The sequence below is a fragment of the Bradyrhizobium sp. Y36 genome (assembly GCF_002531575.1).
Classification (GTDB): domain Bacteria; phylum Pseudomonadota; class Alphaproteobacteria; order Rhizobiales; family Xanthobacteraceae; genus Bradyrhizobium.
In genome coordinates this window covers 1-56,599 of sequence record NZ_NWTI01000018.1, presented here as the reverse complement: position 1 = coordinate 56,599, position 56,599 = coordinate 1, and the positions used below count along the sequence as shown (strand labels likewise).

The 56,599-nt window shown below is 64.8% G+C and carries 51 protein-coding genes; 17 read left to right on the top strand and 34 right to left on the bottom strand.

All coding sequences use genetic code 11. From position 1 onward, the window contains the following. Positions 1–815 precede the first annotated feature (815 nt). From CO669_RS36160 to CO669_RS25875, 3 genes are all read left to right on the top strand, one after another. Positions 816–989: a hypothetical protein gene (locus CO669_RS36160; RefSeq protein ID WP_198964268.1), complete on the top strand. Its 174-nt coding sequence runs from the start codon at positions 816–818 to the stop codon at positions 987–989. A gap of 791 nt (positions 990–1,780) precedes the next feature. Continuing rightward, positions 1,781–3,313 (top strand): EAL domain-containing protein, encoded by a 1,533-nt coding sequence (locus CO669_RS25880; RefSeq protein WP_245444490.1) that lies wholly within the window; start codon positions 1,781–1,783, stop codon positions 3,311–3,313. 162 nt (positions 3,314–3,475) lie between these two features. Next, positions 3,476–3,841, top strand: a complete 366-nt coding sequence (locus tag CO669_RS25875) for a VanZ family protein (protein ID WP_097662768.1) — start codon at positions 3,476–3,478, stop codon at positions 3,839–3,841. A gap of 39 nt (positions 3,842–3,880) precedes the next feature. Here CO669_RS25875 and CO669_RS25870 read toward each other — a convergent pair whose 3' ends face one another. The 13 genes from CO669_RS25870 to CO669_RS25810 form a co-directional block, all read right to left on the bottom strand. Next, on the bottom strand, positions 3,881–4,327 hold the full coding sequence (locus CO669_RS25870; protein ID WP_097662767.1) for a CHRD domain-containing protein: 447 nt from the start codon (positions 4,325–4,327) through the stop codon (positions 3,881–3,883). A 137-nt stretch (positions 4,328–4,464) separates the two neighbouring features. Beyond that, positions 4,465–4,746 carry a hypothetical protein gene (locus CO669_RS25865; protein WP_097662859.1) on the bottom strand — a complete coding sequence of 94 codons (282 nt, stop codon included), beginning with the start codon at positions 4,744–4,746 and terminating at the stop codon, positions 4,465–4,467. A gap of 110 nt (positions 4,747–4,856) precedes the next feature. After that, complete coding sequence (locus tag CO669_RS25860) at positions 4,857–5,303, bottom strand: hypothetical protein (RefSeq protein WP_097662766.1); 447 nt, start codon at positions 5,301–5,303, stop codon at positions 4,857–4,859. 138 nt (positions 5,304–5,441) lie between these two features. Further along, complete coding sequence (locus tag CO669_RS25855; RefSeq protein WP_097662765.1) at positions 5,442–7,169, bottom strand: chemotaxis protein; 1,728 nt, start codon at positions 7,167–7,169, stop codon at positions 5,442–5,444. Between the two features lie 5 nt (positions 7,170–7,174). After that, positions 7,175–8,266 (bottom strand): protein-glutamate methylesterase/protein-glutamine glutaminase, encoded by a 1,092-nt coding sequence (locus CO669_RS25850; protein ID WP_097662764.1) that lies wholly within the window; start codon positions 8,264–8,266, stop codon positions 7,175–7,177. Positions 8,267–8,282: 16 nt separating this feature from the next. Then, positions 8,283–9,137, bottom strand: coding sequence for a CheR family methyltransferase (locus CO669_RS25845; RefSeq protein WP_097662763.1), 855 nt, complete (start codon positions 9,135–9,137; stop codon positions 8,283–8,285). 137 nt (positions 9,138–9,274) lie between these two features. Further along, positions 9,275–11,080 carry a methyl-accepting chemotaxis protein gene (locus CO669_RS25840; RefSeq protein WP_097662762.1) on the bottom strand — a complete coding sequence of 602 codons (1,806 nt, stop codon included), beginning with the start codon at positions 11,078–11,080 and terminating at the stop codon, positions 9,275–9,277. A 68-nt stretch (positions 11,081–11,148) separates the two neighbouring features. Then, positions 11,149–11,631 (bottom strand): chemotaxis protein CheW, encoded by a 483-nt coding sequence (locus tag CO669_RS25835; RefSeq protein ID WP_097662761.1) that lies wholly within the window; start codon positions 11,629–11,631, stop codon positions 11,149–11,151. A 64-nt stretch (positions 11,632–11,695) separates the two neighbouring features. Beyond that, a complete protein-coding gene (locus CO669_RS25830) occupies positions 11,696–13,390 on the bottom strand; it encodes a methyl-accepting chemotaxis protein (protein ID WP_097662760.1) in 1,695 nt (564 codons plus the stop codon). A 38-nt stretch (positions 13,391–13,428) separates the two neighbouring features. Next, positions 13,429–13,890, bottom strand: coding sequence for a chemotaxis protein CheW (locus CO669_RS25825; RefSeq protein ID WP_198964267.1), 462 nt, complete (start codon positions 13,888–13,890; stop codon positions 13,429–13,431). Further along, positions 13,890–15,965, bottom strand: coding sequence for a chemotaxis protein CheA (locus CO669_RS25820; RefSeq protein ID WP_097662758.1), 2,076 nt, complete (start codon positions 15,963–15,965; stop codon positions 13,890–13,892). Before CO669_RS25820 ends, CO669_RS25825 begins: the two co-directional genes overlap by 1 nt. Next, on the bottom strand, positions 15,962–16,327 hold the full coding sequence (locus CO669_RS25815; RefSeq protein WP_008142319.1) for a response regulator: 366 nt from the start codon (positions 16,325–16,327) through the stop codon (positions 15,962–15,964). Before CO669_RS25815 ends, CO669_RS25820 begins: the two co-directional genes overlap by 4 nt. Next, entirely contained in the window at positions 16,327–16,650 is a 324-nt protein-coding gene (locus CO669_RS25810) for an STAS domain-containing protein (RefSeq protein ID WP_198964266.1), read from the bottom strand. Before CO669_RS25810 ends, CO669_RS25815 begins: the two co-directional genes overlap by 1 nt. A 237-nt stretch (positions 16,651–16,887) precedes the next feature. Here CO669_RS25810 and CO669_RS25805 point away from each other — a divergent pair, with 237 nt between their 5' ends. From CO669_RS25805 to CO669_RS25795, 3 genes are all read left to right on the top strand, one after another. Then, positions 16,888–18,018, top strand: coding sequence for an HD domain-containing phosphohydrolase (locus tag CO669_RS25805; protein ID WP_097662756.1), 1,131 nt, complete (start codon positions 16,888–16,890; stop codon positions 18,016–18,018). A gap of 187 nt (positions 18,019–18,205) precedes the next feature. Next, positions 18,206–18,874: a hypothetical protein gene (locus CO669_RS25800; protein WP_198964265.1), complete on the top strand. Its 669-nt coding sequence runs from the start codon at positions 18,206–18,208 to the stop codon at positions 18,872–18,874. A gap of 20 nt (positions 18,875–18,894) precedes the next feature. After that, a complete protein-coding gene (locus tag CO669_RS25795) occupies positions 18,895–21,045 on the top strand; it encodes an adenylate/guanylate cyclase domain-containing protein (protein ID WP_097662754.1) in 2,151 nt (716 codons plus the stop codon). Between the two features lie 41 nt (positions 21,046–21,086). On the opposite strand, the gene pobA is transcribed toward CO669_RS25795, so the two are convergent. Further along, positions 21,087–22,259: a 4-hydroxybenzoate 3-monooxygenase gene (pobA, locus tag CO669_RS25790; protein ID WP_097662753.1), complete on the bottom strand. Its 1,173-nt coding sequence runs from the start codon at positions 22,257–22,259 to the stop codon at positions 21,087–21,089. A gap of 50 nt (positions 22,260–22,309) precedes the next feature. Between pobA and CO669_RS25785 the strand changes: the two genes are divergently transcribed. Next, positions 22,310–23,209 (top strand): helix-turn-helix domain-containing protein, encoded by a 900-nt coding sequence (locus CO669_RS25785; RefSeq protein ID WP_097662752.1) that lies wholly within the window; start codon positions 22,310–22,312, stop codon positions 23,207–23,209. Positions 23,210–23,314: 105 nt separating this feature from the next. Here the strand turns inward: CO669_RS25785 and pcaG are convergent, their stop codons facing one another. Together pcaG and pcaH are read right to left on the bottom strand one after the other, a co-directional pair. Further along, complete coding sequence (gene pcaG / locus CO669_RS25780; RefSeq protein WP_097662751.1) at positions 23,315–23,941, bottom strand: protocatechuate 3,4-dioxygenase subunit alpha; 627 nt, start codon at positions 23,939–23,941, stop codon at positions 23,315–23,317. A 4-nt stretch (positions 23,942–23,945) separates the two neighbouring features. Then, positions 23,946–24,734, bottom strand: a complete 789-nt coding sequence (gene pcaH / locus CO669_RS25775; RefSeq protein ID WP_097662750.1) for a protocatechuate 3,4-dioxygenase subunit beta — start codon at positions 24,732–24,734, stop codon at positions 23,946–23,948. 97 nt (positions 24,735–24,831) lie between these two features. Here pcaH and CO669_RS25770 point away from each other — a divergent pair, with 97 nt between their 5' ends. The 3 genes from CO669_RS25770 (at position 24,832) to CO669_RS25760 (ending at position 28,674) form a co-directional block, all read left to right on the top strand. Then, on the top strand, positions 24,832–25,752 hold the full coding sequence (locus CO669_RS25770) for a LysR family transcriptional regulator (protein ID WP_198964264.1): 921 nt from the start codon (positions 24,832–24,834) through the stop codon (positions 25,750–25,752). 78 nt (positions 25,753–25,830) lie between these two features. After that, entirely contained in the window at positions 25,831–27,135 is a 1,305-nt protein-coding gene (gene pncB / locus CO669_RS25765) for a nicotinate phosphoribosyltransferase (protein WP_097662748.1), read from the top strand. A 231-nt stretch (positions 27,136–27,366) separates the two neighbouring features. Beyond that, the gene (locus CO669_RS25760; RefSeq protein WP_097662747.1) at positions 27,367–28,674 is read left to right on the top strand and encodes a GGDEF domain-containing protein; all 1,308 of its coding nucleotides are present in this window, start codon (positions 27,367–27,369) and stop codon (positions 28,672–28,674) included. Positions 28,675–28,689: 15 nt separating this feature from the next. Here the strand turns inward: CO669_RS25760 and CO669_RS25755 are convergent, their stop codons facing one another. Then, positions 28,690–29,310 carry a TetR/AcrR family transcriptional regulator gene (locus CO669_RS25755; RefSeq protein ID WP_198964271.1) on the bottom strand — a complete coding sequence of 207 codons (621 nt, stop codon included), beginning with the start codon at positions 29,308–29,310 and terminating at the stop codon, positions 28,690–28,692. Between the two features lie 673 nt (positions 29,311–29,983). Here CO669_RS25755 and CO669_RS25750 point away from each other — a divergent pair. Then, on the top strand, positions 29,984–33,388 hold the full coding sequence (locus tag CO669_RS25750) for an acyl-[ACP]--phospholipid O-acyltransferase (protein WP_097662746.1): 3,405 nt from the start codon (positions 29,984–29,986) through the stop codon (positions 33,386–33,388). A gap of 6 nt (positions 33,389–33,394) precedes the next feature. Beyond that, positions 33,395–34,063: an esterase/lipase family protein gene (locus CO669_RS25745; protein WP_097662745.1), complete on the top strand. Its 669-nt coding sequence runs from the start codon at positions 33,395–33,397 to the stop codon at positions 34,061–34,063. 4 nt (positions 34,064–34,067) lie between these two features. On the opposite strand, the gene tcuB is transcribed toward CO669_RS25745, so the two are convergent. Genes tcuB through tcuA form a run of 3 tightly spaced genes read right to left on the bottom strand, consistent with a single transcriptional unit; the run spans position 34,068 to position 37,619 of the window. Then, complete coding sequence (gene tcuB, locus CO669_RS25740; RefSeq protein ID WP_097662744.1) at positions 34,068–35,174, bottom strand: tricarballylate utilization 4Fe-4S protein TcuB; 1,107 nt, start codon at positions 35,172–35,174, stop codon at positions 34,068–34,070. Positions 35,175–35,178: 4 nt separating this feature from the next. Beyond that, a complete protein-coding gene (locus CO669_RS25735) occupies positions 35,179–36,204 on the bottom strand; it encodes an alpha/beta hydrolase (RefSeq protein WP_097662743.1) in 1,026 nt (341 codons plus the stop codon). Positions 36,205–36,227: 23 nt separating this feature from the next. After that, the gene (gene tcuA, locus CO669_RS25730; RefSeq protein ID WP_097662742.1) at positions 36,228–37,619 is read right to left on the bottom strand and encodes an FAD-dependent tricarballylate dehydrogenase TcuA; all 1,392 of its coding nucleotides are present in this window, start codon (positions 37,617–37,619) and stop codon (positions 36,228–36,230) included. A gap of 149 nt (positions 37,620–37,768) precedes the next feature. On the opposite strand from tcuA, the gene CO669_RS25725 reads away from it, so the two are divergent. Further along, entirely contained in the window at positions 37,769–38,464 is a 696-nt protein-coding gene (locus CO669_RS25725) for a GntR family transcriptional regulator (protein ID WP_097662741.1), read from the top strand. 4 nt (positions 38,465–38,468) lie between these two features. Here CO669_RS25725 and CO669_RS25720 read toward each other — a convergent pair whose 3' ends face one another. The 14 genes from CO669_RS25720 to mobB form a co-directional block, all read right to left on the bottom strand. Further along, positions 38,469–39,224 (bottom strand): IclR family transcriptional regulator, encoded by a 756-nt coding sequence (locus CO669_RS25720; protein ID WP_097662740.1) that lies wholly within the window; start codon positions 39,222–39,224, stop codon positions 38,469–38,471. 8 nt (positions 39,225–39,232) lie between these two features. Further along, positions 39,233–40,114, bottom strand: a complete 882-nt coding sequence (locus CO669_RS25715) for an NAD(P)-dependent oxidoreductase (protein WP_097662739.1) — start codon at positions 40,112–40,114, stop codon at positions 39,233–39,235. Between the two features lie 59 nt (positions 40,115–40,173). Further along, positions 40,174–41,370 carry an ABC transporter substrate-binding protein gene (locus tag CO669_RS25710; RefSeq protein ID WP_097662738.1) on the bottom strand — a complete coding sequence of 399 codons (1,197 nt, stop codon included), beginning with the start codon at positions 41,368–41,370 and terminating at the stop codon, positions 40,174–40,176. A gap of 16 nt (positions 41,371–41,386) precedes the next feature. Then, entirely contained in the window at positions 41,387–42,244 is an 858-nt protein-coding gene (locus tag CO669_RS25705; protein ID WP_097662737.1) for an alpha/beta fold hydrolase, read from the bottom strand. Next, positions 42,241–42,684 (bottom strand): hypothetical protein, encoded by a 444-nt coding sequence (locus tag CO669_RS25700; RefSeq protein ID WP_097662736.1) that lies wholly within the window; start codon positions 42,682–42,684, stop codon positions 42,241–42,243. The genes CO669_RS25705 and CO669_RS25700 overlap by 4 nt, the downstream gene beginning before the upstream one ends. 183 nt (positions 42,685–42,867) lie before the next feature. After that, a complete protein-coding gene (locus tag CO669_RS25695) occupies positions 42,868–43,950 on the bottom strand; it encodes a HupE/UreJ family protein (protein WP_097662735.1) in 1,083 nt (360 codons plus the stop codon). An 18-nt stretch (positions 43,951–43,968) separates the two neighbouring features. Beyond that, positions 43,969–44,442 carry a Cys-tRNA(Pro) deacylase gene (ybaK, locus tag CO669_RS25690; RefSeq protein ID WP_097662734.1) on the bottom strand — a complete coding sequence of 158 codons (474 nt, stop codon included), beginning with the start codon at positions 44,440–44,442 and terminating at the stop codon, positions 43,969–43,971. 252 nt (positions 44,443–44,694) lie between these two features. Continuing rightward, entirely contained in the window at positions 44,695–47,463 is a 2,769-nt protein-coding gene (gene fdhF / locus CO669_RS25685; RefSeq protein WP_097662733.1) for a formate dehydrogenase subunit alpha, read from the bottom strand. Continuing rightward, positions 47,460–49,169 (bottom strand): NADH-ubiquinone oxidoreductase-F iron-sulfur binding region domain-containing protein, encoded by a 1,710-nt coding sequence (locus tag CO669_RS25680; RefSeq protein ID WP_097662732.1) that lies wholly within the window; start codon positions 49,167–49,169, stop codon positions 47,460–47,462. The genes fdhF and CO669_RS25680 overlap by 4 nt, the downstream gene beginning before the upstream one ends. 244 nt (positions 49,170–49,413) lie before the next feature. Further along, entirely contained in the window at positions 49,414–49,668 is a 255-nt protein-coding gene (locus tag CO669_RS25675; protein WP_097662731.1) for a hypothetical protein, read from the bottom strand. A gap of 91 nt (positions 49,669–49,759) precedes the next feature. Next, complete coding sequence (locus CO669_RS25670) at positions 49,760–51,415, bottom strand: OFA family MFS transporter (protein WP_097662730.1); 1,656 nt, start codon at positions 51,413–51,415, stop codon at positions 49,760–49,762. A 321-nt stretch (positions 51,416–51,736) separates the two neighbouring features. Then, entirely contained in the window at positions 51,737–52,000 is a 264-nt protein-coding gene (locus tag CO669_RS25665) for a sulfurtransferase TusA family protein (RefSeq protein WP_097662729.1), read from the bottom strand. A 48-nt stretch (positions 52,001–52,048) separates the two neighbouring features. Further along, the gene (locus tag CO669_RS25660; protein WP_097662728.1) at positions 52,049–53,305 is read right to left on the bottom strand and encodes a molybdopterin molybdotransferase MoeA; all 1,257 of its coding nucleotides are present in this window, start codon (positions 53,303–53,305) and stop codon (positions 52,049–52,051) included. 9 nt (positions 53,306–53,314) lie between these two features. Beyond that, a complete protein-coding gene (mobB, locus tag CO669_RS25655) occupies positions 53,315–53,842 on the bottom strand; it encodes a molybdopterin-guanine dinucleotide biosynthesis protein B (protein WP_097662727.1) in 528 nt (175 codons plus the stop codon). Positions 53,843–54,122: 280 nt separating this feature from the next. Between mobB and CO669_RS25650 the strand changes: the two genes are divergently transcribed. The 4 genes from CO669_RS25650 (at position 54,123) to CO669_RS25635 (ending at position 56,481) form a co-directional block, all read left to right on the top strand. Beyond that, positions 54,123–55,013: a formate dehydrogenase accessory sulfurtransferase FdhD gene (locus CO669_RS25650; protein ID WP_097662726.1), complete on the top strand. Its 891-nt coding sequence runs from the start codon at positions 54,123–54,125 to the stop codon at positions 55,011–55,013. Then, positions 54,994–55,650 (top strand): molybdenum cofactor guanylyltransferase MobA, encoded by a 657-nt coding sequence (gene mobA / locus CO669_RS25645; protein WP_097662725.1) that lies wholly within the window; start codon positions 54,994–54,996, stop codon positions 55,648–55,650. The genes CO669_RS25650 and mobA overlap by 20 nt, the downstream gene beginning before the upstream one ends. 172 nt (positions 55,651–55,822) lie before the next feature. Continuing rightward, positions 55,823–56,002, top strand: a complete 180-nt coding sequence (locus tag CO669_RS25640) for a hypothetical protein (protein WP_097662724.1) — start codon at positions 55,823–55,825, stop codon at positions 56,000–56,002. A 95-nt stretch (positions 56,003–56,097) separates the two neighbouring features. Then, positions 56,098–56,481: a hypothetical protein gene (locus CO669_RS25635; RefSeq protein ID WP_143278734.1), complete on the top strand. Its 384-nt coding sequence runs from the start codon at positions 56,098–56,100 to the stop codon at positions 56,479–56,481. Positions 56,482–56,599: the final 118 nt, after the last annotated feature.

Sequence of the window (56,599 nt, the reverse complement as noted above, 5' to 3'; positions counted from 1 at the left end):
AGCGCCACGCCCGTACAGCATAGCCGCAGCCAAAGCCCGCTGCGAAAATCGAAATCAAAACCAGGACAGCCAGCATTTGGAATGTTCCCACGTTTGCCGGAACGTTCCTCCCGCGCTCATTTCATCTTTTCGTTGCGACGACTTCAAGATCGGTAGCGCCGAAACTTTTGTCAGACGAAGATGAAGTTTGTGCAACATGGTGCTCGAAGATTGGCCGGCACGCCGGGGCACGAAGTGCAGGGAAGAGGCTCCAGTTCTTTTTACCAGAACTCGACACGCCGGCACCATGAACCCTCGTTCATCTGGCGCTTCAAACGTTGGCGTCTGCGCTGCGCGCTGATCGACGCGGGAGCTGAGCAAGCGCCTCGTCCTTCGAGACGACCGCTTCGCGGTCTCCTCAGGATGAGGCTAAGCGTCATTGAGCCCGTTGACGCTGCTTCCGCGCGCACAGGTCCTCATCCTGAGGGCCCGCCAACGGCGGGCGTCTCGAAGGATGGCCACAGGCGAAAGCGATCTTCGAATGCGATGCCAGATTCCGGAAGCGGACAGCGGGTGGCGCTCAATGCCTGCTGCAACGAGGCTCATCGTCGCGCTCGCGCGAAATACCGTGGTTATACGGTGCCTCGCGGGCCGATTTCATCGCGGTAAGGTTGAGAGGTTAGCTTAATCCGCGTTGTTTGTTGCGAAGTCTCGCGAAACGCATATCCATCTTCGCACCAGGCTCCCCCAAGCCTGGCCCCACCCAAGCAAAGCCGTCGAGCGAACATGGGTCGCTTGGCGGCTTTGTCATTGTGTCGAAGAGGATCATTTCGGTTATGGCGCGCAAGCCCTGGTCGTTCAAGGAAGACCGCCGGCTCATGGAGTTGGCGAAGTCTTCGGCTTCGCTGGAAGAGGCGGCGAAAGTTCTCGGACGCTCACCCGATGCAATCAAGCGCATGGCTCTGCGGCTTGGTCTTTCGTTGAAGTCGAAGCCGGGCAAGAAAGGCTAGGCCGGGAACCGCTCGTCGCGGACAACAGCTTTCCTTGTCCGCCATTTCGGCAACACTCCAAGCAGAGCCCGTGCAGTTTTGCGCCCTTGCAGCACGGAACCAGAGCAACCGTGAGATGTTAATACCAGACGTCGCAGTGAGGTCTGGCAGTGCTCCATTTTGCCATTTCCGCAATGTTGATTTGGCTCGCGATCAACATCGCCTTCGTCGTGCTCCGGCTGCGGGCCGCCCGCGGTCCCGCCGCGTCCCACACCGTTGAGTCCAGCAGACCTTATCCAGAAGCCATCGCGGCCCGCCCACGGTGAACCGAGTTCAGCGTGCTGCCTCCGGTCTCCCGTCCCGGTGAGCCTAATTGCGCGTCTTCTTCTGTGAACCCATTCCAGGGCTGGTTCCGTAGTTGGGGGTGCCCGTCCCCTTGAAAGCTCCACCCATACTGTCCGAGCCGGAATTCGTCGCTGTGCCGCTGCGGGTGGACGATGTGGGCTGATTGCCCGATGGCTGGTCCTTGGTTCCCTGCGCCCAGGCCGCGGAGCTTCCGACGACTAACGACAGGAGGAGGCTTAACGTCCTGATCATACTGCTCAACTTTCCTTGCTTAGGCCGCGCGACCATTGGCCATGCAAACCACTCGGAGCCCTTCGGGACCGGTCTGGCCGTTAAACCCTATCTTAGCCCCCTCTGGCTAGGATCATTCGCAAGATCAGTCCCCAGCCTCTCCTGAATTCCGCCCGGACCGGATGAGACTCCTGCGACCGAACCTTCCATTTGTGGCGCTCGTGCTTGCGAGCACGATGGCTTTTGGGCTGGCGGGCCATTTCGCGGCGGAGACCGTCATCCGCCACCAGCAGGTGCACCAGCTCAACGAGCTGACCGAGGTCGTCCTGCGTCGCTCCGAACTGGCTGTCGATTTTGCGGCGGCCAGCCTCGACGAACTCGCCAAGCGTGATCTCGCCAGCTGCGCGCCGGCAGCGCTGCAAGCCGTCCGGCTCCACGTCTATCAACGCTCGGCGATCAAGGACGTCCGTCTCGTCAATCCGGACGGATCGGTGATCTGCTCGGCCTATTCGGAGACGCTCGAGTTCGACAAGGGATGGGCGGACCGCCGTGACATGCTGCCCTCGCACGACAGGAAGCTGTCGCTGTTCCGCGTCGAGCAGTTCGGCGGCGACGCATTGGGCGTGCTCAGGGACGTCAATCGGAGCTCGGCGCTGGTCGCCATTGTCGGCATCGGCGCCGGCCTGTTCGATCTCATGCCTGCCGAGCTGCGCGCGCACAGCGAAGTGGTCCTCGCCTTGAGCAATGGCGAGAAGCTCGGCGCATTCCGGCTCGATGCCGACAGGCCGCTGCCAGGGCCGATCAGCTTCGACAGGCATTCCACACGCTTGCCGCTTCACGCCACCATCCGGCTCGAGCGTGCAGTTCTTTCGAGCTGGAACAGCGAGTCGTATTGGCCGGCGCTCGCACTCGCCCTTGGACTTGGTGCACTCTTCGGCATCCTGCTGGCACGCAGCCGCCGGATGGAAGGGCCGGTCGCCGATCTCGATCGTGCCCTCGCAGCCGGCGAATTCAAGCCTTACTTCCAGCCCATCTTCGAACTCAGGACGGGCCGGATCACGGGCTGCGAGGTTCTGGCGCGCTGGGTTCGTCGGGACGGCGCGGTGGTGCCGCCCATGAACTTCATTCCGCTGGCCGAATCCAGCGGGCGCATCCAGGTGATGACCTGGCAGATCCTGAGATCGGCGCTGTCCGACCTGCAGGCCGTCTTGAGGGCGGACAAGAGCTTCAAGATGTCCGTGAATGTCGTGCCCAAGCATCTGCTGAGTGCCGGCTTCGTGGAAACGCTGCGCCGCACGGTCCTGGCGGCCAGAATCTCCGCGCGCCAGATCGTGGTCGAAGTGACCGAACGCGACGAGCTCGACGATCTCACGCACGCAGCAGCCGTGGTGGCCGAGCTCCGCGACCACGGCTTCCGCGTCGCCATCGACGACGTCGGCGTTGGCCATAGCGGGCTGTCGCGGCTGAAGGGGCTCGGCGCCACTGCGATCAAGATCGACAAGTTCTTCGTCGACACCATCACCGTGGACGCATCGACGACCACGATCGTCGAGATGCTGGTCGCGCTCGCCAAGGACTTGCGGATGTCGGTCGTTGCCGAAGGCGTCGAGACGGAGGAGCAGCGCCGCGCGCTGATCGCCTCCGGCGTCGAGGAAGGTCAGGGCTATCTCGTCGCCGCGCCGCTTCCGTTTGCCAAATTCAGCGAGCTCGTCGAGTCACGCCGCAACGCCGCGGTCGCCGCGCCTTCCGGCGATGTCCTGGTGGCCTGACCGGCTGCGCCGGAGGACATCCCCTCGTACGCCACGCAAGCTTCCACGGCTCCGATGCCCCGGCGGCGGCTGGCTTTTGGCCGTTCGCGCCCGAACGGCGGATGCTTTAACGATATTCTCGTCTTTCAAAGCGGGGGGGCAGCCAAGCGGCTATGGTGGGCCATGCGTCGAAACCACCTCATTGCGGCCGCGGCCATCTGCCTCGCTCTCATCGTCTATGCCACCTTGGCAAGGCTGGCGGGACGGCCGGCGCTGATGGGGCATAGCGAGGCCTACTGGATCGTCGTCATCGAGCGCTTCAGCGCCTACGGCCTGCTGGGTTTCCTTCTGGCCTTCCTGCTGCCCGGCCGCTTGGTCCTGGCCTGCTCGCTCGTCTTGGCGGTCGCAACGGGGCTCGAAGTCCTGCAGGCGCTGACCCCCGATCGCGATCCGGGCTTTTTGGACGTGCTGCAAAAGGCGGCGGGCGGAACCGTCGGCGTCATCCTCGCCCAGACGATCCTGGCCTTCCTGCCCCGGCCGCCTGCCTGACGCGCACGCGCTGACAATGTGTTCAGCGCCGCAGTCCTCCTACTTCATCATCTGCCCGCGCAGCTCGCCGCCTGGATTTGCGGCCGTGTGGATGTTCGCATACCACTTTCCGGCCAACAGATCCGCCGCCTGAGTGTCCGTCAACGTGGCATTACCCTGGATCGGGCTTTGCACCGTCTTGAACGGCAGCGCGATGCCGGCGTTCTTGCCCGCTTCGCTCGGACCATGGAAATGAGCCCCCATCGCCGGCCCCGTCAGATCGGCATAGGTGACCGTATAGGTCAGGACTTTCGTCTCGGTGTCGAACGCGGCCTCGGCCTTGCCTGAACCGGCGGAGCTGTTCGGCGGCACTTCATTGCTGCCCTTGAGGTCGGCCCGCAGCTTGACGACCTCCGCACGCGATGGCGCGGCCGTGACGGTCAACAGCCCGCCGAGCACCGCCGCTCCAAACAAAGTCACCCCGACCCGATAGTTAGCGTTCCTCATGGCATTCTCCTGCAGGCTCTATGACCCGTCTCGGTTGAAACTCCGGTTCCGGCCGGATCTTCCGGAAGACGAGACTATGCCTGATTCGCGAAAGCCTATCGGATGTCCGGGCGCGCCGGAGCGTGGGAAGCGCGTGCCTAGGCGGCCCCGCGCTCGCGGAACCCGGTTGGCTCCAGCAGTTCGGCCATGTGCCTGTGCGTGCTCTGGAGCGCGGCGATGGCGCCGTCGAGATCGAAATCCGCTTCGCGGATCGATGCGAAGAACTTGGCGGTCAGCGCGAGATCAAGCTTGACCCGCGTCGCACCGTCGCGGCTCTTGCGGCGGTCGAGCGACAAATGCATGGCCCGCAGCCTGGCTTCCGCCGGCGTGCAGCCGCTGAGCGTCGCAAGTTCGTCGTATGTCATCCAGATCTGAGGCATGTCGTCGTCCGTCACTTACAGCGGCCTCATCCTTAGCCGTCAACGCCTAAACGCACCGTTGCCGCACGGCGGTCGCAGCCCGTTTCCACCGCGACAGCGTCAACGCAAGACTAAGATGCAGGAGGCCGCGGAGGTGCCGGAAAATGGCGCGGCCGCGAACGGCTGTCGATGCCCTTCGGCAATTTGTCATTGAGCTTCACGACGGCGCAGCGCGCCTCCGCAGCCGGCGCATCGTCCTGGCTGTAGATCAGCGTCACCTCGAACATCACGTCGGGCGCTTGCTTCGCCGTTCCCGAGCACGTCGCCATCGCACCGCTGCACACGCCCGCGAGTTCGACCTCGACCTCGTCCAGACCGAACACGGTCGGCGGCCCGTCGGCATGGCGCCGCGTGGTCAGCACGGCCGTGAAGCGCTGCTCGTCATCGAACTGATAGGAGCCGCCATAGGTGAAGAAGCTGTCGCTGCCGGAAATCCGTCCTTCCGCCAGATGCACGATGCCCGTGCCCTGGGCGCGCGGAGTCCTGAACCAGGCCGCGTATTTGCCTTCTCTCAGCATGGAAACACCCGTCGTAAAATTCACTGGTATTTGCAACCAACTCTGGGGCGCGACAATGACCGAGGTGGCAAGCATTCCGCCACGGTTAACGCCCTGCAAAGCCGACCCGTCAAATTGCCGCCGCCCGAGGCGGCGCCGTCAGAACAATTCTATGCCGTCGTCCGCGGTCTCGACCGTTTCCACCCGCCGCGCGGCGGCGGTCGACTGAAGTCCGAGCGCTTGCATGACGTCGCGATGAACGTCCCGCTCACGCTCCATCGTGTAGCGTGCGTAGAGATCGTCGAGGATCGCCTGATCCTGCATCTCCGGCTGGAGCCGCTGCGCGCCACCGCTCGCGGTCTCGAGCCGCGTGGCGACTTCGGGCAGAGCAGCGGAGCTTTCGCCGAGCGTGGCCATCAAGCCCTGGGCCGAATTCATCAGCCTCTCGAACTCCGCGCCTTCGTTCACGAGCCGGCTCATCAGCTTGCCGAGCCGTTCGTTGCCGGTCTCGACCTCGCGCAGCGCCAGAAGGATCTGCGGCTCGAGCTTGGCAAGCTGCGTGGGATCACCCTGCACGCGAAGCTCCTTCAGCTGATGGGCCGAGCGCTCGATACCGTCGAGCACCGGTCTCAGGCGCCCGGCCCCCGCCGAGACCTGGTCGGCGGTCGCCTTGAGCTCGTTGGCGATGACGACGAAGGCGCTGCCGCGGCTGCCGAGATGGCTCGCTTTGAGGCCGGCATTCATTCCGATCAGCGTGATGTCGACGGTAGCCTCGGCAAGCCCGGCGATTGCCTCGCGAAATTTTGCCAGCGAGTCCTCGACGATCGCGAGCGCTTCGTCGACCGAGCGGCCCGCACCCTCGCAGGTGGCGATCAGGGTCGAGGCGTGCGCCAGCGCCTGCTTGATGCGTGCCAGGAACGACGAGGAGCCGCCCTCCTCGCCGCCGAACAGCGTCCGGCCGTCGCCGGCGACGCTGCCCGCATCGTGCAGGATGGCGGTCAGCGCGCGGACGATCTGGCCGACATCGCCGCCGAACTCGCGCTGGGCATCCCTGAGCTGGGCCGCCTGCAACTGGCAAATCGCGCGCACGCCGTCATCACTCGGAACAGGTTCGGGGACCAGGCTCGGCGCGGATTGCGACACGAGGCTGAGGCCGTGGGACACGTGTTCGAGACGCTGCCGCGTGCTGTCGCCCGCCTGCAGCGAGATGATCGCGCTGCCGACGGCCTCGGCGATCTTCCTGGTGCTGGAACCGGCGCGGTCGGCGAGATGACCGCTCTTGTTGCGCTGGTCGCGCAGGCCCGCATAGGCGGCGCCGAGCTCGGCGCTCTCCGACATCAGCTGGGCCCGGTAGCGGCTTTCGAACTCCTTCTGCCGGCCGGAGGCGGTTGCAACCGCCTCGGACAGACGCTGCTGGTCCCGCGCACAGCCTTCGATCGAGTGCTGCACGGCTCTGCCGAGATCGTAGGCCTCCTGGGTGAAGGCGAGAAAGCCCTCACGGTCGCCGTCGAGCGAAGCCGCCTCGATCCGCGCACTGCGCGCGATGATGGTGATCATCCCGATATGCTTGAACAGCGGCTTGAGCAGCGAGGACGCCTCCGCCGTGCTCTTGCCGATCGTCTCCAAGAGCGCGCTCTCCGCCGGCAGCGCCTGCGCCAGCTCGCTCAGACGCGCGGCGATCTCCTGCAGCGCCGTCGCGGCACCCTCGATCTCGGCACCGGAGAGCTCGCCCGAGAGCGTCGCCAAGCCCTGGTTCAGCTCCTTGAAGATGAGATGGCCGCGTCCGAGCTCGTTGCCGACGCGCGCGAAGACGTCCTCGATGCGCGAGGAGACGTCCTCGGTCGCGGCGGTTGCCTCAGCGAGCGTGCTGGCCGGAACGACCGACATGACCATCAACCCGCCACCACAGCGTGCCCGGCCTGATACCAGTGCATGATCTCGCGCGGGATGTGGTGCAGCGAAACGACCTTCTCGACGCCGCCATGGGCGATGGCCTCCTTGGGCATGCCGAACACCACGCAGCTCTCTTCGTCCTGCGCCCGCGTCGCGGCGCCGAGCTTGCGCATCTCCAGCATCCCGCGGGCGCCGTCATCGCCCATTCCGGTCATGATGACGCCGAGCGCATTGGCGCCGGCATGCTGGGCCGCCGAGCGGAACAATACGTCGACGGAGGGACGATGCCGCGACACCGGCGGGCCGTCCTTGATCGCGATCTGGTAGCGCAGGCCGATACGCTGGAGCAGCATGTGGCGGGCGCCGGGCGCGATATAGGCGCAGCCCGGCAGCACCGGCTCACCATCCTCGGCCTCCTTGACCCTGATCTGGCAGACGCCATCGAGCCGCTTGGCGAACGCCGCGGTAAATCCGGCCGGCATGTGCTGGACGATGAGAAGCGGCGGACAATGCGCCGGCAGCATCTCGAGAACGTCGTTGAGCGCTTCAGTTCCGCCCGTCGAGGCACCGATGCAAACGATGCGCTCCGTCGTCGGCCGAACCCTGCCCTGCACTGGCGGCGGGATGATGGCGTCGGCGGTCAGCTTCTGCTCGACCGCCCGGCGTTCCGTACGCGGGCGAACCCGCGCGCGCGCTGCCGACTTCACGGCCTCGCGCAGCCGCGTCGAGCATTCGAGCAGCGCCTGCCGCGTGTCGATCTTCGGCTTCGGCACGATGTCGACCGCCCCCGCCTCGAACGCCTCGAACATCACGTTCGAACCCTCTTCGGTCAGCGACGAGCAGATGATCACCGGAATCGGACGCTGCGCCATGATCTTGCGCAGGAACGTCATGCCGTCCATGCGCGGCATCTCGAGATCGAGAATGATGACGTGGGGCAGCTCCTTCTCGAGGCGACGGGCCGCGACGAAGGGGTCGGAGGCCGTCGCCATCACCTCGATATCGGGGTCTTCGGAAAGGATCGTCTGGAGGATTTGGCGCACCGACGCCGAATCGTCCACGATCAGCACGCGAACTTTCTCCCTCGGCATTCTGGTTGCGCTCCGGCTAGACCTGGAAAATGGTTGGCTGAACTTGCTTTAGACCCGGCACTGCACTGTGGATCATCGATTCCGAATGTCCGACCAGCAGGTAGCCGCCCGGACGCAAATGGCTGCACAATTGCTCGACCACCTTACGCTGGGTCTCGCGCTCGAAATAGATCAGGACGTTGCGGCAGAAGATGATGTCGACGTCTCGATCGACGGGGTAGGATTTGTCCATGAGGTTCATCCTCATGAAATGAGTGGTGCGCCGCAACTCGGGCACGACCCGCACTTCACCGCGCGACTTGTCCCGCGACGACGAAAAATACCGCTTCACGAATTGCTCCGGCACGGGAGCGAGCACGTCGCGGGTGTAGATCGCCGTCTTGGCAAGGCGCAGCACCGCGGTCGAGATGTCGGTCCCGAGGATGCGGTACTGGAAGCGCGAGCCGCTCCGCGTCATGTCGTCCAGCACCATCGCGGTGGTGTAGGCCTCCATGCCGGTGGAGCTCGCCGAGCTCCAGATCTTCAGGCTCGCGTTACTGCGTCCATGCGACCTGAGCAGGCCGGGAACCGCGACCTCACGCATGAAGGCGAAGTGCTGCGGCTCGCGGAAGAAATCGGTCTTGTTGGTCGTCACCACATCGATGAGATGGGTGAGCTCGGTGTCGAAATGGTCCGCCTCGAACAGGTTCTCGACATATTCGTTGAGATCGGAGAAATTGAGCGCGCGCACGCGCTTGTGCAGCCGTCCCTCCAGCATCAGCCGCTTGCCCTGTGGCAGCTTGATGCCGACCTGGCCTTCGATCAATTCGGCGATGGTCCGGAAGTGACGGTCCGACAGATGGACGGCCGTATCCTGCATGGCGGGCATCATGGATGCCAGCCCCGGTCGGGAATGGCCACCTGCACTGAATGTCGGGCCATCCTGGCCATCTTCAATCCTACGCTTCTATTGGACGAGTTGGGGACGGATCGGCGCGCCTCGACGGCGGGCCGATCCGTCGAGAGACATCAGCGCTGAAACTCGGCGTCCCGATCGTCCTCGCCATCGTTCATGTCGAAAGCAAAGCCACCGCCGCCTGCCGCCTTCACGGCGCGCGCCGGCCTGACGTGCACGACCTTCTTGCCCGGACGCTCGGCGACAGCCATGGTGGCCGCCTTCGCGCGCAACTGGGTGACGGCCCGATCGATCGGCGCCGACGCCGGGCTCTTCGTGGCCTGCTCGATGCGGAAATAGGCAATCGTGGACTGGAGTTGCTCGGCCTGCGAGGCGAGCTCCTCCGACGTCGAGGACACCTGCTCGGAGGCGCTGGCGTTCTGCTGACCGACCTTGTCGAGCTGCTGGATTGCCTGGTTGATCTGCGCCGATCCCACATCCTGCTCGCGGCAGGCCGCGGTGATCTCCTCGACCAGCTCCGCGGTTTTCTTGATATCGGGAACGAGCTTGGCGAGCATGGAGCCGGCCTCCTGCGCCACCTTGACCGTGTCGGCCGAAAGCGTGCCGATCTCGGCCGCGGCCGCCTGGCTGCGCTCGGCAAGCTTGCGCACTTCGGAAGCGACGACCGCAAAGCCCCTGCCGTGCTCGCCGGCGCGCGCGGCCTCGACCGCCGCGTTGAGGGCGAGCAGGTCAGTCTGGCGTGCGATCTCCTGCACGATCGTGATCTTCTCGGCGATGGTCTGCATCGCGTTGACGGCGCGACCGACGGCAGCGCCCGAGGCTTCCGCATCCCGTGCCGACTGCGCCGCGATCTTCTCGGTCTGGTTGGCGTTGTCCGCGTTCTGCTTCACGTTCGAGGCCATCTCCTCCATCGAGGACGAGGCTTCCTCCGCGGACGAGGCCTGCTCGGTCGCGCCCTGCGAGAGCTGCTCGGCGCTGGCCGAGAGCTCCTGGCTGCCGGCCGAGACGTTCTGCGCCGCGGTGAGGGCTTCAGACACGATCTGGCGAAGCTTCTCCACCATGCGCTCAAGCGCAAGACCGAGCGTGTCCTTGTCCGACAGCGGCTTGGCTTCGACCGTGAGGTCGCCTTGCGCAATCTCGTTGGCGACGGCCGCGGTGGCGTTCAGATTGGCGGTCATCGCGTTCAGGGATTTGACGAGATCGCCGATCTCGTCGTTGCTGGAAGCATCGATCTTGTGGCTGAGATCACCGACCGCGACGGCATCCGCGAGGCCAACGGCCTTGGCGAGAGACCGGCTGATATTGAGCGAGATCCAGACTGCGCCAATCGCGGCAACGATGAGCGAGACGATCACGAGGACGATCAGAATCAACTGGGCACGACGGCTGTCTTCGTTGGACTGCACGGCCTGCTCGGCCATCTGCCTCTTCGTATTGACGACATAGGCGCCCATCGCCTCCGTCGCATCTGCAACCACCTTGCGCCCGTCACCCATCGACCGCTCGGCGGCCTTGGTCTTGTCCGTCCTTGCCAGCCTGATCGTCTCTTCCTGATAGGCGTTCATTCTGGCGTAGGCACTGGCGAAGTTGTCGAGCAGCTTCCTGCCGCCTTCGCTGGCCAGCGCGTAGACCTCGTCCCTGATCTTCGTGGCCTCATCGCGGAGCTTGGCCGCGTTCGCAGCGAACTCCTCGGCTTCGCTTGGCGTTCCCAGAATTGCGTTCTTTTCCGCCCTGACCTGCTGCCAGATGATCTTTTCGACCTCGGCTGCTTTCTCCATCCGCTTGGCGCGAAGCACCATGGAATCGGCGGTCGCGGCCATGTCGGACAACTTCATGTAGCTCACGGCGCCTGCAACCATGAACAGCAGAATGACGACGCCAAACGCACTGGCGAGCTTGGCTTTGACGGTGAATCTCATTTTCAGTCCCGTTGGTTCGGATTCGAATTTGGAGTGCTTGGGTTCAACCACGATTCACTCGTAAAAACTCAGGCGGCGCGGGGCGCATCCGCATCGCGCCCTTCCGGAACCTCGTCGTTGGCCATCAGCTTGGCGAGATCGAAGATCACGACGAACTTCTCGCCCTTGCGGCCGATGCCGGCGGCATAGTCCGACTGCCATTTCCCGCCGACCTCGGGCACGGGCTCAATCGCCTGCTCGTCGATGTCGGTGACCTCGAACACGCAGTCGGCAACGAAGCCGACGCCGACCAGGCGATCCTTCATCGGCACGTCGAGGATGATGATGCGGGTCGCTTCCGTGGCGGCCACGCTCGGCAGGCCGAGCTTCTTCCTGAGATCGACGATCGGATAGCCGCTGCCGCGCACGTCGATCATGCCGAGCAGGAAGTCCGGGGCGTGCGGAAGCCGGGAGATCGGTCGCATGTCGAGAATTTCGCGGACGTTGCGAATGCTGATTCCGAACGTCTCGCCGGCAAGCCCGAGCGTCAGATATTGCGAAGTTGCGGCCATGATGCGGTCCGGATTCCGAGGATTTGGAAATGAGTGCGGTCCGGCGCGAGGCCGGACCGGTTGATCAGCGCTGGAACTCGGCGTCGCGATCGTCTTCGCCGTCATTCATGTCGAAAGCGAAGCCGCCGCCACCGGCGACCTTCATCGCACGGGCCGGCTTGCGGGCAGGCGCCGGCTTCTTGGTGCCGCGATCGGCGGCCGCCATGTGCGCAGCCTTGGCCCGGAGTTGACCGACGGCGCGGTCGATCGGCTCGACCGCCGCCTTCTCCTTGCGCGCATCCTCGATCCGGAAGAACGAGATGGTGGACTGCAGCTGCTCGGCCTGCGAGGCGAGCTCCTCCGACGTCGAAGACACCTGTTCGGACGCGCTGGCGTTCTGCTGGCCGACCTTGTCGAGCTGCTGGATCGCCTGGTTGATCTGGGCCGAACCGACGTCCTGCTCGCGGCAGGCCGCAGTGATTTCTTGCACCAGCTCCGCCGTCTTCTTGATGTCCGGCACGAGCTTGGACAGCATGTCGCCGGCCTCCTGAGCGACCTTCACCGTCTCCGTCGAAAGCGTGCCGATGTCGGCGGCCGCTGCCTGGCTCCGTTCGGCGAGCTTGCGCACTTCGGAGGCAACTACCGCGAAGCCCTTGCCATGCTCACCGGCACGGGCGGCCTCGACAGCCGCGTTGAGGGCCAGCAGGTCGGTCTGACGGGCGATCTCCTGGACGATGGTGATCTTCTCGGCGATGGTCTGCATTGCCTGGACTGCGCGGCCCACGGCAACGCCACTGGCCTCCGCGTCCTTGGCCGACTGCCCCGCAATCTTCTCGGTCTGGTTGGCGTTGTCGGCATTCTGCTTCACGTTCGAGGCCATCTCCTCCATCGACGAGGAAGCCTCCTCGGCGGACGAAGCCTGCTCGGTCGCGCCCTGCGAGAGCTGCTCGGCGCTGGCCGAGAGCTCCTGGCTGCCGGCCGAAACGTTGCTGGCCGCAGTGAGGGCCTCTTCGACGACCTGGCGAAGCCTCTCCACCATCGCGTTCAGGGATTTGACGAGATCGCCGATCTCGTCATTGCTCGAGATGTTGATCGTCTGGGTCAGGTCACCGCCCGCCACGGCACCGGCAAGATTGACTGCGCGGCCAAGACCGCGCGCGATGCTGATGGAGATCCAAATTGCGGCTGCCAGACCAATCACGAGCGAGGCCACGACGGCCGAGATCAGCAGCAGCTGGGCCCGGTTGCCGTCTTGGTGCGCCTGCGCGGCCTGGTCGTTCATGTTCTTCTTGACGTTGGTGACATAAGCGTTGCCGGCCTCCATCGCCTCGCCGACGGCCTTGCGAACGTCGGTCATGGAGCGCTCGGCCGCCTTCGCCTTGTCCGTCCGCGCGAGCTTGAGGACCTCATCCTGGGCCGCGTTCATGCGCGTGTAGGCGACACCAAAATTCTCGAGCAGCTTCTTGCCTTCGGGTGAGGCCGCAGCGTGAATCTCTTCCTTCAGCTTGAGAAGTGTCTCGCGCTGCTTGGCGATCTCGGCAAGGAAACGTTCCGCCTCGCTCTCGGGAGCGACGATGATGTTCTTCTCGGCGCGGACCTGAAGCAGAATGCCCTTTTCGATCTCGGCGGCTCGATCCATGCGACCAGCGCGTGACACCAGGCTGTCGGCGGTGTCGATCATCTCGGTCAGCTTCACATAGGCGAGGCCGCCCGCCGCCATCGAGAGCAACAGGACCACGCCGAATGCACTGGCAAGCTTTGCCTTGACCGTAAATCTCATTTGCAGCCCCTACCCCAGTCTCAGCCCGAGACCTCGTTTCAATTCAGGATGCGTTCCATGTTCGGAACGATGACGAACTCTTCACGCCACTTCGCAATGAAGCGAATGAACTCCGGCTTCCAGTGCATGCCGACCCGCGGCGTCTGCTGCACGTCGGTCTGCGATATCTCGGTGACCTCGTAGACCTTGTCGGCGGTGACGCCGACCAGCACCGGCTCGCCGTCGAGCTCGAGCTCGATGACGACGATGCGCGTATCCGCGGAATCGTCGAGCTGCGGCATGCCGAAGCGGATGCGCAGGTCGGCGAGCGGAATGACGTTGCCGCGCACGTTGATCACGCTGGGAACGAAGGCCCGCGCACCGGCAACCTTGGTCACGGGAACCGGATCGATGATCTCGCGCACGAGACCCGCATCGAGCGCGAACTTCTCCTCGCCGAGGCCGATCATCACGACCTGCATCGCGCCCGACTGATGCTCGCCGGCCAAACCCTCGTTCATCACGCCGCCTCGCTGATGTGCTGCTTTTCGACCTTCGACTGCGCCAGCGCGACGAGCTGCGCGACGTCGAGGATCAACGCCGCCGTGCCGTCGCCCAGGATCGTCGCGCCGGAGAAGATCGTGACGTCCGAATGCAGCTTGGAGAGCGACTTGATCACGGTCTGGTGGTTGCCGATGATCTGGTCGGCGACGAGACCGACGTGGGTTTCGCCGGTCGAGATGATGATCGTCTTCTGGTGCCGGTCGGGCGTGCCTGATGCGGCCATGATCTCGCGCAACCGGAGGAAGGGCACGAGATTGCCGCGCACGTTGAGGAAATTGCGACCACGGGAACGTTCGTCCTCGGCGGTCAGCTCAATGCACTCCTCGACCGCGGACAGCGGGATGATGTAGCGGCCCTCGCCGACGCGGATCAGGAGGCCCTCGATGATCGCGAGGGTCAGCGGCAGGCGCAGCGTCACGGTGGTACCCTGGCCCGGCCGGGTCGACAGGTCGATCGTGCCGCGCATGTTCTCGATGGTGCGCTTGACGACGTCCATGCCGACGCCGCGGCCTGAGAGCGCCGAGATGGTCTGCGCGGTCGAGAACCCGGGGTGGAACAGGAACTGGTGGATTTCGTGATCGGTCAGCACGGCGCCCGCCGCGATCAGACCCTGCTCTTCCGCCTTCGCGCGGATGCGCGCGGTGTTGAGGCCGCCGCCATTGTCCTTCACGGTGACGAGCACCTGCGCGCCGGAGTGAACGGCGGCGAGCTCGATGCGGCCCTGCTCGATCTTGCCGTTGGCAGTGCGCGTCGCGGTGTCCTCGATGCCGTGGTCGATCGCGTTGCGGATCAGGTGCACCAGCGGATCGGCCAGGCACTCGATCATGGTCTTGTCGAGTTCGGTATCTTCGCCCGAGGTGACGAATTCGACGGGCTTGGACAGATCGCGTGACAGGTCGTGCACGAGACGGCGGAAGCGGCCGAACAGCGAACCGATCGGGACCATGCGCGCGCCCATCGTGGTGTCGCGCAAGGACGAGGCGAGACGTTCGATTTCCTCGGCGATCATCTTGATCGAGAGGTCGGAGCCGGAGGCGGCGAGCTGGGTCAATCGCGCCTGGGCAATGACGAGCTCGCCGACGCGGTCCATCAGTTCGTCGAGACGCTCGGCCTGGACGCGCACGGTGGCGATGCCGCGATCGTCGCGCTTGCCCTCGGACTTCGGTTCAGGCTTCGATTCGGATTTCGGTTCCGCCTTGGCGACGGGCTGATCGGCGACGGGCGCGGGCGCAGCCTCGCGCGCCGGCGCAGGCATTTCGGCCGCGGGGGCCAGCTCCTCGTCGAGCAGCTGGAACAGCGGCGCCTGCGCAGGCGCTTCGGTATGCTCCAGCGGCGAGAGCGTCAGCTTCATCTCGTCCTGCACGAACATGAAGACGTCGTCGATCGCGTCCTTGTCGCAGGCCGCATGCAGCTTGACGTCCCACTTCAGATAGCAGTCTTCCGGTTCCATCTCGTCGAGGAACGGGACGCCGTCGGTGATCGGCACGACGAAGCACGGACCGAGCTTGCAGAGATCTTCCAGCAGGTCGAGCGGGTTCGAGCCGTTGCGCAGGATGTGGGATTCGAATTCCAGATTGAGATGCCAGCCGGCCTGCTTGCTCTCGGCCGGAACCAGCGCGGGCGCTCCGGCGATCTCGACGACCGCGGCGGCAGGCTGGTCGGCCGAGACGAAACGCTTGAGGTCGTCGAGGATGGCCTCGCCGATGATATCGTCGGTCGACTGGGGATCTTCGATCAGCGCCCGGATGTAGTCCTTGGCGGCGAGCGCGACCGAGATCAGCTCCTGGGTCGGCTTGATCTCGCCCTTGCGGACGCGGTCGAAGGCGGTCTCGAATTCGTGGGTGAAGGAGGCGACCTTGTCGAAGCCGAACATGGCGCCCGATCCCTTGATCGTATGCAGGGCGCGGAAGGCGGAATCGACCAGTTCGCGGTCGTCGGGACGCTGGCCGAGATCGAGCAGGGCCCCTTCAAGCACTTCGAAGAGCTCGGCGGCTTCCTGACGAAAGACCTCGGTCGGGTCCATCGCGCTCATGCGCGCACCAGCTTGCCGACGACGGCGAGCAGCTGCTCGGGCTTGAAGGGCTTGGTGATCCAGCCGGTTGCGCCGGCGCTCTTGGCTTCCTGTTTCACCGTGTCGTTGGATTCGGTCGTCAGGAAGACGATGGGCATGCCGACCGCGCTCGGAAGCTTACGCAGCGCGCGAATCAACTCCAGCCCGTTCATCACGGGCATGTTGAGGTCGGTGATCACGAGGTCGAGCTTGCCGGCCTGCGCCTTGGCGAGCCCCTGCGCACCGTCGCCAGCCTCGATCACGTTGTGACCGGCCGGCTCGAGCACGACCTTGATCATCTGCCGGATGCTGGGGGAATCGTCGACCGTGAGAATCGTGGCCATCAGGTGCCATCTTTCTTTTGCGGGAAATGCTGATCGATCATCGCCTCGCTGGCGAAGCCGGCACGGCGAAGGGTGTTGCGAAGGGACTGCGAGAAGGCGGTCATGACCACCGGGCGGCCTTGGGCCGCGCCCGTCTTGGCGGTCGACAGCAGAAGCTGGATCGAAGTCACGTCGGCCTTGTCGACGCTCGAACAATCGATCTCGAGCCGCTCCTGGCGACCGAACGCCTCGCGGATGAGATCATAAACGCTGCGAATGGCAGCGATGCTGCAATCGGCGGGCAACCGCAACGACCACTTCGGCTCCGTCGGATTGAGCGCCATCGCTGCCCCCACCCTTGCTAAATTCCGATACACGTTTGACGTGAATCGAATGAGGAAACTCCTAACGCTGAGGTCCGTACAACTACGGGCTACATTTCGCCGGAATTCGCGCAAGCGCATGCAGACGTGCACAACTCGTCGAAGCGGGTTCCCGTGCGACGCATTTGCTTGGCGTTAAATTCGCTCGGGCTATTGCTTGTAATCGTGTTCTTTCCAGTGAAGAGAGCCCGGCCACTGATGCTGACCCAAGCCCTCCTGGTTGACGACAGCCGCTCCGTCCTCAATTTCCTGAAACGCCACATCGAGGCCGAAGGTCTGGTCGAGGCCACCACCTTCCTCGATCCCGTGGAGGCGCTGGCCTGTGCACGAGAGCGCGTCTTCGACCTCGTGCTGGTCGACTACGAGATGCCGCATATGGACGGCATCAGCTTCATCCGCGCTCTGCGCAACCTCTCCGGCTGCGCCGACATCCCGATCGCCATGATCACCTCGCGGCAGACCGACGACGTCAAGATGGAAGCGCTGCAGGCCGGTGCAACCGACTTCCTGCCCAAGCAGCCGCAAAGCGTCGAGATGACGGTGCGCCTGCGGAATTTGATTCAACTTGGTGCAGCCGTGCGCAAGCTCAACGACCGCGCGGCCCATCTGGCCAGCGAAGTCGAGGCCGCGACGCGAAAGCTCGGCGAGCGGGAGGAGGAGATCATCTTGCGGCTCGCGCTCGCGGTCGAATTCCGCGACAACGATACCGGCGAACACACGCTGCGGGTCGCCCGATACAGCCGCGTCATCGCCGAGCAGCTCGGCCTGCCGGCCCGGCTCTGCCGCGACATCTATCTCGCCGCGCCCCTGCACGACGTCGGCAAGGTCGCCATTCCCGACAACATCCTGCTCAAGCCCGGCAAGCTCACCGACGAGGAGATGGCGGTGATTCGGACGCATGCGAAGATCGGCGAGCGAATCCTGGCCGACTCCAGCTGCGAGCTGATCCGGCTCGGTGCGCAAATTGCCGCAGGCCACCACGAGCGCTGGGACGGCGCGGGCTATCCGAGCGGCCTCAGGTCGGATGAAATCCCGGTCGCGGCGCGCGTGGTTGCGGTCGCCGACGTGTTCGATGCCCTGACGACGCGGCGGCCCTACAAGGAGCCGATGCCGCTCGAGGTGGCGCGCAATTACCTGGCCGAGAACAAAGGCCGGCAGTTCGATCCGGCCTGCGTCGAGGCCTTCCTGTCGCGCTGGGACGAGGTGATCGAGATCGCCACCGATCGGCGGACGACGCCGTTTCAAAAAGCCGAGGCCCCTCTCGCTCCCGCTTTGGAGAGTGCGGCTGAGAATGGTCCGGTCAACGACCAGCCAATCCCGGCCGCCTGACATCATCTATCCGCCAACACTTTGCCGCGACTTGATTTTTCTCCGGTCGCCGATTTGAACCTCTTCCTGATAAAGTGCACCAATATCAAAGAGTGATTCCGGTCACACTTGCCCGGGCGATCCGCTGCTAAGCATCGCTCCGGGACGGGGACCGGCAAAGTATCGGTCGAATGGAATGAGAAGACCCATGAGAAGCCTGATCGGCGCTGTCGTCGGCGCGTTGTGTACTGCGGCTCCCGCCCTGGCGGAGACGCCGGCCGCGATCGTCGAGGATGTGCAAGGCAAGGTCGATGGCGTCGAGTTCATGGACTACGTCGCTGCGGGCAAGATCATCAAGCTCGGACCGAAGGCCAGCATCACGCTCAGCTATCTGAAATCGTGCCTGCGCGAGACGATCAGCGAAGGCGTCGTGCTCGTCGGCGCCGAGCAAAGCACCGTGCAGCTCGGCGACGTGCAGCGTGCCAAGGTGCCCTGCGACACCAAGGCGGCGCAGCTTTCCGAGCGCGAGGCGAACCAGAGTGCGGCGACCACATTCCGGACCATGCGGGCCGATACCAAGGCCGCTCCGTCGAAGCTGCCGACGATCTACGGCGTCGCGCCCATCGTCCAGGCCAAGAGCGGCAGCACGCTGGTGATCGAGCGCACCGACGGCAAGGAGCCCACGATCAGCGTTCCGCTCAAGAACGACGTCATGACCCGCGGCAAGTTCTACGATTTCGCCAAGGCCGGGAAGTCGCTGACCCCGGGCGGCAGCTATCTCGCGAGCATCGGCAGCAAGCGTTACACCTTCCAGGTCGACGCCAGCGCCACCGCCGCGCCGACCCCGATCATCGGCCGCCTGCTGCGGCTCGAATAAGCAGACCTAGCGACGGGGCGATGCGGCGGATCGGGGGACGGGACATCGTTGCAGCGATCCTGATTGCGCTCGTTGCGGGCGCAATCTTCACGTCTCCACCGCTGCAGACGCTGCCAGGCCTCTCACTCGACATCCTCACCGCCCTGCGCGGCAAGCTCATCGGCGATCACCGCGATCCCGCGACATCGCCGGTCGTCGTCGTGGCGATCGACGGGGAGACGTACGAGACCCCACCCTTCCAGGGATCGCCGACGCAAACCTGGACGCGCGAGATCGGCCGGGTGCTCGCCAGCGTCGCCGAAGGCGGCGCCAAGGTCGTCGGCTTCGACGTCATCTTCAAGAATTCGATCGAGCAGTCGGAAATTCCCTTCGGCGACACGTCGTTCGGCGCTCGGCTGAAGGGATTTGACCGGGACTATCTCATCGCGCTCCGGCAAATCTCCGACGGCGGCAAACTGGTGCTCGGCGAAATCCTCAGCAACGACCATCCTGACGTGCCCTATCGCGCACAGCAGGTGGCCGTCCGCAACACTGTCCGGGCGCTCAATGTTCACACCGACCCTGACGACGTCATCCGGCGAATGCCGCTGAGCTTTGCCATCGAAGGACGGCCAGTCCCCGCCATGGCGGTCGAGCTCGCCGCCCGCGCGACGGGCGCAAAGCCGGAGATCGCGCCGTCTGGCGCGACCGGATTGTCCGGCTACGCGATCCCGAGTGCGGTGCCGAATACCGTAACGCTCAACTTCCGGGGGCTGGGCCGCGACATCCCGACCTACTCCTTCGTCGATCTGCGCGCCTGCGTCGAAAAGGGTGACCGCGACTTCTTTCGCCGCGCTTTCGACGGCAAGGTCGTGCTGCTTGGCACGATCCTGAATTTCGAGGACCGCAAGCTCACCTCGATGCGCCTGTCCGGCGGCTATGATGGAACGCCGGCAGAGCGGTGCGCCCTGCCTGCGCCGGCAAGCCCGCCGCAGAAAGCCCGCAGCGACGTCGCGGGTGTCTTCGTCCACGCCACCGTGGTGCGAAACCTGATCGAGCACGACGCGGTGACCGAGCTCGGCTTTCCCCTGCGCACCATTCTCACGATCGCGTTTGCCGCGATCATCGCCTGCGCGGCCTGCGCCTTCGCACCGACCACCGCCGCGATCGTCTGGCTCGCGTCGACCGCCGTCTATGCGGCGATGGCCGTCGCCGCCTTCGTCCACGCCCTGGCACTGCCGCTGACCGAGCCGACGCTCGCGAGCCTTGCGGCTCTCGCGTCGATGATCGGCTACCGCTTCGTGCTGGCCGACCGCGACGAGCGCTTCCTGCGCAAGAGCTTTTCCCTCTATCTCGCCCCTGAGGTCATCAACTCCATGGTGGCGTCGGGCAAGATGCCGGCGCTCGGCGGCGAGATGCGCAACGTCACCATGTTCTTCTCCGACCTCAGCGGCTTCTCGTCCATTGCCGAGACCATGACGCCGGGCGAGCTGGTGACGCTGATGAACGAATATCTGTCCGCCATGACCGACATCATCGAAAGCCACGGCGGCTATGTCGACAAATACATCGGCGATTCCATCGTCGCCATGTTCGGCGCGCCGGCCGACGATCCCGCGCACGCACGCAACGCGGTTCACGCCGCGCTGAAATGCCACGACAAGCTGGCGGAGCTCAACGCCAATCACCCTGCCTTCGCCGGCCATCGCCTGTCGCACCGTATCGGGCTCAACAGCGGCGAGGCCGTGGTCGGCAATATCGGCTCGCGCCGCCGCTTCAATTACACGGTGATGAGCGACACCGTGAACGTCGCCTCGCGGCTCGAGGGCGCCAACAAATATTACGGCACCGCGATCATGGCGTCCGAAACCACGATGGCGCAGACCGGCGACACGTTCGGCTGGCGGGAGCTCGACGCGATCCGGGTGCTCGGCCGCGGCGAGGCGATCAGGGTGTTCGAGCCGCTGGCGGAAACGGGCGCGGAGAGCGCCGCTCAGACCAAGGCCGCCGCCGCCTATGCGGAAGGCCTCGCCCGCTGGCGCGCGCGGGATTTTGCCAAGGCAGCCGACGCGTTCGGGCGGACGGCGGAGGCCGATCCGGCGTCCGCGTTGTTCGCGAAACGCGCGCGCGCCTTCGCCGAGAATCCACCGCCGCCGGATTGGACGCCGGTCAATACGCTGGAAGGGAAGTGACGCCTCTTATCCTCCCCTGAAGGGCGGAGGGAAGAAGGCATCTAGAACGGCAGCCCCACATAATTCTCCGCAAGCAGGCGCTGCGCCGTCTCCGACGAGAGCAGATACTCCAATTCCGTCTGCTGCAACCGATCCTCGTAGTCGAGCCGGTCGGGGAAGCGATGCAAGAGCATCGTCATCCACCAGGAAAAGCGCTGCGCCTTCCAGATCCGCGCCAGCGCCTTGGCAGAATAGCCCTTGAGGCCGGAATCATCGCCGCTCTGATAATGCGCGAGCATGGCGTGGTAGAGATAATAGATGTCGGACGCGGCACTGTTCAGCCCGCGCGCGCCCGTCGGCGGCACGATGTGTGCGGCATCGCCGGCGAGGAACAGGCGGCCGTAGCTCATCGGCTCGGCGACGAAGCTGCGCAGCGGCGCGATGCTCTTCTCGATCGACGGTCCCGTGATCAGGTTGCCCGCAACCTGTTCGGGCAGACGCCGCTTCAGCTCGGCCCAGAACGCATCGTCCGACCAATCCTCGACCTTGTCGGTTAGCGGCACCTGGACGTAGTAGCGGCTCAGCACCTGCGATCGCAGCGAACATAGCGCAAAGCCGCGCTCGTGCTTCGCATAGATCAGCTCCGGCGACACCGGCCTGGTGCGCGACAGCACCCCCAGCCAGCCGAACGGATAGACCTTCTCGTATTCGCGCAGGACGTCCTTCGGAATCGACCTGCGGCTGACGCCGTGGAAGCCATCAGCGCCGACGATGTAGTCGCAATCGACGCGGACGGCCTCGCCGTTCGACCGGTAGGTCACGTAGGGCCGGTCCGACGTCAGATCGTGCGGCGTCACGTCCTCCGCATTGTGCACGACCTTGCCGCCGAGGCGATCCCGCGCCTCGTAGAGGTCGCGCGTCAGCTCGGTCTGGCCATAGACCAGCACCGAATTGCCGCCGGAATGCTTGTGCAGATCGATCTTGGACAGCACGCCGTCATGGGCGATCTCGAACCCGGTGTGAATCTCACCCTCGCGGTCCATCCGCTCGCCGCACTGCGCCTCGCGCATCAACTTGGCGAAACCGTGCTCGAGCACGCCGGCGCGGATGCGGGCGAGCACGTGCTCCCGGCTGTACTTTTCCAGCACGATCGTGTCGATACCCTTGAGGTGCAAGAGCTGGGACAACAACAGCCCGGACGGCCCGCCGCCGATGATACAGACCTGAACCTTCATTTTTGCGTCCTCCCGTCGGCACTTTTTTGCAGATTTGATGCCGCAGACCGATGGAGGCTTTTGCCATTGTCTTGTACTATTCGAACATGAGAAGCGCAGCCCCCGCGATCCGGATCTACAATCTGTTCGGCGAGTCCGGCGATCTGCCCGACGTCGTGCATTGCGAGACCATCGCGTCCCGCTCGGTGCTGCACGACTGGACGCTGGCCGTGCACCGCCACGCCCGGCTGCACCAGGTGCTGCTGATCGAGCGCGGCGGCGGCGAGGCGACGCTGGACGGACGGGTGGTGCCGCTCAAGCCGATGCAGGTCGTCAACGTGCCGGTCGGCCACGTTCACGGCTTCCGCTTCGTGCCCGATACGCAAGGATGGGTGCTGACCATCGCCGCGGAGATCCTGGACGAGGCGCTGCTCGCGGCCGAGGGCCTGCGCGGTGCGCTGTCGCGCTCGGCCGTGGTGCGCGGCACGCCGCAGATCCGCGCCACCATGAAGCAGATCTTCGCCGAACATGCCGCGCGCGATTTCGGCCGCGCCCACGTGCTGCGCGCCCTGTCCTCCGCCATGATCGGGCTGGTGGCACGCGCGCTCACGAGCGAGAGCGGCGGCAACGGCGCGGTCGAGTCCAGCCTGTTCCGCCGTTTCGAGGCGCTGCTGGAGCAGCATCACCTGGAACGCTGGAGCGTCGCCGACTACGCCGAGGCGCTGGCCGTGACCCCGACGCATCTCAACCGGATCACACGGGCCGCGACCGGCGACACCGCCTCGCACCTCATCCTCAACCGGCTGATCCGCGAGGCGCGGCGCAACCTCGTCTACACCAATCTGCCGGTCTCGACGATTGCCTACACGCTCGGCTTCGAGGATCCCGCCTATTTCAGCCGCGTCTACGCCGCAGCCACGGGCACATCACCGCGCGCCTTCCGCGCGCAGCTCCATGGCGAAGAGGCCTGAAGCGCGATGAGATTTGGATGAAACGTCATCGCGCTTTGGGGTGTTGTTGACGCATGATCCTTTCGGAAAACCGCTTCGCACGTTTCCGGATCATGCTTTGGGGCCTCACACGTCGAAGAACACCGTCTCCTCGGGCCCCTGGAGATTGATCGTGAAGGAATACACGACCTTGCCGGCGCGCTCGCCGCGCTTGGCGATCAGCGTCCCGCGCCGGGACGGCTGTTCGATCAAGTTGAGCACGGGGTCGGCGGCGTTGGCGGCTTCCTCGTCCGAGAAATAGAGCCGGGTGTTGAGGCCGATGTTGATGCCGCGCGCGACGATCCAGACATTGACGTGCGGCGCGCATGTCCGGCCCGCCTTGTCGGTGATCGCGCCCGGCTTGATGGTCTCGAAGGTCACGAGACCGCTCTCGAAATCGGAGCCGGCGCGGCCCCAGCCGCGAAACGCCTGCTCGAGCGCGCCGGCCGAACGATCGGCCGGATGATTGTAGCGGCCGCTGGCATTGGCCTGCCAGATCTCCAGCAGCACGTCGCGCAGCGGTGTACCAGTGCCGTCGAGCACCTTGCCCTCCAGCGTGATGCGCTCGCCCTCCGTATTCGGCGTCACCAGCACGTTGGAAAAATTCTTCTCGAAGATGTCGAAACCGGCCATGGCGGGGATCAGTCCGATATGGACGTAAGGCCCGGCCGTCTGCGAAGCGGTTTCCTTGAGATAGTTGAGCGGCTGCGGCATGGACTCAGTTCCCCGCGGTGCGATTTTCAAAATAGGTGGAGCGCTGGCCGCGCAGCACGATGTCGAAGCGATAGGCGAGCGAGTCGAACGGCGTCGAGGCGTTGAGATCAAGCGGTGCCACGAGACGATCGAGCGCATCCTTGTCCGGGATCGTCGTCAGGATCGGACAGATCGGGATCAGGGGATCGCCTTCGAAATACATCTGGGTGATCAGCCGCTGCGCGAAGCCCGAGCCGAACACCGAGAAGTGGATGTGGGCGGGACGCCAGGAGTTGACGTAGTTGCGCCAGGGATAGGGGCCCGGCTTCACGGTGCGGAAATAGTAATAGCCGGTGTCGTCGGTCAGCGCGCGGCCGCAGCCGCCGAAATTCGGATCGATCGGCGCGAGGTACGTGTCCTTCTTGTGCCGGTAGCGGCCGCCGGCATTGGCTTGCCAGAATTCGACCAGCGTATTCGGAACGCCCCTGCCGGTTTCGTCCAGCACCCGGCCGTGGACGATGATGCGCTCGCCGACGGGATCTCCGTCCTTGGCGTAGTTGCGGATCAGGTCGTTGTCGAGCGGGCCGAGATCGTTGTGGCCGAACACCGGCCCGGTGATCTCCGAAATCGAATTCTCCAGCGACAGCAACGCCTGCCGCGGCGAGCGCAGCACCGAGGACTTGTAGCCGGGCGCATGTGCGGGCGGGTGGATGGAGCGATCACGCTGGAAGAAGCCGCCGTCGCCGAGCGGCGGCGTCAGGGGCTCGGGACGGTTGAGGCGGGGATCCCGCAAGGCTGGCGCCTGGGCATTCATCGTGTCTCTCCCTGGGGCGCCCGGTCCGGACGCGGCTTATCGGGAGATCATGACGCGGACTATTCCTCGGATAAATAGATCGATTATAATATATTGCATGAAAGAAATCGATCATTTGGCCCTCGACGGCCACGCGCTCGAACTGTTCCTCGCCGTGCTGGAGGAGGGATCGGTCACCGCGGCGGCAACGCGGCTCGGCCTGACGCAATCCGCCGTCAGCCACGCCCTGAACAAGCTGCGGCGGATCGCGGGCGATCCGCTCTTCGCGAAATCCGGCCGCGGCATCGTCGCCACCGCGCATGCCCAGGCCCTCGCCGCGAAGGCACGGGCGCTGATCGACGAGATGCGCAGCTTTGCCGGCGGTGTCACGTTCGAGCCGGCCCGCGCGCAGCTGTCGCTGACGATCGCCGCCAACGACTTCCAGCGCGATCTGCTGCTGCCGCGTTTCTTCGCTCATGTCGCCGCACAGGTGAAAGGCCTGAACCTGCGCGTGATTCCCTCGCAGTCGCCCTCGCCTGCGATGTTGCGCGAGAATCGTTGCGACGTCCTGATCACGCCACTGCCGCCATCCGGTGTCGACATCGTGCAGAAGCGGTTGCTGAGCGATCACTACGTCTGTTACTTCGATCCCAAGATGCGCACCGCCCCGACCGGCCGCGGTGCCTATCTCGCGGCGCGGCACATCACCGTCGTCTACACCGACAACGAGCGGCTCGATTTCGACCGCCGGCTGGCGGCCAACGGTCTTCACCGCGACATCGCGATCTCGGTGCCGAGCTTCTCCGGCGTGCCATCCTTCCTTCGCGGCTCGCAGATGCTGGCGAGCATGCCGAGCCTGCTGGCGCCCGGGATCATGCGCGGTTTCGCGCAGACGCGGATTCCGCTGGCGTCCCGGACCCAGACGCTCGCCGAGCTGCCGATGTTCATGGTCTGGCACCAGCGCTATCAGAAGGACCCGGCCCATCGTTGGGTCAGGAGCCAGCTCGAGACGGTCGCAGCGACGGCGGCCAAGTCCTGATCGAGGGGCCGTCCTGCGCAAGACTGTCCCTTCCCAAACCCACTGGTTGCGCAAGGGGAGCCGCGCTAAAATCGCTCCATGACAGTGACCGACATTGCGAGCCGGACCTACAATCACAGCTGGCGGCTGGATCCCATCATCCGCAGCCTGCTTGATACCGACTTCTACAAGCTATTGATGTTGCAAATGATTCGGGAGGACTACCCGGATCAGAAGGTGACCTTTTCGGTCATCAACCGCTCGCGTCATGTCCGGCTTGCCGAGATCATCGACGAGGGCGAGCTGCGGGCCCAGCTCGACCACGCCCGCACCATCCGCTTCACGAAGAAAGAGCTGATCTGGCTTGCCGGTAACACCTTCTACGGCAAGACCCACATGTTCTCGGCGGACTTCATCCGCTGGCTGGCCGAATTCCGCCTGCCCGAATACGAGCTGCGCAAGGTCGAGGGCCAGTACGAGCTGCATTTCCACGGGCCGTGGACCCACACCTCGATGTGGGAGATTCCGGCCCTTGCGATCCTCAACGAGCTGCGCTCGCGCGCGGCAATCAAAGGCCGCGGCCGCTTCGAGCTCGACGTGCTCTATGCCCGCGCCAAAGCCAAGCTCTGGACCAAGGTGGAGCGTCTTCGCAGGCTGGAAAATCTCCGCCTGTCCGACTTCGGCACCCGCCGCCGTCACGGCTTCCTCTGGCAGCGCTGGTGCGTGGAGGCGGTGAAGGAGGGTCTCGGCTCGTCCTTCATCGGCACGTCCAACGTGCTGCTCGCGATGGACAACGATCTCGAAGCCATCGGCACCAATGCGCATGAGCTGCCGATGGTCGCGGCCGCGCTCGCCAAGGACGACGAGGAACTGCGCTGGGCGCCCTATCGCATTCTCGACCAGTGGCGCCAGACCTATGGCGGCAACCTTCTGATCGCACTGCCCGATGCCTTCGGCACCAAGGCCTTCCTGCGCGATGCGCCGGAATGGGTCGCCGACTGGACCGGCTTCCGGCCCGACAGCGCGCCGCCGATCCAGGCCGGCGAGGAGATCATCGCCTGGTGGGAGAAGAAGGGTCGCAATCCCAAGGACAAGCTGCTCGTCTTTTCCGACGCGATGGATGTCGGCTCGATCGAGGAGACCTATCATCACTTCGCCGGCCGGGTGCGGCTCTCCTTCGGCTGGGGCACCAACCTCACCAACGACTTCGTCGGCTGTACGCCGGACGGCTCGTTCAATCTCGATCCGATCTCGCTGGTCTGCAAGGTGTCGTCGGTCGACGGCCGTCCCGCCGTCAAGCTCTCCGACAATCCGGAGAAGGCGACCGGCATGCCTTCGGAGATCGAGCGGTACCTGCGCGTGTTCGGCGACGCCGGCCGCGTGCGCAAGCCGGTGCTGGTCTAGCCGCGCACCAGGGTCTCTTCGTCGAGCAATGTGCGCGCGGCGAACGTGACGCGTTGGTTCGCCCGGTTTCCCGGCATTTGAAGCAATCTGCGCGCAATCGTTTCACGACGCCTTCACCCTGCGATGCGCTCCTCCGCGCATTTCAGGTGGAGTTAAGCAACCATCGCATCTACTTCGCGTTGCAGTCGCAGCGCTCCGCTTGGGGGCATGGCGCGATTTGGGGAACGCAGGGTGTTTCGCAGAACAGCGACGTCGATGAAGGGACGCAGCTTCCTTCACGTCATCAAGCTTGTCTCGCCTTTCGTGATGGTCGTCGTGCTCCAGGCGGCGGTCGCGGGATTCAGCCTCGAGGTGATGTCGTCGGTTCGCGCCTATGTCGCGGGCGAAGCGTTGTGGTCGCGCTCGCAGAAGAACGCCGTCTATTTCCTCAATCTCTATCTGCATTCGGGCGACACAAGCCAGTTCACGCAATACCAGGCCTCGCTCGCCGTTCCCATCGGCGACGAGTTCGCGCGCTGGGCTCTCGAGCGCGATCCGGTCGACGTCGAGGCGGCCCGCATCGGCTTCCCGCAAGGCGGCAATCATCCCGACGACGTTCCGGGACTGATCTGGCTGTTTCGCTATTTCAACCGCGTCAGCTTCCTGCAGGAAGCGATCCGCGAGTGGGCCGCTACCGACCCCATGCTTCTGGAGCTGAGCATCTTCGGCGAGGTCATCCGCTCCGAGTGGGAGAACGGTCCTGTTCAGGACCCTCACCGCCTGCAAGTGCTGTCGTCACGGCTCTCCGAGCTCAACGCCCAATTCACGGTGCATGCCAACCGGTTCTCGACCGTTCTCGGCGAAGGCTCCCGCGCCATCAAGCTGACGCTGACCGGCATCAACATCGTCACCGCCATCGCGCTCGTCCTGCTCCTGATCTGGCACACCCGGCGATTGGTGCTGCAACGACAGGCGTTCGAAGACGCCTTGCATGCCGAGAAGGAACGTCTGGCCTTCCAGGCGTCGCACGACTGGCTGACCGGCCTGTCAAATCGCCGCGCCTTCGAGGCGCGACTGCAAGGCGAGCTGGACGCCGCCGCGGCAGGTTCGCTAAGCCTGATCCTGCTCGACCTCGACCAGTTCAAGAACGTCAACGACACCTGCGGGCACCTCGCCGGCGACCGCCTGCTCTGCCAGATCTCGCGCCTCCTGCAACAGGAACGGCGCCCGTACGACCTGGTGGCGCGCCTCGGCGGCGACGAATTCGGCTTGATCCTGCCGCGCTGTTCGCCCGCAGGTGCGGTCGATATCGCCGAACGGCTGCGGTGCTCGCTGGAGATGTTCACCTTCGCCTGGGACGATCGCTGCTTTGCGGTGACCGCCAGCATCGGTGTCGCCTGCATCGCCGACGGCGACACCACCCTCGAAGACGCGATGCGGCGCGCGGATGCCGCCTGCTATCGCGCCAAGGAGAAGGGACGCAACCGCGTTCAGGTCGACAGTGGACGACTGGATCTCGTCGTCGTCGCAGCCCGTCCGCGCGAAGCAGCGCGGGCTTGAGGCCCCTCGCTCTGTTCACGACAAGGGCAGAATCCCGAGACCCGCGAGATGGGTATCGACGAACTGTTCGACCTGCTGACGCAGCATCTGCGGCGGCACGGCGACCATGCGCTCCTCGAGGCCCAGCGAGATGATGCCGTGCACGGCGGAAAACAGGGTGCGTGACAGCAGCGCGATCTTCACGTCGTCCGCATCCGGCAGCAGCCGCACCAGGGGTGGATGCATCAGCGCGAACGCGTCCATCACCATCTGCAGGATGTCGTCGGGATAGGGACGGTCGTCCTCCATCCGATGCTCGAACAGCGAGCGCAGCAGATTGGCGTGCTCGGCGAAGAATTCGAGATAGGTCGCGGCAAGTCCGTAAAGCTGGCGCACCGGATCGTCGGCCGGAACCCCGCGCAGCCGGGCCGTCAGGGCCTGAACGGTTTCGCGATTGACGGTCAGGATCACCCCGTCGAAGTCACCGAACTCGTTATAGACACTGCCAACGGAACAGCCGGCGGCCTCCGCAACGTCCCGAACCTTCAACGATCTCAATCCCTTAGTTGCGATGATACCGCGGGCGATCTCCAGGATCTGGAGCCGCCGCCGATTTTTTTTCTGGTCTCGCGGCGATTCTTCTTGAACATTGTTCATTTTCAAGCTACTCATGTGAACATTGTTCAAATTAACCCGGAGACGACCAAAATGCAAACCCTCGCTGTTGATATCGCCACCACCTTCATCGACGACGCCGCCGCCCTCGTGACCGGATTTGGCCAGGGCCTGCTGCGGGCCGCGATGGCGCCGGTCAATCGGATCGCCAACGCCTGCGACGTCGCCGGCGTGCTCTCGGAACGCCGGGCGACCTTCCGGATGTGGCGGACGAGCCGCGCGCGTGCCCGTCAGGAAGGCCGCCGTTTCAGCCTGCTCCGCCGCCTCTCGCCCTTTCGCCACCTCGCCCATCTCACCTGAGGCGCACGCGACCTGCACACGCGGGTCGGCTCGAATGCAAGATCTGGTTGCAAGGAAGGACTCACCATGTCCCGATGTTCGCGGCCGATCTCGCCAGACTTCAATGACGCGGTTCAGCTTTTCCTCACCGCTCCGCGCCTACCCGATGAGGCGCGGCCCCTCACCCGGGTGCGGTCGCGACCAGATATTTGCGAACCTAACGACACCGCTTGGAGACCAACAGGATCAGAGGGATCGGGGGGACAAGGCAGGCCGGCGATCACCGCCCGCAGTCGTTCGTTCCCTCCCCTCCCGGTCGTGACGCTTCAAGACAACGTAACGAACCTCATTCTGCCTTCCCAAAACAGGACTAGTCATGATCAGGGAATTGATGTCGTCACGCCGTTTCGCGCCGCTGTTCTGGGCGCAGTTCTTCTCGGCGCTCAATGACAACGTGCTCAAGAACGCGCTCGTCATCATCCTGCTTTACAGCGCCGCGACCGGCCACGGCGATGCGCTGGTAACGGTGGCAGGCGCCGTCTTCATCTTCCCCTATTTCATCCTGTCCGGTCTCGGCGGCCAGCTCGCCGACAAATACGTCAAATCCGTCGTCGCAAGGCGACTCAAATTCGCCGAGATCTTCGCTGCGGGCTTTGCCGCAGCCGGCTTCTTCCTGCACTCGGTGCCGCTGTTGTTCGCAGCGCTCGCCCTGTTCGGCGTCATCGCCGCCCTGTTCGGCCCGGTGAAATACGCGATGCTGCCGGACCAGCTCGAGCTCGGCGAGCTCGCGACCGGCAACGCGCTGGTCGAAGGCGCGACTTTCATGGCCATCCTGCTCGGCACCGTCGCCGGCGGCCAGTTCGTGGCCGGCTCCGCGCATATGGGCTGGGTCGCATCCGCGGTGGTCGTGCTGGCCCTGCTGTCGTGGGCGTTCGCCTCGCGCATTCCGCAGACGACGCCTTCCGCGCCTGACCTGCCCGTCGATACCAATCCCTGGACCTCGACGCTCGGCCTTTTGAAGACGTTGCATGCCGATCATCGGCTGTGGGACGGCACCGTGATCGTCTCCTGGTTTTGGCTGGTCGGCGCCATCGTACTCTCGCTGCTGCCGGCGCTGGTCAAGGAAGTCGTCGGCGGCACCGAGGGGGTGGTCACGCTGTGTCTTGCGATCTTCGCGATCGGCATCGCGATCGGCTCGCTGTTCGCAGCCAGCCTGAGCCACGTTCGGCCCAACCTCGCGCTGGTGCCGATCGGCGCCATCATCATGGGCTTCGCCGGCCTCGATCTCGCCTGGGCCATCGCCGCGACCACAAAGGGCCAGGACATCGCCGCGCTCGACTTCGCGACATCGTTCGCGGGCTTGCGCATGCTGGTCGACTTCGTCGCCTTCGCATTCGGTGGCGGCCTGTTCGTCGTACCGTCCTTCGCCGCGGTCCAGGCCTGGTCGGCGCCGAACGAGCGCGCCCGCATCATCGCGGCCGGCAACGTGCTGCAGGCTGCCTTCATGGTGGTCGGCTCGCTGTTCGTCGCGCTGCTGCAGGCGGGCGGAGTTCATGTCGGCTGGATCTTCTTCGGACTCGGCGTCGCCAGCTTCGGCGCGGTGTGGTTCGTGCTGACCAAGTGGGGCAAGGAAGGCGTGCGCGATTTCGGCGGCCTCCTGTTCCGTGCTCTCTTCCGCACCGAGGTGCGCGGCCTCGAAAACCTGCCGCCTCCCGGCACGCGGATGCTGATCGCGCCGAACCATGTCAGCCTGATCGACGGCCCGTTGCTGCACGCCGTGCTGCCGATCGACGCGAGCTTCGCGGTCGATACCGGCATCGCCAAGGCCTGGTGGGCAAAGCCGTTCCTGCGCGTCGTCAAGCACTACACCATGGACCCGACCAAGCCGCTGGCCGCGCGCGACCTGATCAAGCTGGTCGCCGCCGGCGAGCCTGTCGTGATCTTCCCGGAGGGACGCATCACCGTCTCGGGCTCGCTGATGAAGGTCTATGACGGCACCGCGATGATCGCGGACAAGGCCGACGCCGTGGTCGTGCCCGTGCGCATCGAAGGCGCGCAGCGTTCGCATCTCAGCTACCTCAACTCCAGCCAGATCAAGCGCTCGTGGTTTCCGCGGGTGACGGTCACGATCCTGCCGCCCGTCAAGCTGCCGGTCGATCCCGCGCTGAAGGGCAAGGCCCGCCGCAATGCCGCAGGCGCCGCGCTTCAGGACGTGATGATCGACGCTCTCGTCAAGAACGCCATGCTCGATCATTCGCTGTTCGAGGCGCTCGGGCACGCCTATCGCGACCGCGACACCGGCAAGGTCATCATCGAGGACGCGCTCGGCACCAAGCTGACCTATCGCAAGCTGATCCTCGGCGCGCAGGTTCTCAGCCGCAAGCTCGAGACCGGCACTGCCGTCGGCGAGAATGTCGGCGTGCTGCTGCCGAATTCGGCGGGCGTCGCCGTCGTCTTCATGGCGCTGCAGAACATCGGCCGGGTGCCGGCGATGCTCAACTTCTCGGCAGGTCCGGTCAACGTGCTCGCCGCGATGAAGGCCGCAGAGGTCAAGACCGTGCTGACCTCGAAGGCGTTCATCGAGAAAGGCAAGCTCGACAAGCTGATGGCCGCGATCTCCGCCGAAGCGCGCGTGGTCTATCTCGAAGACGTCCGCGCCTCGATCGGCGTGGCCGACAAGATCAAGGGCCTGCTCGCCGGCACGACACCCCGCGTCGTTCGCGAGGCAACCGACCCGGCCGTGGTGCTGTTCACCTCGGGCTCGGAAGGAACCCCGAAGGGCGTGGTGCTGTCCCACCGCAACATCCTCGCCAATGCGGCACAGGCGCTGGCGCGGGTCGATGCGAACGCCAACGACAAGGTGTTCAACGTCCTGCCGGTGTTCCACTCGTTCGGGCTCACGGGCGGCATGATGATGCCGATGCTCGCGGGCATTCCGATCTACATGTACCCGTCGCCGCTGCACTACCGGATCGTGCCCGAGCTGATCTATCAGACCGGCGCCACCATCCTGTTCGGCACCGACACGTTCCTCACCGGCTACGCCCGCTCGGCGCACGCCTACGACTTCCGCACCCTGCGTCTCGTGATCGCCGGTGCCGAGGCTGTGAAGGACCGCACGCGCCAGGTGTTCATGGAGCGCTACGGCATCCGCATCCTTGAAGGCTACGGCGTCACCGAGACGGCGCCGGTGCTGGCGATGAACACGCCGATGGCCAACCGCCCCGGCACCGTCGGCCGTCTCTCGCCACTGATGGAAAGCCGCCTCGATCCGGTCCCCGGCATCGAGGAAGGCGGACGCCTCTCCGTGCGCGGCCCGAACGTGATGCTCGGTTACCTCAGGGCCGAAAACCCCGGTGTGCTCGAAGTGCTCCCCGACGGCTGGCACGACACCGGCGACATCGTGGCGATCGACGCCGCCGGCTTCATCACCATCAAGGGACGCGCCAAGCGCTTTGCCAAGATCGCGGGTGAGATGGTCTCGCTGTCGGCGGTCGAAGCCATCGCGACCACGCTGTGGCCGCAGGCCGCTTCGGTCGCGGTATCGATCCCCGACCAGCGCAAGGGCGAGCGCATCGTGCTGCTGACGACCGAGAAGACCGCCGAGCGCAGCGCGATGCAGGCCCAGGCCAAGGCAATCGGCGCCTCCGAGCTGACTGTTCCCGCGGCAATCATGGTGGTCGACAAGGTGCCGCTGCTCGGCACCGGCAAGACCGACTATGTCACGGCAACGACGATGGCCCGCGAGCAGACGTCCTCGCCGGAGCGCGAGGTGGCGTAAAGAGAGATGCACGAGGTGCCTCAATCAGGCGACGCGCGATGCCCCGGAGTTGTTCTGCTTCACGGCATCGCGCGGACCTCGGCATCCCTGAGGAAACTGGAACGGGCGCTCCGGGCGAGCGGCTTCACGACACTCAACATCGACTATTCCAGCCGCAGGAAGCCGATCGCAGCGCTCGCGGACGACATTCATGAAGCCGTTGCCGGCTTCGCAGAACGTGATGCGCCGCTGCACTTCGTTGCGCATTCGATGGGCGGCCTCGTGGCCCGCGCCTATATCGCCAAATATCGTCCGGACCGGCTTGCCGGCGTCGTGATGCTGGGCACGCCGAACGGCGGCAGCGAAGTCGCCGATCTCCTGAGCGGATCCCGTCTCTACCGCGCCTTCTACGGGCCCGCCGGGCTCGAACTCACGACCGGGCCTCGGCCGAACACCCTGCCCGCAGTGGACTATCCCGTCGGCGTGATTGCGGGAAGCCGCTTCATCGACCCCGTCGCCGGCCTGCTGGTTCTGCCGAGGCCGAACGACGGACGGGTCTCGGTGCAAAGCGCGATGCTTTCAGGCATGGCCGACCATGTCGTCGTGAGGGTGTCCCATACCGGCCTCCCGCGTCATGCCACCGTGATCGACCAGACTATCGCCTTCCTGCGCGACGGCCGTTTCCAGGGCGGCTGATCCTTCAAGCGCCGGCTTCGCTGCGGCGCTCCTGCGCATAGCGAACCAGGGCCGCGAAGCGGTAGATGCCATGCACGAACTTGCCGTAGGGCATGGTGATGAACAACGCGAACACTGCGCCGAGATGCAGCGCCAGCAGCGGCCCCATCGCGGCGGTCTCGCGCAGAAGCAGCAGGAGCATGCCCGTGAGGCCTGTCAGGAACAGCATGGCGATGAATCCGACATCCATGCCGTAGCGGGTCTCGTCAAGCAATTCCGGCGCCCTGCGCAGCTTCGCCAAAAACAACCCCGCCGGCCCCACGATGAGGCCGATACCGCCGAGCGTGCCAAGCACCACGGGCACGTCCCACCACGGGTACGGCGCCTCGCGCGCAAGCAGATAGTGATAGAGCGTCGCCACCGACGTCGCGGCGAAGCACAGGATGAAGCCGTAGAAGGTCAGATGGTGATACAGCTTGCGCCGGTCGGTCGGCTTGTCGTCCTCGTTGTAGCAGCCGACACCACCGCCATGGAGATAGCGCAGCTCGCCGGCATCGCGGATGGCCTGGAGAATCGAGCCGCCGTCGGCGCGACCGCCAACGGCGGGACCGATGTCGCGCCAGAAGGCCCGCACGCTCATGACCAGCGCGAGGATGGCATAGAGGAAGGCAGCGCTGAACAAGGCGGCCATCGCATTGTGCGGCATCAGCTTGTAGAAGGCGCCGGGACCGGTGTGCACGCCGAACAGCACGCTGCGGTCATTGAGGGCGGCAAAGCCCAGAATGAAGGCCGCCATGCTGAGCGCGGCGACGATGCTGATGACGAGGCCGTTGCGCGCGAACGCGCCGGACAGCGCGACGGGCCAGGCATAGGCCGCATAGGATTCGGCGCGCGCGACGGCGAGCGTCTTCGGGACGTTGACGTTGAACTCATGCGGCGGCGAGAACTGGCAATCGACATAGCAGGCGCCGCAGGAATGGCAGAGATTGGCGAGATAGTTGAGATCGCCGTCGGAGAAGGCACGGCGCATCTCCATGGCGGGAAACACAGCGCACAGGCCCTCGCAGTAGCGGCAGGAATTGCAGACCGTCATCAGACGGTCGGCTTCGTCCAGGATTCGTGTTCCGTGCATGGCTCTACTTCGTCAAGCCCTTGCCCTCGAGCCATTTCTGGATCAGGGCTGCGACCTCGAGGTTGTTCTTGTCCATCATCACCATATGCGAATTGCCCTTGATGCCGGCTTGCGGGAGATCGACGATGTCGACACTGCCGCCGGCCGCCCTGATGGCGTCCGCGAAGGCGACCCCGTTGGCGCGGATCTTGGGCCAGCGCGAGTCTTTCTCGATATAGTCGCCATAGACGATGAGGGTCGGAATGTTCTTCAGCACGTCCGCCTTGGCGGGATCGCCGATGCCGGCGGGCTCGATCGCGATCAGCGCCTTGACCTTGTCCGGCCGCGCCTGCGCGACCTTGAAGCCGAAGCTGCCGGCCTGGCTGTGGAACAGGATCACCGACGGGCCGACGCGATCGATCTCGGCGATATAGGCGGCGACGATCGCGTCGTCCGTCGTGGTCCAGCGCGGCACGTTCTGCTTGACGAAGTTCTCGTAGCCCTCGACGGGAAACTGGCTGCCCGGCAACAGCTTTCGCTTGGCAGGATCGGGGTCATAGGAGCCCGGGCCCTCGCCGATGCGGAAACGCTCGAACGGATTGGCCGTGGTGAGGAAGACCGGCTCACCCTTGAAGATATCAGGGTATTGCGCCCAGCCCGCGCGTCCGCGCTCGACCGCGTCGGAATTGTAGACCGCCCAACCCTTGCGCAGGAAATAATTTAGCCAGCCCTCGCGCCCGTCGGGCGTGGTCTCGTAGGTGACGCCGGTCAGTCCACCGCCGTGCCACATCAGCAGCGGATAGGCGCCCTTCTCGTTCGCGGGGAGGAAATACTGCACGTACATCTGCTCGACCTGATACGTGCCGTTGGGATCGACCTTGGCCGGCACCCCGCCGGGCGTGAACACGACCTCCCTGACCGGCTTGCCGGAGATTTCGACGAGCCGCCCGCCGACATGGAACGAGCCCATGTCGCGCAGGGTGATCGGCTCGGCAGCCTGGGCGAGGCCGGCGATCAGCGCCGTGAGCGAAGCGATGGCAATGCGCAACATGGTCTCTCCCTGTCTCTCTTTTTCTAGTTCTTCGCGTGGCGCGCCGCTTCGCGTCCTGCGATCCGCCCGAACACGCTGCCGATGGTCATGCCCATGCCGGCGGCGTAGCCCTTGCCGAGCACGTTGCCGGCCATGATTTCGCCGGCCGCGAACATGTTTCCGGACGGCTTGCCGTCGGCCATCAGCATCCGCGCCTCCTTGTTCACGCGCGTGCCGAGATAGGTGAAGGTGATGCCGGGTCGCACCGGATAGGCGAGATAAGGCGGCGCCTCGATCCTGCGCGCCCAATGCGTCTTGGGTGGCGTGATGCCCTCGGTCACGCAATCGTCCAGAATGGTGTGATCGAAGGTCCCGGGCCGCACCGCGGCGTTGAATTCGGTGATCGTCCTTTCCAATGCGGCCGGATCGAGCTCGAGCTTGCCGGCAAGCTCGGCAATCGACTGCCCGGCGATCGGCGGAAACAGCGTCGGCATGAAGGAGGTGACGACGGAGGAATCGAAGATGATGTAGGCGATCTGGTCGGGCTGCGCCGCGACCAGCCGGCCCCAGATCGCGTAGCGCTTCGGCCAGATTTCCTCGCCCTCGTCGTAGAAGCGCTGGGCATGCTTGTTGACGACGATGCCGAACACGACCGAGTCATGCCTTGTGATGATGCCGCCGTCGAATTTCGGCGCGCGGGCGTCGATCGCAACCGCGTGGCACTGGGTGGGATCGCCGACCTCCTGCACGCCCTTGTCGAGCAGCATCCTCAGGACCGAGCCGCGATTATAGGGCGTGCCGCGGATCAGGAAATTGTCGGCGGCCTCGCCCCAATATTGCTTCAGCCATTCGATGTTGGCCTCGAACCCACCGGCAGCAGCGACCAGCGAGGTGGCGCGGATCTCGGTCTCGCCCCTGATCGGCCGCTTGAGGCGGGCGGCAAGGAACATGCCGTCCTCTATCACGAGGTCGGTGACCTCGGCATCGTATTCCACGTCGACGCCGAGCCGCTCGGCGGTCAGATACAGCGCGTTCAGCATCGCCCGGCCGCCGCCGAGGAAGAAGGAATTGGTGCGGCCGAGACTCAGCGTACCGCCGAGCGAGGGCTGCCAGCGCACGCCCTGCTCCACGATCCAGTTCAGGATGTCCTTGGACTCCCGGATCATGTGCCGCGCGAGCACCTCGTCGGTCTTTCCGCCGGTGACGCGCAGCAGATCCTCCCAGAATTCCTCCTCGGTATAGGGTCCGGTCAGGATTTCGGTCGCGGCGTCATGGGCGCAGCGCATGTTGCGGGTGTGGCGGGTGTTGCCGCCGCGATAGAATTTTGGCGCGCCTTCGAGGACCAGCACCGAGGCGCCGCCGCGACGCGCCGCAATCGCCGCGCACAGCGCCGCGTTGCCTCCCCCGATCACCAGCACGTCGTACTTGCTGCTCATGCCGTTTGCCCGATGCGACAAGGTTGGAAACTTTCTGCCCACCGGCAGTCCCGGTCAACCCTGACAACCATTGCGCACGTTTGTATACAAAGATATACAGAGGGCCTGCAAGCGGCATCTCTGCATGGGCAGGATGCCCCCGAGGGATCATGGCCAGACGCCCGGCAAAGACAGGCCGATCGATAACGCGCGGCGGCGGCGTTGCGCTCGGTGAAGCCGTGTTCCGCTCGCTTTGCGAGGCGCTGCAGGCCGGCAGCTATCGCGCCGGCGACCGCCTGCGCGAGGAAGAGGTCGCCCAACGGCTGAAGGTCAGCCGCACGCCGGTGCGTGAAGCGCTGGGCCGGCTCGCCGCGCGCGGCTTCGTCGAGCCCGCCGCCGGCCGCGGGGTGATCGTGCGCAACCTCGACATCTCCGAGGTGCTCGAACTCTACGCCATGCGCGAGATCATGGAGGGCGCCGCCGCGCGCCTTGCCGCGGAGCACGCCTCAATCACCGAGATCGAGGCGCTCAGGGACATCGAGCAGGCCTTCGTCGAGGCCTCCGCGACCGACGCCGCCGAGATGGCAGGAGACATGGCAAGGCTGAATCGCGCCTTCCACGAAACGATCTGCCGTGCCGCGCGCAACCGCTATCTCGACAACGCCTCGCGCGAATTGCAGGACTGGATCGCCCTGCTCGGCCCGACCACCTTCACCGTCACAGGACGTCCCTCGACCAGCCACGGCGAGCACCAGGCCATCATCGCGGCCATCGCGGCGCGCGACGGCGACAAGGCCGAGCAGCTCGCGCGCGCCCATATCCGCGAGGCGCTGCGTTGCCGGCTCAAGCTGCTGCAGAAGCAGTAGGCTTCTATCGCCGTGCCCGGCGCGCGGGAATCGCCTCCTCGGCTGCATCAGCCAAGGCGCTGTCGAGCCGGTCGGTCGGGCCGCCCAGCGCGCGCGTCAGGCGGAGGGCGGCTTTCAGCAGCAGCGACGTCATCGTCTTGATGTTGTCCCGCGTGAAGCGCGGCTTAGGCCCCGAGAGCGAGAGCGCACCGACGCACGTTCCGCCCGGTCCGAACACCGGACAGGCGAGCCCGGCGCAGTCCGGATCACGCTCGCCGAAGGAAACTGCGATACAACCCTCGCGAATCTCGTCGTAGCTCTCGCCCTTCTCGCCGTCGAAGGCCAGAATGATCCGGCCGGCCGCGCCGCGATCGAGCGGCAACAGCATGCCGGCTTCCACCCGGTCCAGCGTCGAATGCTGGGAATCGACGCGAAAGACGCAGAGCCGGCGCCTGGCGTCATGCCGCACGTGGAACGAGGGGCTCTCGGTCCCGTCGGCCACGAGCTGCCGCAACAGCGGCACCACCCGGTCATGCATGCTGTTGCTGCGCTGGTAGACCGCACCGAGCCGGAACGGCGTCGGGCCGAGATGATAGCGGCCGTCGGCAAGCTGCATGAGATAGCCGAACTCCTGCAGCGATGCCATGAGACGCAGCAGCGTGCTCTTGTACATCTTGGTGCGCCGGGCGAGCTCGGCCAGCGTCATCGGCTCCGGCGCATCCTCGAAGGTCGCCAAAATGCTCAGGGCGCGGTCAACGGCGGCAACACCGGGCGAAGGCATGCGGTCTCCTATTGGGGAAATCCAGAGGGATCGATCAGCTTGGCGATGACAGGAAAGTACGCATCGCCCATGCCCTTGTCGATCGTCTCCTGGAAGATCTCGCGCATCAGCGCGGCGCCGCGCAGGTTCAGGCCGGCCTGGGCTCCCAGCTCCAGCGCGTAGGACAGATCCTTCATGGCATATTCAGTCGAGAAAGCCCGCAGCGGAAACTCCTTGACGACGATCGCCTTCATGCCGTGATTGCGCAGCGCAAAACTGTCCGCCGATCCCTTCGACAGCGTCTCCAGCAGCAGCTTCGGCTCGACCCCGCTGTGCTTGGCGAGCGCGACGGCTTCAGCCAGCGCGTTGACCGTCTCGAACAACACCATGTTGTTCAGGATCTTGGTCACCTGCCCCGCGCCGGTCCCGCCGCAGAGCGTGACATCGGTGGCGAAATGCCGGATCAGCGGCTCGACCGTGGCGAACTGCTCGGGCGTCGCGCCAACCATGACGCTGAGCGTGCCGTCCTGCGCCGCCTGGCGGGTGCGCGCGATCGGCGCGTCGATCCAGAGCGCGCCCTTCTCGGAGAGCTGTTTTGCGAACGCGCGCGTCTGACCGACATCGGAGGTGCCGAGATCGATCACGGTCTGACCGCTTCTGATCGCCGGCAGGATGCTGGCGAAGACCGACGTCACGTGCTTTGCACTGGGCAAGCACAGGAAGATCGTCTCCGCACCGGCGACGACATCCTCGATCGAGTTCGCCGCGATCCCGCCGTCAGCCACGATCCGCGCCAACGGCTCCGCAGCGAGGTCGAACGCAAGCACCCCTCGTCCGCTCTTGCGCAACAGGTTGCGGCAGATCGGCTCGCCCATGACGCCAAGACCGATGAACCCAATCGAACCAGACATTCCGTATTCTCCTCGAAATCCTGCGACCGGACGGCGACCATGCCGCCCGGTCGGCACGGCTATTTCACCAGCGGGCAACCGCCCTCGCTCATCGGCCGGAACACCTCGTCGCCCGGCTTCGAGCTGACGACACGGTAATAATCGTACTTGTACTTGGATTCCTCCGGCTTCTTCACCTGGACCAGATACATCGTGTGCAGCACGCGCCCGTCGGGACGGATCGCGACATCCTTGTTGTACATGTCGTTGACCTTCAGCTCGTGCATCTTGGCGGCAACGGCCGTCGTGTCGGTGGTGCCGGCGGCCTTCACGGCGGCGAGATAGTGATGGACGCCGCTGTAGACACCGGCTTGCACCATGCTGGCAACCTTGCCGTCCATCAGGCCGGCGTAGCGCTTCGACCAGGCCCGGGTCTGCTCGTCGAGATCCCAGTAGAACGAGGTCGTCACCTGCAGGCCTTGCGTGACCTTCAGGCCGAGCGAATTCACGTCGGTGATGAAGACGAGCAGACCGGCAAGCTTCTGGCCACCCTCGACGACGCCGAACTCGCCGGCCTGCTTGATTGCGGTCTGCACATCCGCGCCAGAGGTCGCGAGCCCGACGACGTCGGCCTTGGAGCCCTGCGCCTGCAACAGGAACGAGGCGAAGTCGGCGGTGCCGAGCGGATGGGCGGCCGAGCCGATCACCTTGCCGCCCGCCGCTTCGATGAACTTCGTGGCGTCGCGCTGCAGCGCGTGACCGAAGGCGTAGTCGGCCGTGACGAAATACCAGGTCTTGCCACCGGCGCGCGTAATCGCGTCACTCGTGAGCTTCGACAGCGCATAGGTGTCGTAGTTGAAGTGGAAGCTGACCGGCGAGCAGGACTTCCCCGTGAAATCGGACGAGCCGGGGCCGGAGATGACGAAGATCCTGTTCTTCTGCTTGGCAACTTCGAGGATGGCAAAGCCGGCGGAGGATGCCGCGCCGTCCGCGATCATGTCGACACCCTCATTGTCGAACCACTTTCGCGCCGTGGCCGACGCGATGTCCGGCTTGTTCTGGTGGTCGGCCGAGATGATCTCGATCTTCTTGCCAAGCACCTCGTTGCCGAAATCTTCGGCTGCGAGCTTTGCGGCCGCGACCGAGCCGCGTCCGCCATTGTCCGCGAACACGCCGGACTGGTCGTTGAGCACGCCGATCCTGATGACATTGTCGGCCGCAATTGCGGCACTCGCCTGCACGGCCAGAACGGCCGCCATCACCCAACGCAACTTCATAACATACGCCTCCCGTTTACAACTTCTGCTTATCGAGAATGTCTTGCAGCACCGGCGCGATGTAGCGGCGGAACTGGTCAGGGTTTTCGCTCATCGGAAAATGGCCGAGCCGCTCCATGACGGTCGCCTTCGCGCCGGGGATGCTGGCGGCGGTGCGCAGCGTGTCCTCGGGCGTGCAGGAGAAGTCGTACTCGCCGGTCAGGAGATAGAGCGGACATTGGTTGACGTCGATGGCACAGGTGCGTCCGCGCAGGTCGCCGTCGACACGATAGAAATGGAGATCGCCCTTGAAGATGCCGGGGCCGCCCTGCTTGTAACCCCACAGCGTTTCGTTGCGCGCGGCCTCGGGGCCGTTTGGCGCGATCAATCCCGACACCAGGGCAGCGCAGATCTCGCCGCCATGGACGTCGGGCCGGTTCAGCCACGCCGTGTCGTACCAGGGCTGCTGGAAGTCCGCGGCCTCAAGCCCGATCAAGGCACGGAATTCACGCGCATGCGCGATGGCGAGATTGAGCACGATGCGGCCGCCGATCGAGCAACCCATCACCACGGGCCTGTCCAGCCCGAGCGCTCCGCAGAACGCGCGAATGGTCGCGGTGTAGCTGGCAGTGGTCAGCCGGTACTCGCTGCCATATTGGCCGTCGGGCGGATTGGACTTGCCATGCCAGGGCATGTCGAAGGCGATGACGCGGAAATGTTTGGTGAATTCATCGTCCACCAGCAGATGACGCCACTGCCGCGCGTCGGAGCCGGCGGTATGGAGGCAGACCAACGGAATGCCGCTGCCGCTCTCCTCGAAATAGATCCGGTTGGTCTCACCGTCGATCTCGACATGAACGTAGCGACCGACGATCGGCTCGATGAAGCCGCTCATGACGCAGCTCCGAAATCGTGGCGACGCGGTAGAGCGAGCAGATCCTTGAAGTATTGGAGATGAGTCATGAAGGGATGGATCTCGCCTTCGAGCGTCGCCTGCCCGCGCTTGGTCAGCGCCAGAAGGTCATGCCAGCCGGCCGGCGGCATCGTCTGCCAATAGGCGGCGAACGCGGCGGGCGTCGCGCGATAAGCGAAGCGCCATGAGCGCATCAACACCGGCGCAGGAATCATATCGGCGATCTGCCCGGCGCGGATCGTGACGTGGAACGGCTGCGTGCTCGGCCCGAGCAGGCAATCGACGTCCAGCCATCGGCCTCGCGCGATCAACGCCGCGTCGCGCGCCAGCAGATCGGGGATCGCCTTGAAAGCCGCAAGAACGGCGTCAGGCGTGAATGGCACCGGCGGATCGGCGTCGTGGCGAACGCGTTCGGATTCCATCGTTTCGTCCCTCGAAGGCCTTCGTTCTGCTAGACAGAACGACATTCTATTTCTAATCCAGTTCTATACAGGGCTTGCGAACGAACTCAAGTCCACACCGCAATCGTGGGAAGGAGTGCCCCTGCAGAGGAGAGAGGCCTGACGCGCGACGATGGGATGTGGAGCCGAACGCGTGGCTCGCGATCAAGCCTCGAGGACTCGCATGATCAACCAATAGCTGCCGAGCAGGCTGATTGCCGCGGATACCGCATAGACCAGCTTCGCCGCCCTCACCGGTTCGCCGCGATCAGCCGCGGTCAACCGATCCAGCGTCCCGAGCACCTGCAGCACGATCGCGACGATCGCGATCTGCCCGACCTCGACCCCGATATTGAAAGCACCGAGAGCCGGCACGATCGCATTCGGCGGCAAGCCGACCTCACGCAGCACGCCGGCAAAGCCGAAGCCGTGGATCAGGCCGAACAAGAAGGCGACGCGCCAGCGCCTGTCGATGTCGCGCTCGACGAAGTTCTCGACGGCAACGAAGATGATCGACGCTGCGATCGCCGGCTCCACGATGCGGCCGGCGACGACGACGAGGTTGAGCGCGGCCAGCGACAGGGTGATCGAGTGTGCGACCGTGAAGGCGGTGACGATCTTGATGACGGGAATCAGCCGGCGGGCCCATAGCATCACGGCGATCAGGAAGGCAATGTGATCATAACCGAGGAAGATGTGCTCGATGCCGGCGAGGAGATAGCGCTGGATGGTCGGCCACGACGACGGCGTCGCCGAAAGCGTCACACTCGTGTGGCCCGCGTCGAGCAAAGCTTGCGTCTCGGACTTGTCTCGTGCGATCAGCACGACCTGGCGAGCGGTCGGATCCGTCTCGGTCAGCACGCTGGAGCGGTAGACGACGGCGCCGGCGATGCTGGCGCAAGCAAAACGGCTGCGATAGACGACGCCGTCGCCATCGGGCAGGATCGCGGCATCGCCGCGCGGGCACGGCGTTGCGCCGCTCGTGACGGCCAGATGCTTGTCGAGATAGGCGAAGATTGCGGCTTTGGCCGCTTCGACCGCGGCCGGATCGACCGTGTCCTGCCGTGTATCGTACACCTTGGCGCCGATCAGGCGATCGATATCGCTGCCCTTCAGGCCCAACTCGACGCTCACCGTGCGATCTCCGGCCAGCGCGACGCGGGCCGTCACAAGGTTGACCTGATGCGCCTCAGCCGGCAGGCAGAGCCCCAGCAGAACCGCAAGCCACAGGAGCTGCGGCCGGATCATGGTTGCGCTCCGCCGTCCTCACGCCAGCACATCCGCGGCGACCGCCTTGAGGACAGCCCGCACGTCGGCAGGCCTCAGCCGCACCTGCAGGCCGCGCTGTCCACCGTTGAGATAGACGAGGTCATGGGCGAGCGCGCTCTGCTCGATCACGGTCGGCACCTGCTTGCGCTGGCCGAACGGACTGATGCCGCCGACTTTGTAGCCGGTCACGCGCTCGGCCTCCGGCGGCTTCATCATCTGCGCCGACTTGCCGCCCGCGGCGGCAGCGAGCTTCTTCATCGAGACTTCCTGATCGGACGGCACGACCACGCAGACCGGCTTGCCGTCGACCTGCGCCATCAGCGTCTTCAGCACGCGCGCGGGGTCTTCACCCAGTGCGGCAGCGGCCTGGAGGCCGATGCTCGCGGCGTCGGGATCGTAGTCATAGGCGTGAACGGTGAAGGCGACACCGGCGGCGGTGAGCGCCCGGGTGGCTGGGGTGACTTTGGACATGGGTCACGTTTAGCATCGTGAAGCGCAGGCTGACACCACACAATCACTGTCATCGCCCGGCTTGATGTTTAGACGGTGGGCGATCCAGTATTCCAGAGACCTGCATTGAGGAGCTTGTTCTCACCACATCCGCCGCAGCGTACTGGATGCCCCGGTCAAGCCGGGGCATGACAGCGGTGGAGGTGGCAAGCCGCCTTCGCCGGGACGACAGCGCTGGGTTGGCGGCACCGAGCCGCCAAGCAACGCCGATGCCTACTCCGCCGCGTCCCGCATCTCCGCGCGCTCGGCCCTCGCCGCGCAGAACTTGAACTCCGGGATCTTGCCGAACGGATCGAGCGCCGGGTTGGTCAGCAGGTTCGCCGCCGCCTCCGCGTAGCAGAACGGCATGAACACCATGTTCTCCGGCACGTCGCGATCGGAGCGGACCTTGACCTCGACCGCACCGCGGCGGGTCTCCAGGCGGATGAAATCGCCGGGTGCGAGGTTCTTCTTGCGCATGTCCTTCGGCGACATGAAGGCGACCGCCTCGGGCTCGATCTGGTCGAGCACCTGGGCGCGGCGGGTCATCGAGCCGGTGTGCCAGTGCTCCAGCACGCGCCCGGTCGACAGCACCATCGGATATTCGGCGTCCGGAATCTCGTCCGGCGGGATCACCTTGGCCGGCACGATTTTGCCGCGTCCGCTCGCGGTCGGGAAGCCCGTGGTGAAGATGATCTCGTTGCCGGGCACGTCGGGGCCGTCGACTGGATATGTGACGGCGCCTTCGCGCACGAGGCGCTCCCAGGTGATGTTCTTCAGCGACGGCATCAGCTGCGCCATCTCGGTGAAGACGTCGCCGGGGCCGGCATAATTCCACGGCAGGCCCATGCGCTTGCCGATCTCCTGGATGATCCAGAGATCCTGCCGCGCATCGCCGGGCGGCTTGATCACCTGGCGGGCGAGCTGCACGCGGCGATCGGTGTTGGTGAACGAGCCTTCCTTCTCCGCAAACGCCGAGGCCGGCAGGATGACGTCGGCGTGGAAGGCGGTCTCGGTGACGAAGAGATCCTGCACCACGAGATGATCGAGCATGGCGAGCGCCTGGCGCGCGTGCTGGAGATCGGGATCGGACATCGCGGGATTCTCGCCCTCGATATACATGCCCGTGATCTCGCCGGCGTGGATCGCGTTCATGATCTCGACCACGGTCAGGCCGCGGACGGGATCGAGATCCTGGTGCCACAGCTTCTCGAAGCTGCCGCGCAGATCGTCGCGGCCGACCGGCTGATAGTCCGGCAGGAACATCGGGATCAGGCCGGCGTCGGAGGCGCCCTGCACGTTGTTCTGGCCGCGCAGCGGATGCAGGCCCGTGCCGGGACGGCCGACCTGGCCGGTGATCAGCGCGAGCGCGATCAGGCAGCGCGCATTGTCGGTGCCGTGGACGTGCTGGCTGATGCCCATGCCCCAGAAGATGATCGACGATTTTGCGCGCGCGTAGGTCCGCGCGACCTCGCGCAGCGTCTGCGCCGGGATGCCGCAGATCGCTTCCATCTTCTCCGGCGTGAACTCCTTGATCTTCTCCTTGAGATCCTCGAAGCCTTCGGTGTAGCCGGCAATATACTGGTCGTCGGTCAGGCCTTCGGTGATGATCGTGTTGATCATCGCATTCAGCATGGCGACGTCGGAGCCGGGCTTGAACTGCAGATGCTTGGTCGCATGGCGCGACAGCGTTTGCCGGCGCGGATCCATCACAAACAGTTTTGCGCCGTTCTGCTTGACCGCGTTCTTGATGAAGGTCGCGGCGACCGGATGGTTCACGGTCGGGTTGGCGCCGATCACGATGATGACCTCGGCGTCCATCGCGGCGGCGAACGGTGCCGACACCGCGCCCGAGCTCAGGCCCTCGAACAGCGCCGCCACCGACGAGGCGTGGCACAAACGGGTGCAGTGGTCGACATTGTTGGAGCCGAAACCGGTGCGCACCAGCTTCTGGAACAGATAGGCCTCCTCATTGGAGCCCTTGGCCGAGCCGAAGCCGGCCAGCGCCTTGACGCCCTTCTCGTCGCGGATCTTGACGAGGCCCTTGGCGGCGATGTCGAGCGCCTCTTCCCAGCTCGCCTCACGGAAATGCGTGAAGGGGTTGGCGGGGTCGACCTGGTCGTTGGCGTCCTTCTTCGCGTTCGGCAGCCGCACCAGCGGCTTGGTCAGGCGATGCGGATGATGGATGTAGTCGAAGCCGAAGCGGCCCTTGACGCACAGGCGGTTGTGATTGGCGGGGCCGTCGCGGCCCTCGGCATAGATCACCTTCTCGTCCTTGACCTCGTAGGTCACCTGGCAGCCGACGCCGCAGAACGGGCAGAGCGAATCCACCTTCTTGTCGGCATAGGTGACGCGGGTCTGCTTGTCGTCGAGCATCACCGCCGGCATCAAGGCGCCGGTCGGGCAGGCCTGCACGCATTCTCCGCAGGCGACGCAGGTGGACTCGCCCATGGGGTCGTCGAAGTCGAACACGATTTTGGAACCGTGACTGCGATACGCCATGCCGATGACGTCGTTGACCTGGACCTCGCGGCAGGCGCGCACGCAGAGGCCGCACTGGATGCAGGCATCGAGGTTGACGCGCATCGCCGGATGGCTGGCATCGGTCGCCCAGCGCTCGGCGGCGGGGAAGCGGCTCTCGGTGACGCCCGTGGTCTCGGCCCAGTGCCAGAACTTCGAATCCGGATCGTGGCTGGTCGCGCGCGCCGGCTGGTCGGCGACCAGCAGTTCCATCACCATCTTCTGCGCAGCCGTCGCGCGGGCGCTCTCGCTCTTCACCTTCATGCCGACCGACGGCGTGCGCTTGCACGACGCAGCCAGGACTCGCTCGCCCTCGATCTCGACCATGCAGGCGCGGCAATTGCCGTCGGGCCGATAGTCGGGCGCGGGTGAATAGCACAGATGCGGAATCTCGCGGCCCTGCCGCTTCGCCACCTGCCAGATGGTCTCGCCGGGTTGGGCCTCGACCTGCTTGCCGTCGAGCTCGAACGTAATCTTGGTCATTCAGCCGCTTCCTTGAACTCGTCAGGGAAATATTTGATCACGGTGGCCAGCGGATTCGATGCCGCCTGTCCGAGCCCGCAGATCGAGGCATCGCGCATCGCCTGGCTCAATTCTTCCAGCAGAGCGCGGTTCCAGACCGGCTTCTGCATCAGTTGCGCCGCCTTCTGGGTTCCGACCCGGCACGGCGTGCATTGGCCGCAGCTCTCGTCCTCGAAGAACTTCATCAGATTGAGCGCCGCCGCGCGCACGCTGTCCTTTTGCGACAGGATCACGATCGCGGCCGATCCGATGAAGCAGCCGTATTTCTCCAGCGTGCCGAAATCGAGCGGGATGTCGTCCATCGACGCCGGCAGAATGCCGCCGGACGCGCCGCCCGGCAGATACGCGTAGAACTGATGGCCGTCGGCCATGCCGCCGCAATATTCGTCGATCAGCTCGCGCACCGTGATGCCTGACGGCGCGAGCTTCATGCCGGGATTTTTCACGCGGCCCGAGACCGAGAAGCTGCGCAGGCCGTGCCGCTCATGGCGACCATGGCCCTTCCACCAGTCGGCGCCCTTCTCGACGATGTCACGCACCCACCACAGCGTCTCGATGTTGTTGATCAGCGTCGGCAGGCCGAACAGGCCGACCTGGAACGGATAAGGCGGCTTGTGCCGGGGCAGGCCGCGCTTGCCTTCGATGCTTTCCAGCAGCGAGGATTCCTCGCCGCAGATATAGGCGCCCGCGCCGCGGCGCATGTGCAACGTCGGGCCGCCAGCAGGCAGCTTTGCGATCTCGCGCTCCAGGATCTCGCGCGAGGCCGGATATTCGTCGCGCAGATAGATGTAGACGTCGGAGGCCTGCACGACATGCGCGCCGATCAGCATGCCTTCGAGGAAGCGGTGCGGATCGCTCTCGAGATAGACGCGGTCCTTGAACGTGCCGGGCTCGCCCTCGTCGCCGTTGATTGCCATCAGGCGCGGGCCGGGCTCGCCCAGCACGGCACGCCATTTGCGTCCCGTCGGGAAGCCGGCGCCGCCGAGACCGCGCAGCGAGGCGTCATCGAGACCCTTCAAGAGAACGTCCGTCGGCAGCTCGCCCGACCGCACGCGGCCGAGCAGCTTGTAGCCGCCGCCAGCAACATAGGCGTCGTAGTCGATGTATTTGGGCAGATGAGCGTGGGTATCACCGGCCTTGGCGGCCGCCATCACGTTGGCGACGGTCGCATGGTCGACGAAATTGTGCCCGACCTCCGCCGCCGGCGCGGTGTCGCAGCGGCCGACGCAGGGCGCGCGCACGACGCGGATGCCGGGGCCCGAGGCCTCTTGCAGATCCGCGAGCAGCTTCTCGCCGCCGAGCATCGCGCAGGTCAGCGAGTCACAGACACGGATCGTCAGCGGCGCGATGTCGGGCTCGCCTTCCTTCACCACGTCGAAATGCGCATAGAAGGTCGCGGTCTCGAACACTTCGGCGAAGGCGAGCTTCATCTCGTCGGCGAGCGCGGCGAGATGCGCGGCCGAGATCTGATGATATTTGTCCTGGATCAGGTGCAGATATTCGATCAACAGATCGCGCCGCCGCGGCCTGTCGCCGAGCAGCTGCTCGATCTCGTGCGCGGCGGTGGGATCGACGAGACGGCCCTTGGGCGTGGCCTTGGCGCGCCGGCGCCCCTCGCCCGGATGTTCGAAGTCTCTGACCTTGTGAACGTCGTCGTTGCTGCTCATGGAAACGTCGCGTTCTCCTGAAATGCGCGATGAGTTTAGGCCAGATCGCCCGTGCGAGCCGCCTTCATTTCTGGATCGATCGGGGAAACCGCAGGTTCCTGCGTTGCTCCGATCGGGTCCTGTTCAACGCAACCTTAGTGTCTGGCATGCCAGATGCAAGGAAATTTAGAACGACTCTATAAGGATTTAGGATCAGGCGGTCACCCGCCATGCCCCTTCCACCCAAACGCGACGCGGAACTTCCTCAGCTCTTGTTCATGCACTCTTCGATGTAGAACCAGCGGTCATCGCCGGCGAGACCCTTCGATTTCACCTCGGCGCGGCAGGCCTTCAGCTTCGGCTTGTTGGCGGCCCATTTGGTCTTCATGTCCTTCAGCTTCTGCATGGTGAGCTTGATCTTGCCAGGCTTGGCTTCGGTCGTTGCGGCAGTCTGTGCCGATGCGGTGTGAAGGCCTGCGGCCAGCAGCATGGCGGCGAGGCAGATACGGGTGCGAAGCATCAGATTCCCCCTAAGTCCCATTCCCAATGATGTTGAAAAGGCCAACACCGCGGGATGCCGATGATCGGCATCCCCAACGGTGTCAATGCGATCAGAGAATCTTGACCGCGCTCTCCAGCGTCTTCCAGACACCCCACAGCAGGGGAATGCCGACGAAGGCCCAGAACAGCGCCGCCTTGGCGTCGAGCCCGCCAAATCCGATGCCGTAGGAGCCGTGCGGCCCCGACGCAGCAGCGGTGGCGCTCGCGGCCTGCAGCTTGGCAACGTCCGCGTCCTTCATATGCCACTTTGGATCGACCGGCTTGATCAAGTAGTTGCAGATCAGGCCAGCGACCAGCATGGCGCAAAGGATGTACATGGTGGTGTTGTAGAGCTGGTCACGCGGCACGCCCGCCGCGAGTTGGAACTCGCGCATGTAGTTCACCACGACCGGGCCGAAGATGCCCGCGGTGGACCACGCCGTGAGCAGCCGTCCATGGATTGCGCCCACGAACTGGGTGCCGAACATGTCGGCAAGATAAGCCGGCACGGTCGCGAAGCCGCCGCCATACATCGACAGGATGATGCCGAAGCCAAGCACGAACAGAAGTTTCGAGCCCATCGCCGCAAAGGTCGGAGCCAACGCGTAGAGCACGATGCCGAGGATGAAGAACGTATAGTAGGTGTTCTTGCGTCCGATCTTGTCCGACAGCGAGGCCCAGAAGAACCGGCCACCGATGTTGAACAGCGACAGCAAGCCAGCGAAGCCCGCGGCAATGCCCGCGATCGTCGCCTTCTGCGTGGCATCGAGCTGGTTGAAGCTGACGTCGGGCAGGCCGATCAGTTTGCCGGCGAAGATCTCCTGCAGCATCGGCGAAGCCATGCCAATCACGCCGATACCCGCGGACACGTTGAGACAGAGCACCAACCAGATCAGCCAGAACTGCGGAGTTTTGTGCGCGTCGTCGAGATGGACGTTGCTCTTCGAGATCATCGCGTTGGCCTTGACCGGCGCCGTCCAGCCCTCCGGCTGCCAGCCGGCCGGCGGAATGCGATAACGGAACGCGCCGATCATCATGAATACGAGATAGATGACGCCCATCGCGACGAACGTCTCCCAGACGCCGACCGAGGTCGGGGTCTTGAAGTAGTTCATCAGGATGTTCGCCAGCGGCGCGCCGATCATGGCGCCGCCGCCGAAGCCCATGATGGCCATGCCGGTCGCCATGCCGCGGCGATCCGGAAACCACTTCACCAGCGTCGACACTGGCGAGATATAACCCAGACCAAGTCCGACGCCGCCGATCACGCCTGACCCCAACCACATCAGCCAGAGCTGGTGGGTATAAACGCCGATCGCGCCAAGGAAGAGGCCGCCGCACCAGCACAGTGCCGAGACGAAGCCGGCCTTGCGTGGGCCGACCCGTTCGAGCCAGCCGCCCCAGATGGCAGCAGCAAGGCCGAGCACCACGAAGAAGAGCGTGTACATCCAGCCCAGGCTCGCGACCTTCCAGTCGCAGCTCGTCGTGAACAGTTCCTGCCACAGCGACATGTCGGGGCAGGCCTTCGGCGCGGTCAAACCGATCGCGCGCGACAATGGCAACCAGAACACCGAGAAGCCGTAGGCCATGCCGATGCACAGATGGATACAAAGCGCGGCTGGCGGCACCAGCCAGCGGTTGAAGCCGGCGGTCGCGATGGTCCGCTCGCGATCAAGAAAACCCGCGCCTGCGGCTGAAAGTGTCCCAGCGCCTTCGATTGTAGCCATACATTCCTCCCCTCAGCTGCCCTTCTGAGCAGCCTGCCGCTACTATCCTGTTCCTCAGCTCGTTGCGGTGCAGACGATTGTCCCTGCTGCTCCGCACAATCTTCTGACGCGCGCCAGGATCGTCACGCGCATCCGAAATTGTTAACCCCTCGCGCGGGGCGCTATGCCCGATACGACGTGCAGGCTTCGTGGGTATGGCCCGTTCGATCCGCGTATCGCAGACAAGACTCAACCTCCGCGCCCGCACGGAGATTGTCAATTGGGGCAGAAGCCGTGATCGATGTCGATAGATAAAAGGTCGGTATCAGCGGAGTAACGCGCTCAAGAACGCAGCGCACCATTTGCTCCGTCTATCGAACCATTCGTTTTTTCTATCAAGAACACGATGCGCGCATCGTTGCGCTCGGTGATCTCCACCGTGTCGCCCGTCTCGCGGATCAGGTTCGGAATGTCAATCACCGACAGGGGATCGGTGCAGTGAACCTCGAGCTGGTCGCCCGGCTGCAACGGTTTCAGCGCCTTGCGCGTCTTGAGGGCAGGCAGCGGGCATTTCAGCCCGGTCAGATCGAGCGTCGTTCTGGTCATGGCGGCAACATGGCGGGAGGGAGTGACGACGTCAACGCAACGAAATCTCTAGAGCAGACCGGCATAGGACAGAAAGCCTACGCGCTGCCCAGGCTCGACCTGCGTCACCTCCTCGCCGAGCTCGACGAGGCCGTCGGTTTCGACCAGCGAGGACAACAGCCCCGCGCCCTCGCGCGGAAACTTGATGGCCTCGAGCCCGCCGTCCTGCGCGCGCCGCAACGAGGCGCGCACATATTCACGCCGGCCCGCCTTCTTCTTGTAGGTGAACGCCGCGCGCAACGGGATCGGCGCCAGCGGTTCCGGCAGGCCGCCTGCCAGCGCCAGCACCGTCGGCCGCACCACATGGACGAAGGTCACGAAGCTCGCGACGGGATTGCCGGGCAATCCGATCAGCGGCGTGCCGTCGATGATGCCCATCGCCACGGGCCGGCCGGGCTTGATCGCCATCCGCCACAGCACCAGAGAGCCGATGCTCTCGACCGCGGCCTTGACGTGATCCTCTTCACCAGTCGACACGCCGCCGGTGGTGAGGATCAGATCGTGTTGCCCCGCGACCTGCTTCAGGCCGTTTGCAAGCGAGGTCCGCTCGTCGCGGAGAATGCCGAGGTCGCTGACCTCGCAGCCGAGGCGGCGCAGCATCGCCATCAGCATGAAGCGGTTGGAATCGAACAGCTGCGAGGCGGCGCGCGGCTCGCCGGGAGACGCCAGCTCGTCGCCGGTCGAGAACACCGCAACGCGAATGCGCCTGACGACGTCGAGACGGACAAGCCCGAACGCCGCCGCGAGCGCGACGTGCTGCGGCCGCAAGCGCTGGCCCGCGCGGAGCGCGACATGTCCTCGGGGAATGTCCTCGCCGGCGGGCCGGACATTGGCACCGGGCTTCAGCCCCGGCGGCAGCACGATGCGGCCTGAAGCATCGACGCGAACATCTTCCTGCATGAAGACGGTTTCGGCACCCGGCGGCATCGGCGCGCCCGTGAAGATGCGCGCGGTGTGGCCGGGCTTGATCGTGGCCTGGGCCAGCCCGCCGGCCTGGATGCGGCCGTCCAGCGGGAACGCCTGCTCGCCGCCCACAGGCAGATCGGCACTGCGCACGGCGTAGCCGTCGACGGCCGAGTTGGTGAACGGCGGCAGCGGCAGCGGCGCCGCGACGTCGCGCACCAGCACGCGCCCGTCCGCCTCGACCAGCGTCACCGTCTCCAGATCGGCGATGGCGTTGACGCGTGTCGTGATGAGACCGACGGCCTCGTCGACCGACATCATCGGGCCGCCGAAGGCAAAGCAATCGTCAGAGAGTTGCGCCATGTTGCCTCGTCAGCGTATCGCGGCGCTTTTCGCCACCGCTTCCTCGACCGGCATCGCCGCGCGCAGCAGCAACGCCGCAGCGGCCGCGATGTCGTCGAGATGGACAGTCGGCAGGGCTGTGTCAATGGCGATGTCGGTCGCGATCCCGGCAATCCCGGGATCGTCGGGAAACAGCAGCGGCTTGCCGTTCGCAGCGCGATGCACCTCGATCTTGCGATGCGGCTCGCGCTTGAAACCTTCGACCACGACGAGATCGACAGCGGACAGCTTGCCCAGCAGTTCCGGCAGCCGCGGCTCCGCCGCGCCGCGCAGCTCGTGCATCAGGGCCCAGCGATTCGACGACGCAATCAGCACCTCGGCCGCGCCGGCCTCGCGATGGCGCCAGGAATCCTTGCCGGGCACGTCGACGTCGAACTGGTGATGCGCATGCTTGATGACCGAGACGCGCAGGCCTTGCGCGCTGAAATGCGGAATCAGGCGGGTCAGCAGCGTGGTCTTGCCCGCACCGCTCCAGCCCGCGAGGCCGATGACTTTCATTCCAGCTCCGTCTCAACAAGCCGCATGGTCTGCGGTGGAACCACCGCTCCCTCCCCGTCATTGCAAGGAGCTCGTGCGCAAACTGCGCAGCAATTTTGCACCGAAGCGACGAAGCAATCCAGACTGTCACCGCAGAAATAGTCTGGATTGCTTCGCGGAGCCTGTCATCGGGCCGCGCTTCGCGCGGACCCGTTGGCTCGCAATGACGAACGGAGGGATTTACCTATTCTCGCCCATGCTTATATCGGCTTGACGCGAATGTCATGCTAACCTCGCCGCCATGATGAAGATCGACAAAGCCCCGGTGCCCCTGATCGTCCCCAATCCGGACGATCCGCGCCTGACCCAGAGCGTGACCGGCACCGACCAGACCGGCGCCAAGGTCGAGATCAAGGTGCCGATGGAACGGCCGCTGACGCTCTATTTGAATGCGCAGGAGATCGTCACCATGATGACGATCGGCGACTATCCGGAATATCTGGCGCTCGGCTATCTGCTGAACCAGAACATGCTGAAATATAATGACGCCGTCACCGAGGTCGAATACGACGACGATCTCCAGGTGGTCGTGGTGCGCACCGAACATCACACCAATTTCGAGGCCAAGCTGAAGAAGCGCACGCAGACCTCGGGCTGCGCGCAGGGCACCGCCTTCGGCGACCTGCTCGAAGCCGTCGAGAGCGTCGCACTGCCGAAGGCGGAGCTGCGCACCTCCTGGCTGTACCAGATGACGCAGACCATCAACACCATGCCCTCGCTCTATCTCGAGGCCGGCGCCATCCATGGCTGCGTGCTCTGCAAGGAAGGCGCCCCGCTCTGCTACACCGAGGATGTCGGCCGCCACAACGCGGTCGACAAGATCGCCGGCTGGATGTACCGCCACGGCGTCGACCCCGGCGACAAGATCCTCTACACGACGGGGCGCCTCACCTCGGAGATGGTGATCAAGACGGTACGGATGGGCATTCCGATCCTGGTGTCGCGCTCCGGCTTCACCGCCTGGGGCGTCGATCTCGCAAGGCAGGTCGGCCTGACGCTGGTCGGCCGCACCCGTGGCAAGCGCTTCATCGCGCTCGCGGGCGAGGAACGCATCGTCTACGACCAGGATCTCGCTTACGTCGAGGAGGAATCGGCGAAGCACAAGCGCAAGGGTGAAGCGAGTGACGACTGATTCTCCGGCCACGCGCATTCCACCAACTCTTGGCGTGCTGCTCGCCGGCGGCCTCGCGCGGCGCATGGGCGGCGGCGACAAGCCGATGCGCACCATCGGCGGCCGCACCATCCTGGAGCGCGTGATCGCGCGATTGACGCCCCAGTGCAGCGGACTGATCCTCAATGCCAACGGCGATCCCGCACGCTTCGCGCCCTTCGGCTTGCAAGTCGTCGCGGATGACGTGCCCAACTTCCCCGGCCCCCTCGCCGGCATCCTTGCCGCGCTCGACTGGACCGCTGCGAACCGGCCCGAGATCGAATGGGTGCTCAGCGCCGCCGGCGACTGCCCGTTCCTGCCGCGCGATCTGGTCGCCCGCCTGCACAATGCGCGGAGCCGGGACAACGCGCAGCTTGCGGTCGCCGCCTCGGGCGAGCAGACGCACCCCGTCATCGGCCTGTGGCAAGTCGCCCTGCGCGACGAGCTGCGCCACGCGCTGGTCGTCGAGGACATCCGCAAGATCGACCGCTGGACCGCGCGCTATCCGCTGGCAACGGTGACGTGGCCGACCGCGCCGCTCGATCCCTTCTTCAACGCCAACACGGTCGAGGATATCGCCGAGGCCGAGCGGCTCGCAGCGCTGGATGACGCAGCCTAGAGCTTGCACTCATTAGGGGGCTGGCCGACGGATGTCCGCGTGGGCCCACAGCGCCGGAGAAGCAGCAATCTTCCGATGTCGCTGAAGGGCCAGAAGCGGAAGCGAAACTGGGCTAGAATTAAAGAAGCCGCCAAATGATGCAGCAGCAATCCTGGCTGGCTAGGAAAGACTGATGAGTAAATTAAAGTTCTCCCAGCGAAAGGCGCCAAAAATAGTCTTTCTAACTTTTATCTTCGTGGCATGGACTTGGATAATTGGCCAATACGATTTTCTTTTCGCCGTCATAGGCGGTGTGGGGTTGCTTGCCTTCTATTGGAAGATCGGCGCATTCGACTGGTTTTTGGAACCTTGATCGAATTGCGGTTACTCTTCCCAACTTGTCAGCAACGGGTCACAAGCGGCCTCAGCGGGCATGGCTGTGAAAGTCCGCTACGGGCCAAGAGCGGAGTGAGCGTTCTGAAGAGGCCTTACGCCGCACTTGCGACAACTGCGATCACGGCCCCCATAACGGGCAACGATCAAGGACTTCGATATCTGGGAGGTATTCGCTTGTTTAAGTTTTTTTCGGCGGCGCGTAAGGTGACGAAGCTGATCATGGGCGGATACGTCGTCGAAAAAATTGATGTCCGTGCGAACGCAGGCATGACGACCGTATCACTGCAACGCAAGATAAATTCGGAAACCGGCCAATATTACATCGTACTTGCTGAACTTACGCCGGGAAACTTTCAGTTCGTTGCATTTGACCAAGGTGAGTTCGCTTCGTTCGCCAATGCTGTTGCGAAGATGCAAGAAGCGCTCGCGCAGCAGGCCGCTGGCATCCAGAGCTAATTCGCATCCCAGTGGCCAATAGATTAAAGCCGTAGCCAATTTCCGCTTCGGGTCGATTTCGTTGAAAAAGGCAGCGGCAATCCGATGGATTGGCGCCAGCTCCGAAGCGGCCTAGCGC

Excerpts from the sequence above, each read along its gene's own strand:
- CO669_RS36160 (WP_198964268.1), top strand. The coding sequence starts at position 816 with ATGGCGCGCAAGCCCTGGTCGTTCAAGGAAGACCGCCGGCTCATGGAG.
- CO669_RS25880 (WP_245444490.1), top strand. The coding sequence starts at position 1,781 with ATGGCTTTTGGGCTGGCGGGCCATTTCGCGGCGGAGACCGTCATCCGC.
- CO669_RS25875 (WP_097662768.1), top strand. The coding sequence starts at position 3,476 with ATGCGTCGAAACCACCTCATTGCGGCCGCGGCCATCTGCCTCGCTCTC.
- CO669_RS25870 (WP_097662767.1), bottom strand. The coding sequence starts at position 4,327 with ATGAGGAACGCTAACTATCGGGTCGGGGTGACTTTGTTTGGAGCGGCG.
- CO669_RS25865 (WP_097662859.1), bottom strand. The coding sequence starts at position 4,746 with ATGCCTCAGATCTGGATGACATACGACGAACTTGCGACGCTCAGCGGC.
- CO669_RS25860 (WP_097662766.1), bottom strand. The coding sequence starts at position 5,303 with ATGCTGAGAGAAGGCAAATACGCGGCCTGGTTCAGGACTCCGCGCGCC.
- CO669_RS25855 (WP_097662765.1), bottom strand. The coding sequence starts at position 7,169 with ATGTCGGTCGTTCCGGCCAGCACGCTCGCTGAGGCAACCGCCGCGACC.
- CO669_RS25850 (WP_097662764.1), bottom strand. The coding sequence starts at position 8,266 with ATGCCGAGGGAGAAAGTTCGCGTGCTGATCGTGGACGATTCGGCGTCG.
- CO669_RS25845 (WP_097662763.1), bottom strand. The coding sequence starts at position 9,137 with ATGATGCCCGCCATGCAGGATACGGCCGTCCATCTGTCGGACCGTCAC.
- CO669_RS25840 (WP_097662762.1), bottom strand. The coding sequence starts at position 11,080 with ATGAGATTCACCGTCAAAGCCAAGCTCGCCAGTGCGTTTGGCGTCGTC.
- CO669_RS25835 (WP_097662761.1), bottom strand. The coding sequence starts at position 11,631 with ATGGCCGCAACTTCGCAATATCTGACGCTCGGGCTTGCCGGCGAGACG.
- CO669_RS25830 (WP_097662760.1), bottom strand. The coding sequence starts at position 13,390 with ATGAGATTTACGGTCAAGGCAAAGCTTGCCAGTGCATTCGGCGTGGTC.
- CO669_RS25825 (WP_198964267.1), bottom strand. The coding sequence starts at position 13,890 with ATGAACGAGGGTTTGGCCGGCGAGCATCAGTCGGGCGCGATGCAGGTC.
- CO669_RS25820 (WP_097662758.1), bottom strand. The coding sequence starts at position 15,965 with ATGAGCGCGATGGACCCGACCGAGGTCTTTCGTCAGGAAGCCGCCGAG.
- CO669_RS25815 (WP_008142319.1), bottom strand. The coding sequence starts at position 16,327 with ATGGCCACGATTCTCACGGTCGACGATTCCCCCAGCATCCGGCAGATG.
- CO669_RS25810 (WP_198964266.1), bottom strand. The coding sequence starts at position 16,650 with ATGGCGCTCAATCCGACGGAGCCGAAGTGGTCGTTGCGGTTGCCCGCC.
- CO669_RS25805 (WP_097662756.1), top strand. The coding sequence starts at position 16,888 with ATGCTGACCCAAGCCCTCCTGGTTGACGACAGCCGCTCCGTCCTCAAT.
- CO669_RS25800 (WP_198964265.1), top strand. The coding sequence starts at position 18,206 with ATGAGAAGCCTGATCGGCGCTGTCGTCGGCGCGTTGTGTACTGCGGCT.
- CO669_RS25795 (WP_097662754.1), top strand. The coding sequence starts at position 18,895 with ATGCGGCGGATCGGGGGACGGGACATCGTTGCAGCGATCCTGATTGCG.
- pobA (WP_097662753.1), bottom strand. The coding sequence starts at position 22,259 with ATGAAGGTTCAGGTCTGTATCATCGGCGGCGGGCCGTCCGGGCTGTTG.
- CO669_RS25785 (WP_097662752.1), top strand. The coding sequence starts at position 22,310 with ATGGAGGCTTTTGCCATTGTCTTGTACTATTCGAACATGAGAAGCGCA.
- pcaG (WP_097662751.1), bottom strand. The coding sequence starts at position 23,941 with ATGCCGCAGCCGCTCAACTATCTCAAGGAAACCGCTTCGCAGACGGCC.
- pcaH (WP_097662750.1), bottom strand. The coding sequence starts at position 24,734 with ATGAATGCCCAGGCGCCAGCCTTGCGGGATCCCCGCCTCAACCGTCCC.
- CO669_RS25770 (WP_198964264.1), top strand. The coding sequence starts at position 24,832 with ATGAAAGAAATCGATCATTTGGCCCTCGACGGCCACGCGCTCGAACTG.
- pncB (WP_097662748.1), top strand. The coding sequence starts at position 25,831 with ATGACAGTGACCGACATTGCGAGCCGGACCTACAATCACAGCTGGCGG.
- CO669_RS25755 (WP_198964271.1), bottom strand. The coding sequence starts at position 29,310 with ATGAACAATGTTCAAGAAGAATCGCCGCGAGACCAGAAAAAAAATCGG.
- CO669_RS25750 (WP_097662746.1), top strand. The coding sequence starts at position 29,984 with ATGATCAGGGAATTGATGTCGTCACGCCGTTTCGCGCCGCTGTTCTGG.
- CO669_RS25745 (WP_097662745.1), top strand. The coding sequence starts at position 33,395 with ATGCACGAGGTGCCTCAATCAGGCGACGCGCGATGCCCCGGAGTTGTT.
- tcuB (WP_097662744.1), bottom strand. The coding sequence starts at position 35,174 with ATGCACGGAACACGAATCCTGGACGAAGCCGACCGTCTGATGACGGTC.
- CO669_RS25735 (WP_097662743.1), bottom strand. The coding sequence starts at position 36,204 with ATGTTGCGCATTGCCATCGCTTCGCTCACGGCGCTGATCGCCGGCCTC.
- tcuA (WP_097662742.1), bottom strand. The coding sequence starts at position 37,619 with ATGAGCAGCAAGTACGACGTGCTGGTGATCGGGGGAGGCAACGCGGCG.
- CO669_RS25725 (WP_097662741.1), top strand. The coding sequence starts at position 37,769 with ATGGCCAGACGCCCGGCAAAGACAGGCCGATCGATAACGCGCGGCGGC.
- CO669_RS25720 (WP_097662740.1), bottom strand. The coding sequence starts at position 39,224 with ATGCCTTCGCCCGGTGTTGCCGCCGTTGACCGCGCCCTGAGCATTTTG.
- CO669_RS25715 (WP_097662739.1), bottom strand. The coding sequence starts at position 40,114 with ATGTCTGGTTCGATTGGGTTCATCGGTCTTGGCGTCATGGGCGAGCCG.
- CO669_RS25710 (WP_097662738.1), bottom strand. The coding sequence starts at position 41,370 with ATGAAGTTGCGTTGGGTGATGGCGGCCGTTCTGGCCGTGCAGGCGAGT.
- CO669_RS25705 (WP_097662737.1), bottom strand. The coding sequence starts at position 42,244 with ATGAGCGGCTTCATCGAGCCGATCGTCGGTCGCTACGTTCATGTCGAG.
- CO669_RS25700 (WP_097662736.1), bottom strand. The coding sequence starts at position 42,684 with ATGGAATCCGAACGCGTTCGCCACGACGCCGATCCGCCGGTGCCATTC.
- CO669_RS25695 (WP_097662735.1), bottom strand. The coding sequence starts at position 43,950 with ATGATCCGGCCGCAGCTCCTGTGGCTTGCGGTTCTGCTGGGGCTCTGC.
- ybaK (WP_097662734.1), bottom strand. The coding sequence starts at position 44,442 with ATGTCCAAAGTCACCCCAGCCACCCGGGCGCTCACCGCCGCCGGTGTC.
- fdhF (WP_097662733.1), bottom strand. The coding sequence starts at position 47,463 with ATGACCAAGATTACGTTCGAGCTCGACGGCAAGCAGGTCGAGGCCCAA.
- CO669_RS25680 (WP_097662732.1), bottom strand. The coding sequence starts at position 49,169 with ATGAGCAGCAACGACGACGTTCACAAGGTCAGAGACTTCGAACATCCG.
- CO669_RS25675 (WP_097662731.1), bottom strand. The coding sequence starts at position 49,668 with ATGCTTCGCACCCGTATCTGCCTCGCCGCCATGCTGCTGGCCGCAGGC.
- CO669_RS25670 (WP_097662730.1), bottom strand. The coding sequence starts at position 51,415 with ATGGCTACAATCGAAGGCGCTGGGACACTTTCAGCCGCAGGCGCGGGT.
- CO669_RS25665 (WP_097662729.1), bottom strand. The coding sequence starts at position 52,000 with ATGACCAGAACGACGCTCGATCTGACCGGGCTGAAATGCCCGCTGCCT.
- CO669_RS25660 (WP_097662728.1), bottom strand. The coding sequence starts at position 53,305 with ATGGCGCAACTCTCTGACGATTGCTTTGCCTTCGGCGGCCCGATGATG.
- mobB (WP_097662727.1), bottom strand. The coding sequence starts at position 53,842 with ATGAAAGTCATCGGCCTCGCGGGCTGGAGCGGTGCGGGCAAGACCACG.
- CO669_RS25650 (WP_097662726.1), top strand. The coding sequence starts at position 54,123 with ATGATGAAGATCGACAAAGCCCCGGTGCCCCTGATCGTCCCCAATCCG.
- CO669_RS25640 (WP_097662724.1), top strand. The coding sequence starts at position 55,823 with ATGAGTAAATTAAAGTTCTCCCAGCGAAAGGCGCCAAAAATAGTCTTT.